This window comes from Streptomyces sp. NPDC043427 (assembly GCF_056436655.1).
Genome location: NZ_JBWKCC010000015.1, coordinates 55,583 through 110,789 on the forward strand (window position 1 = coordinate 55,583; position 55,207 = coordinate 110,789).

The following is a 55,207-nucleotide window of genomic DNA, read 5'->3' on the forward strand; positions in this document are numbered from 1 at the left end:
CGCGGCGGCGCGACCGACAACGTCAACCGGTCCGCCCCGACCCCGCTGGACGCGAAGCGGCAGCAGGAGCGGGCCCGCGCCCTCGACCCGGGCGGCAACCGTGTGCGCACCCCGGGCGGCATCGACTTCACCAGCCTCGAACTCCGCTACGTCGGAAAGCCCGTCAAGGGCAAGGGCGTCGACTACGCGTTCAGCGCGAACAAGGCCCCCGAGTCCAACCCCGGATGGGGCGGCCAGGCGAAGGCCGACATGTCCTCCGACGCCTTCTTCACCTGGCTCGCGCTCACCCCGGACAAGTTCTGGGTGAACCTCAACCCGGACCAGCCCGACACGATCATGGACGAGAAGTTCGCGTCCACCGACGCCGGGCGTGTTCTCCTGGAGGCCGACCTCCAGCTCAAGCACGACTTCTTCAAGGCGATGGACCCCAAGACCGACGTGGGCAAGCGGGCATGGGACGGCCTGGCCAAGCGCAACGGGTGGCCCTGCCTGCACTCCGGCCGGAACTGGATCGAGCCCAAGCCGGCGCAGGTCCGCGAGCAGGACGGCGGCATCTACATCCTGGACGCCCCGCTGAAGCTCCTGACCGCGCCCATGGACATCAACACTCCGGGTCCGGGTGGCGGTGAGGGCTGCGACCTGACGAAGGCCGAGATCGAGCACAACGAGGGCGTCCTGAAGGCCACGGTCGTCCCGCTCGTCGAGAAGTGGATCAACACCGCCCCCGAGTACGCCGACCTGCGCCGCGTCTACACCGCCCGCGTCGCCGCCGAGTGGGTGCGCCTCCAGGACGCCCAGGCCCCCACCGACTACCGCAAGATCATCAACAGCAACGACGTGAAGTCGTGGCCGCTGCGAGCTCCCCACCAGGGCTGGAAGAAGACCGACGTCTACAACAAGTACGTCAAGATCTTCAAGGAGGGTGAGTTCAAGTACGAACTCACCAAGGGCCAGGAGGTGTGGGTCATCACCGTCGGCGGTGTCGACTTCTCCAAGGCGCCCAAGAGCAACGTCACCAGCACGCGTTTCCGTACCGAGCACCCCAACCTGCCTCGCACCACGCAGATCAGCGTCCAGGCCATGACCGACGACGCCGAGAACGACAACCTGCTGTTCCTCGGCGGGAACACCGCGGGCCGTGCCGGTGACGGCAAGCCGGACCCGACGCCGACACCGACCGAGCCGGACCCGACGCCGACCGGGCCGGGCGACGACCCGTCGACGCCGACACCGACGCCGGCACCTTCGACGCCCGCCCCGGGCCCGTCCCAGACCGGCGGAAACACCCAGCCGCCGGCGAACCAGCCGGACCCGGACGGTGGCCTCGCCGACACCGGCTCCGACACCCCCGTCGGCCTGATCGTCTCCGCCGCCGCCGCCCTCGCCGCCGCGGGCGCGGCTCTGGTGTGGTGGATGCGCCGCCGCAAGGCCGCGGCCGAGTGACCTGACCGCGATCCACACGCACAACGAGAAGGACCCCACCCCCGGCGACCCCGGGGGTGGGGCCCTCCCGCATGTCCGCTACGACGCCCCGCGGGAGGCGCCTACCCGGGGGCCTCGGCCAACTCCGCCAGCACCCCCGCATGGCACAGCTCCGTCGGGGTGTCGTAGGCGAACGGGTTGTACAGCGGATGCCGGGGGAGGTCCCAGCCTCCCATGGTCCAGCGGCGGCCGACGTAGACGACGTCCGCGGGGGCGTCTTCCAGTCGGGGGCCGTACTCGTGGAGGCGGCCCCCGACGTGGATCACCCGCGTGGCCATGGCGGATTACGCCGCCGGGCCCTCGTAGGGCAGCAGCTCGGGCCGCTTCGGCGGCAGCCCGTCGCCGGAGGAGCGGCCCGTGAGGCGGCGGACGATCCACGGCAGCAGGTACTGCCGGGCGAACCGGGCGTCCGCCACGCGCCGCATGACCCAGCCCGGCGGCAGGGTGGCCGGCATGGGCGCGTGCCAATCGGCGTCCTCGGGGTCGTATCCGAGCCCCTGCCACACCGCCTCGGCGACCCGCCGGTGGCCCTCGGCCGTCAGGTGCAGCCGGTCCACGTCCCACATGCGCGGGTCGCCGAGCGAGGGAGCCGCGTACAGGTCGACGACGAGCGCGCCGTGCCGGGCGGCGAGGTCGTCGACGCAGGCGAACAGTTCCTCCATGCGCGGCCGGAACCGCTCCAGGACCGGGCCCTGCCGGCCCGGGCTGCGCATCAGCACCAACTGCTTGCAGGAGGGGGCGAGCCGCTCCACGGCCTCCGTCAGCAGGTCCCGCACCCGGACCATGTCGCACTTGGGGCGCAGCGTGTCGTTCAGGCCGCCGACGAGGGTGATCACGTCGGCGCCCATCGCGGCCGCCACCGGCACCTGCTCGTCGACGATCTGCCCGATCAGCTTCCCGCGCACCGCGAGGTTGGCGTACCGGAAGCCGGGCGTGCGGGCGGCCATCCGGGCCGCGAGGAGATCCGCCCAGCCCCGGTAGGTACCGTCGGGGAGCAGGTCCGACATTCCCTCGGTGAAGGAGTCGCCGATGGCGACCAGGCTGGTGTGTGAGGGGTGCGTGGAGTTCGTGGCGTTCGTCTGCATGGCGTCAGAGATGGTATCCCGAGGCCCATACCCATCGGTCGGTCGGCCCGCTTCTCCGAACCGCCCCAGCACCGACGGCCTCAGCACCGCCCCGCCTCAGCCCCTCACGCCCGCTGCCCGAACAGCTCCCGCAGCACGTCCTCCATGGTCACCAGGCCGGCCAGGCGGCCGTCGGAGCCCAGGACGGCCGCAAGGTGCGTTCGGCTGCCGCGCATCGCCGTGAGGACGTCGTCCAGGGGAGTGGTCTCCCGCACGCGCGCGATGGGCCGCATGTCCCGCAGCCGGAACGCCATGTCCCGGGGCGAGGCGTCCAGGGCGTCCTTCACGTGCAGGTAGCCCACGATCCGGCGCCCCTCGTCCACGACGGGGAAGCGGGAGAACCCGAACTCGGCCGACAGCCCCTCCAGCCCCTCCGGTGTGACACCCACGCGCGCGTAGACCACGCGTGCCAGCGGAACCACCACATCGCGCACGGGGCGCCGGCCCAGCTCCAGGGCGTCGCGCAGCCGCTCCTGCGCCCGGTCGTCGATGAGGCCGGCCTCGCCCGCGTCCTTCACGATCTGGGCCAGCTCGGCGTCCGAGAACGTCGCTGTGACCTCGTCCTTCGTCTCGATCCGCATCAGCTTGAGCAGGCCGTTGGCGAAGGCGTTGATCGTGAAGATCACCGGGCGCAGGCCACGGGACAGCGTGACCAGCGGCGGGCCGAGCATCAGGGCGCTGCGCACGGGTTCGGCCAGCGCGATGTTCTTCGGCACCATCTCGCCGAGGAGCATGTGCAGATACGTCGCCAGTGCCAGGGCGATCACGAACGACACCGCGTGACCGGCGCTCGCGGGCACGCCCACCGCGTGGAACACCGGCTCCAGCAGATGCGCGATCGCGGGCTCCGCGACCACACCGAGCACCAGGGTGCACAGCGTGATCCCGAGCTGCGCGGCCGCCATCAACGCGGACACGTGCTCCAGGCCCCACAGCACGCTCTTGGCACGCCGGTCGCCCTGTTCGGCGTACGGCTCGATCTGGGAGCGCCGTACGGAGATCAGCGCGAACTCGGCGCCGACGAAGAAGGCGTTGACGACCAGGGTCGCCAGGCCGATCAGCAGTTGTACGGCGGTCACCGGCCGACCTCCTTGTCGTCGCCCGGCGTGGGGGCGTCGTCCGTCTCGAGGGCGTCGTCGAGCGGTGCGTGCAACAGGACGCGCGCGGCGCGGTGGCCGGAGGCGTCCACGACCTCCATGCGCCAGCCCGTGACCTCCCGGACGTCACCGACGGCCGGTATGCGGCCGAGTTCCGTGGCGACGAGACCGGCCAGCGTCTCGTACGGCCCCTCGGGCGGCCGTAGACCCACGCGCGCGAGTTGGTCCATGCGCGCGGCGCCGTCGGCCGAGTACACGGCGCGGCCGTGCTCGTCCGTGCCGGCCGGGGCCAGGTCGGAGATCTCGTGCGGGTCGTGCTCGTCGCGCACCTCGCCGACGACCTCCTCGACGATGTCCTCCAGCGTCGCCACCCCGGCCGTGCCGCCGTACTCGTCGATGACCACGGCCATCGTGCGCTTGCCGGACAGCCGGTCCAGGAGCCGGTCCACGGTCAGCGACTGCGGCACGAGCAGCGGCTCGCGCATCATCTCGGCGACCGACACGCGCGGCCGGTGCTCCGCGGGCACCGTCAGCACGTCCTTGACGTGGGCCGTGCCGACCACCGAGTCGAGGTTGCCGCGGAAGACGGGGAAGCGGGACAGGCCCGTCGCCCGCGTCGCGTTCGCCACGTCCTCGCAGGTCGCCTGGGCGTCGAGGGCGATGACCTGCACGCGCGGAGTCATCACGTTCCCGGCGGTCAGGTCGGCGAGGTTCAGGGTCCGTACGAACAGTTCGGCGGTGTCCGCCTCCAGGGCGCCCTGCTTGGCGGAGTGCCGGGCCAGGGCCGCCAGTTCCTGCGGTCCGCGCGCGGAGGCCAACTCCTCGGCGGGCTCTACGCCCATGCGGCGCACCACGCGGTTCGCCGTGTTGTTGAGGTGGGTGATGAAGGGGCGGAAGGCCGCGCTGAACCAGCGCTGTGCGTTGCCCACCCGCTTGGCCATGGCCAGCGGCGCGGAGATCGCCCAGTTCTTGGGCACGAGCTCGCCGACGACCATCAGGAAGACGGTCGACAGGGCCGTACCGAGCACCAGGGCGATCGACGACGAGGCCCCCTCCGGGATGCCCATGGCCTCCAGTGGGCCCGCGATCAGCTTGGCGATCGACGGCTCGGCGAGCATACCGACGACCAGGTTGGTGACGGTGATGCCGAGCTGGGCCCCGGAGAGCTGGAAGGTCAGGTTCCGTACGGCCTTGAGGGCGCCCGAGGCACCGCGCTCGCCGCGCTCCACCGCCCGTTCGAGTTCGCCGCGCTCGACGGTGGTCAGCGAGAACTCGGCCGCGACGAAGGCACCGCAGGCGACCGACAGCAGGATCGCCACCAGGAGCAGCAGCACTTCGGTCATCGGGTCACCTCCGTCCCAGGATCGGACAGGGCAGGAAGGAACGCGCGATGTCGCGTACTGGGAGGCTCGCCCATGGGCGGACGCTCACACCTTTCTTCGGGTTTCTTCGGGTTTCATCAGGTTCAGCGGGTTCATCGGGAGGAACGGACGCGGTGACTGGATGACTGGACTCCCCCCTCGATAGTAAAGGATCGGCAAAGCGATCAGTCGGTCAGGTGCTTCACCCAGCGGCGCCACCGCTCCTCTGGCGCGTACCCCGCTGCGCGCCACGCATGATGCGCGGTCTCGTTCCGCGTGAGCACCATCGCGTCCCCACGGCGTCCGCCCAGTCCCACGAAGCGCTCCTCCGCCGCGGCGAGCAGGGCCGACCCGATCCCCTGGCGGCGGCGCCCCGGATGCACCGCCAGCCGGTACAGATGGCAGCGCCACCCGTCGAAGCCCGCGATCACCGTGCCCACCAGTTCGCCACCGCTCTCGGCGAGGATCAGCGCATCGGGGTCACGGGCGACCAGCCGCTCCACGCCCTCCCGGTCGTCGCTGATGCTCGTGCCTTCCGCGGCCGTCTTCCAGAAGGCCAGCACGGTGTCGAGGTCGTCGGGCGTCGCAGCCCGTATCCGCAGATCAGACATGCGGATGATCACATCACGGGCGGCCGGCCCGGGTGCGGAATTCCAGCATCCGGACGACCACCCACCCCACCCCTCACAGGCCTCGCAACTTCGCCAGCACCGGCGCGAACGCCTCCATGTACGGCTCCAGCACGGTGAGGTAGGTGAACCCGTACCGCTCCCGCTGCGCGAGAACCTGCGAGACGATCTCGTCCAGAGTGCCGACGAGCAGGAGGGGCAGCTCCAGCGCCTGCTCCAGCGTCAGGTCCGGCACCCGCTCCAGGAGCGGCCGGACCGCGCCCTCACGGTCCTCGGTGACGGCGACCATCTGCAGGAGCAGGTTCAGTTCCGCCGCCTCCTCGCGGCCCTCGGCCAGCCGCCGGTAGAGCGCCACCCGCTCGTCGAGTTCGTCCGCCGTGATCGGCGCCAGCCCCGTGGCGCTCTCCGGCGCCGGGCGCGCGCCCGTGAACGCCGCGATGTCGGCGTGCTCGGCGGTCAGCCGCAGCATGCGGTCGCCGTTGGCGCCGATCAGCAGGGGCACCCGGGGCCGCAGCCGCTCCAGCTCCTCGACCGTGCGCCGCAGATGGTCCACCCGCTCGCCCGGCGACCCCCATGGCAGCCCTGCCGCCTCGTGCTCCGCCCGTACGTACCCGGTGCCCAGCCCGAGTTCGAGACGCCCACCCGTCAGCGCGTTCGTCGTCGCCACCTCGCGGGCCAGCAGCGCCGGGTTCCAGAAACCCGCGTTGAGCACGAACGTGCCCAGGCGCGGTCGCTCGGTGGCCTCGGCGGCGGCGACCAGGGCGGGGAACGGCGCCGGCATCCCCAGATGGTCGGGGACCAGAAGCACGTCGTAGCCGAGTTCCTCGACCCGCCGGCACTTGGCGCGCCACTCCTCGGCGGGCGCGAGCTCGATCAGACTGGCTCCGAAGCGGAACGGACGCGGCATGAACTCTCCTCGGCGACAAGCGACTTGAGCCTCCGCCGCGATTCCATCACTCGTGCGCGATCGCCGCCAGCACATTCATGCGGGATGCACGCAACGCCGGGAGCAGTGCCGCCACCACGCCCACGACCGCCGAGCCGATGACGACCGCGACGATCGTGCCCCAGGGGACCGCCAGCGCTTTCATGCCCTGCAACGCCAGCACCTGCTGGGTGCACACGCCCCACACCAGTCCCAGCGCCAGTCCCAGGACCGCGCCGAACACCGCGATCACCACCGACTCCAGCCGGATCATCCGGCGCAGTTGCCGGCGGGCGAGCCCGATGGCCCGTAGCAGCCCGATTTCCCGGGTGCGCTCCACGACCGACAGGGCGAGGGTGTTGACCACGCCGAGCACGGCGATGACGATCGCCAGCCCGAGCAGCGCGTACACGAGGTAGAGCAGCACGGCGATCTGGTCGTGGACGAGCTCCTTGTAGTCGGCCTGGTCGCGCACCTGGACCTGCGGATACGGGTCGAGCGTCTTCTCCAGGCGGGGGCGCAGCTGGTCGGCGTTCGTGCCGGGGGCCGCGTTCACGTACAGCGCGGAGTCCTGGCCGCCCGGCACGTACTTCTCGACGGTCGCGAGCCCGAGGAACAGCCCGCCCTGCATGCCGAAGCCGTCGGCGGCGTCCTGGTCGGTGAGCGCGCCCACCTTCAGCGAGGTCCGGCGGTCGCCGGGGAACTCGACCGGGAGCACACTGCCCAGCCGCACGCGGTGGTCCCTGGCGAAGTCGACGTCCATGCCGATCGCGCCGCCCGCCAGCGCCGCCGCCGAGTCGCCCTCGGCGTAGGTGACATGGGCGACGTCGTCGACCTGGTCGTCGTAGCCGGAGGCCGTCGTCTCGACGCGCTTGCCGTCCGGCAGGCGTACGGCGAGCGGCGCGAACCGCTGCCGTACGACGAGGCCGACGCCGTCCGTGTCACGCACCGCGTCCGTGACCTCCTGGGAGAAGGGGGTGAAGTTGGCGTTCTGGATGACGAAGTCGGCGCCCAGCGTCTTGTCGATCTGCTGGTCGAAGGACCTGGACATCGAGGCGCTCGCCACCGACATGCCGCCCACCAGCGCGAGGCCCACCATGAGCGCGGCGGCGGTGGCGCCGGTACGGCGGGGGTTGCGCAGGGCGTTGCGCTGGCTCATCCGCCCGACGGAGCCGAACAGCGCGGGGAAGCCCGCGCCGAGCACCCGGATCACCGGACGTACCAGCAGCGGGCCCGCGACGACGGTCGCGATCAGCGTGAGGACGACGCCGAGCCCCAGCAGGGACGCGGCCGACGCCGTCTTCGAGGCGGCGGCGCAGCCCGCGAGCGCGGCCACACCGGCCGCCCCCACGACCGAGCCGACCACCGCGCGCACCTTGAGCGGACGGCCCACGCCGGCGACCTCGGCGTCCGAGAGGGCCGCCATCGGTGACACGCCCGCCGCGCGCCGGGCCGGCAGGTAGGCGGCCACGAAGGTGACGCCCAAGCCGACCACGTACGCCGACACCGGGGTCACCCAGCCGATGACCATCTCGGCGGCGTTCAGGTTCATGCCGAAGACACCCATGAGCTCGATCAGCCCGGCCGCGAGCCCTATGCCGGCCGCCAGGCCCAGTGTCGAGCCGACCAGCCCGAGCAGGACCGCCTCGGTGAGCACGGAGCGCCGCACCTGACGCCGGTCGGCGCCGAGCGCCCTGAGCAGCCCGAGCTCGCGGGTGCGCTGCGCGATCAGCATCGAGAAGGTGTTGACGATCAGGAAGACGCCCACCAGGACGGCGATCCCGGCGAAGCCCAACATCACATACTTGATGACGTCGAGGAACCCGCCGAGGTCCTCGGCGGCCGACTTGGCCTGCTCGTCGGCGGTCTTCACGTCGTAGGTCCCGCCGCCGTCGAGCGCGGCGTCGACGCGGCCTTTCAGCTCGGTGTCGGTCACGCCCCGCGCCGCGTCCACGGAGATGCCGGTGGCCTGCTCCGCCGAGCCCAGCAGCTGCTTCCCCGCGGTCTTCGGGTCGAGGAACACGAGGGCGGCGCCCGGGTTGGTCGTCCGGAAGGTGGCGATGCCGACGATCTCGACCTTGAAGGAGCCGGGCTGTGCCATCACCGTGAGCGTGTCGCCGATCCCGAGGTGCTTCTTGTCGGCGGTGTCCGCGTCGAGAAGGGCCTCACCGGCGCCGCGCGGGGCGTGGCCGGACGTCAGGCTCACCGGGCTGCGGTCGGTGGGGTTCCAGTCGGTGGCGATGGTGGGCGCGCCCGTGGTCGGCCCGACCGACTTGTTCTCGCTGTCGACCACGGTGATGTTCTCGACGCCCACGTCCGGGTGGGCCGCCGCGACCCCGTCGACCCGCGCCAGGCGCCCGGCGAGAGAGGCGGGCAGGGTCTGCACCGCGCCGGTCGGCACGGACGACTTCAGGTCCTGCCTCGGCTCGACCGTCACATCGGCCGAGGTGGAGGCGAAGAGCCGGTCGAAGGTACGGGTCACCGTGTCGGAGAAGATCAGGCTGCCCGCGACGAACGCCACGGACAGCACGACGGCCAGCGCCGACAGCATCAGGCGCCCCTTGTGGGCGAGGAAGCTCCGCAGCGTCGCCTTCAGCACGGGGTCAGGCCTCCTCGGCGGCGGGCCGCACGCCGTTTCCGCCGGACGCGTCGAACGGGCCGCGGGTCACGTCGAACAGCTTCATGCGTTCCAACACGGCCTCCGCCGTCGGCCGTTCCATCTCGTCCACGATCCGCCCGTCCGCCAGGAAGAGCACCAGGTCGGAGTGGGCGGCCGCGCCCGGGTCGTGGGTGACCATGACGACGGTCTGCCCGAGCCGGTCGACGGCCTCCCGCAGGAAGGACAGCACCTCAAGACCGGCACGCGAGTCCAGGTTGCCGGTCGGCTCGTCCGCGAAGATCAGCTCCGGGCGCGAGGCGAGGGCCCGGGCGCAGGCGACCCGCTGCTGCTGGCCGCCGGAGAGCTGGGACGGCCGGTGCTTGAGCCGGTCGCGCAGCCCCAGCGTGTCGATGACCTGGTCCAGCCACTTCTGGTCGGCTTTCTGGCCCGCGATGTCCATCGGCAGGGTGATGTTCTCCACCGCGTTCAGCGTCGGGATCAGGTTGAACGACTGGAACATGAACCCGATCCGGTCCCGCCGCAGCCGGGTCAGCTCCCGGTCCTTCAGCCCGGTGATCTCGGTGTCGCCGAGCCACACCTGTCCCGCCGAGACCGTGTCGAGCCCCGCCAGACAGTGCATGAGCGTGGACTTCCCGGAGCCCGACGGGCCCATGACCGCGGTGAAGCGGCCGCGCGCGACGTCCACGTCGACCGAGTCCAGGGCGAGCACCGTCGTCTCGCCCGAGCCGTACGCCTTGGTCAGACCGCGGGCGCGGGCCGCGATCCCGTCGGCCGCGGCCAGACCGGGGGCGTGCTCCGCAGCAGGTGTGGACAAGGCTGCCTCCTCGCTCGCGTGGACGTGCCGAATCCCTGTCCCAGCCGAGAGTAGTGTGACCGGGCCCACACTCGCCCCCCGAATACCGAACACGGTCGGCCCTTGCCGTGCTAGCACTCCGGCGCTAGCGTCGAGGTATGGCGAAGACTCAGCTGAATGTGCGCGTCGACGAGGGCACTGCCCGCGCGGCCCGTGAACGCGCCCTCGCGCGCGGCATGAGCGTCAACCGCTACATCGAAGAGCTGGTCAGACAGGACACCGGAGAGGTCGGCCACACCTTCGTGGAGGCCGCCGCCGACTTCATGAAGCAGTACGAGACGGTGTTCGCCGAGGAGTTCGGCACGACCACCGATCTGAAGACCGACCTGAAGACCGACCGTGAGGGTCGCGGCTGATCCCTTGAGCAACCTCGAGATCGATCTCGCCTGGCTGTTGATGCTCGCCGAACAGAAGATGCCGGGGGATCCCCAGGTCACCGACTGGGGTGCCCTCGTCGCCGCCGTCGCACGCCACCGCGCCGAGATCTTCGACGTCCCCGTCTATGACTCCCCGCACGCCCGCGCCGCAGCGCTGCTCCAACTCCTCGTCAACGTCCCGGCGTTGGAGCGATCCAACGCCCTCTTCGCCTCCGCCGTCGCTTACGCCTTCCTCGTGGCCAGCGGCCTGAAGGTGGCCACCTCGCCGGAACAGGTGCGTGACCTGGCCCGACTGGTGAAGAGCGGCGAGGCGTCCGTCCACGACATCGCGCACGAGCTGCGCCAGTGGACCGTGTGAATCACGCCTCCTCGTCGGGGCACCACGCGGTGCCCAGCACACAGTACGAGGAGGGCAGCTTCGGCCCCTTCTCCGGCATCAGCATCCGCCGGTAGGGGCCGAGCTCGAAACCGGCGTCCCGCAGCGCGGCGACCGGGTCCCGGCTCAGGTGGCAGCCGCCGCTCAGTGGTGGCCAGAGGGTGCGGTCCAGGGCCCTCTGGGTGAACGTCATCGCCCGCCCGCCGCCCCTGCCGTGCTCGAAGAACCGGACCGTGCCGCCGGGCCGCAGCACCCGCCGCATCTCGCCGAGGGCCCGCGGCACGTCCCGCACACTGCACAGCACCAGCGACACGACCACCGCGTCGAACGCCTCGCTCTTCACCGGCAGCGCCTCCGCCGCACCCGGCACCACGTCGACCGGCACCTCGGCGCGCCGGGCCGCGTCCAGGGCCAACTTCCGCAGCAGTGGTTCCGGTTCGATCGCGACGACCTCCGAGACGGCCCGCGGATAGTGCCGGAAGTTCAGCCCGTTGCCCGCGCCGATCTCCAGCACCCGGCCGGAGAGCCCGGCCAGTAGCCGCTCCCGCACGGCACCCAGACCGCCCCGGGTCTCGGCGGCCACGCTGACCCGGGCGTAGCAGCGCGCGAACAGCGGGTGGTGGACGGGCCCCCGGGACGCCTTACGGGCACCGACGGACAACGGCATCGCGACCTCCCGGACCGGACGGGTCTGGCCTTCTACCGCGATTGTCCCCCGTACGGGCCCGCCCCACCCCCGCTGCCCTCTCATGCGACGAAGTCGCGGACCTGCTCGTAGATGCCGTGGTCGTTGTTCATGTCCTGGTGCTCGACACATCCGACACCGACGTTGGTCGCGCCGCTCAGCAGGGCCGACGAGTCCGGGTCGATCGCCGCGTCGCAGTTCGACCAGTAGCTGGCGTACGTCACGCTGCCCGGCGTCTCGTCGCCGGAGTTGAGCGCGGTGAGGAACGCACTGCCCGTGTTCATCTCTCTGCACGACGTGTACAGCCACCCGCACAGCGAGGCGACGGAGGTGCCGTGGTTCGTCCCGGCGACGGAGACGAAGTCGTCCACGTACGCCGTCCCGCCCAGGTTCTTGAGGTAGTAGCGGCCGCTCAGTGCGCCCATGGAATGGATCACGATGTCGACCTTCGCCGCACCGGTCTGCGCCAGCACGCTCTGCACCTTGGTCGCCAGCTGACGGGCCGTGGTCGTGTTCGACTGACCCCAGTCGTACGACCAGGCGAACAGCTCGGAGGAGGAGTAGCCGTCGGCCTTGAAGTCGGCGATCCAGTCGTTCCAGCTGCTCGACGAACTGCTGATGCCGTGGACGAACACGACGGGGTGGTGGCTCGCCGCGTGAGCGGAGGGCGCGGACAGGGAGAGGGACAGAAGGAGCGATGCGGCCACGGCCGAGAGTGCCGTGGCGATGCGACGCTTGTGGCGCTGCATGGTGCCTCCTGACATGTGGGGTGTTCAGGAGTGTCGGAGTGGGTCTACGCGCGCCGCATCGGTGTAATCGCCGGTCTTTACGTGTCAATTAACCCGCGAGTAACGTCGATGCCGTGGTGACTCCGGTGAACCCCCCACCTCTGGACCGCACTTCGCCACCGCCGCCTGAGGACGCCTGGCAGCACCTCGCCGCCACGCTGGCCGAGGGCGTCCGGGTCCGACTGCTGCGCAGCGTCTACGACGATCCGCGCGCCGCCGCCGAACTCGCCGCGCTCCTCACCGCACGGCAGTCGGCCGGGCTCGACCCGCTCCCGACGCAGCCCGCCGAACTCGCCCCGAGGCTGCTGCGCGCGCACCGCGCCGAGGTGCGGGCGCTGCCGGACGACACCCGGCTGCTGCTTCTGCTCGCCGCGGCCGACCAGTACCCGGTCGCCACGCACGCCTTCCTGCGCGCCGTCGCGGCCGCCGGCCTCGACACCCGGCCGCTGGATCCCGCCGAGGCGGCGGGCCTCGCCCACGCGACCACGGGCGGGGTCCGTTTCCGGGACGCCTGGACCCGAATCGCCGCGTACGAGACGGCGCCCCCGGAGGACCGACGCGAGGCTCACCGGCTGCTGGCCCGCGTGCTCAGCGGCGCCACCGAGACTCCGCAACGCACCTGGCACCGGGCCGCCACCGCCCTCGGCCCCAGCGCCCGCCTCGCGGCCCAACTGGACACGTCCGCCGAACGGGCCCGCCTCACCGGCCACCCCACCCTGGCCTGCGCCCTCGCCGAACGCGCCGCCGCACTCTCCCCCGACCCCCGCGACCGGTCCCGCCTCCTCACCCACGCCGCCACCGACGCCTGGACCTCCGGCGACGCGGACCGGGCCCGCCACCTCGCCCCTCACACCACCGACGACACCCTGACCGGTCTCCTCGCCCTCCGCACGGGCAACGCGTCTGAGGCGTTCGACGCGTTGCTGACGGCGGCGACCCGGGTGGGGCGAGAAGCCGGGGCGGTGGCCGGGGACCATGGCGGGCGCACCCGGACGACCGTCTCGGCCGACATCCCCGACCCCGCAGCCCACCTCCTCGCCCGCGCCACCGAAGCCGCCGTATACACCGGTGAGCTGCGGCGCTGTCGGGAGGCGGTGGTCGTGGCACGGCGGGCGGGTGTCGTGGTGCCGGGCACGCTGAGGGGGCTGATGGCGGCGGTGGAGGGGCGGTACGAGGATGCGCGGGACGTGTTGGAGGCGACGGCCGGGCGGTGTGGGCCGGGCGGGGACCCCACTCTCCTCATCCATGCCGGGATCGCCGCGCTGATGCTCGGTGACCACACCCGCGCCGTCACCGCCACCCTGCGCGCCGCCACATCCGCCCGTACCCGCGGCGCGCCGGGAACCGTCGCCCAGGCCATGGAGTTCCGCGCCTACGCCGACTTCTGGAGCGGACGCCCACGCGTGGGCGAGGCCGCCGCCGCTGACGCCCTGCGCCAGGCGTACGCCACCGGGCAGGACAACGGCGCCTGCCATCTCCAGGCCGCCCTCGCCATGTTCGCGGCGATCACCGGCGACGCCGACCTGTGCCGTGAACGTGCCGCCGCCGCCCGCTCGTACGCCCTCGCCCGCGGCCTGGGCCTGCCCGCCGCGCTCGCCCAGTGGGCGCTCGCCGTCCTCGACCTCGGCGGCGGCCGGTTCGCCGCGGCCGCCGCACGCCTGCGCGCCCTCGCCGCGTTCGGGCCCGGCCACGGCCACCGGGCCATCCGTCACCTGGCCACCCCGCACTACGTCGAGGCCGCCGCCCGCACCGGCGACACCCGCGTCGCCCGGGCCGCGCACGCCGACTACGACCGCTGGGCCCGCGCCGTCCGCAGCCCCGACGACCTCGCCCTCAGCGCCCGCTGCCGGGCCCTGCTGTCACCCGGCGCCGAGGCCGTCGACCACTACCGCACGGCCCTCGACCTGCACGCCCACGGCACCCGCGACCACGAACGCGCCCGCACGGAGCTGCTGTTCGGCGCGGCCCTGCGCCGACTGCGTCACCGCAGCGAGGCCCGCGACCGACTGCACAGCGCCCTGGAGGCCTTCGAGTCCTTCGGCGCCCCGCACTGCGCCGACCAGGCCCGCGCCGAACTCCGTGCCCTCGGAGCGCCCGCCGCACCCCCGCGCGGCCCCGACGACCCCGCCGCCCTTCTCACCGCCCAGCAACTGCTCATCGCCCGCATGGCGGCAGACGGCGCGACCAACCGCGAGATCGCCGACCACCTCGCCCTCAGCCCCCGCACGATCGACCACCACCTGCGAGGCGTCTTCAGCCGCCTGGGCATCCGTTCCCGTATCGAACTGGTCCGACTCGTCGCCGCGTCCGACAGCTAGGGCCTCTCGTTCGGATCATGCCGGGCTCGCGGGGTCCGGCACCGCGCCTCGCCGCGTTGTCGTCGGTTGGCAGGGCTCCGCCCTGCCGCCCTCCTCCGCCTTGCGATGCACGGCACCGGACCCCGCTCCCTGATCCGGCCTGATCCGAACGAAAGACCCTAGGGCCTCTCGCTCGGATCATGCCGGGCTCGCGGGGTCCAGCACCGCCCAAACGAGAGGCCCTCGGCCGGTGGGGCGCATCAGGCCGCCGGTGGGGCGCATCAGGCCGGGTGCGACACCTCAGGGCCCCTCCCGCCCCCCGAACACCTCCGCGTCCCACGTTCCGTCGAGCCGTGGTGCCAGCCACGCCGGGGCCGCTGCCCGGAACGCGGGTGGCGGGAGTGCGCCGGCGCCGGCGGGCAGCGCGCCGAGCAGGGGGGCTCCGGAGACCTCCGGCAGGTCCGCGACGTTGCAGCGGGACGCCAGGTCGGGGGAGTCGGGCCAGCTGCCGATCACCACGCCCAGGAAGTCCAGCCGACGGGAGCGCAGTTCGCGTGCCGTCAGTTCCGTGGTGTTGAGGGTGCCGAGGCCCGCGGAGGCCACGACGAGCACCGGCGCGCTCAACAGTTCGGCCACGTCCGCCAGCGTCCCGCCCGCATCGTCGAACCGTACGAGCAGGCCACCTGCCCCCTCGACCAGAACGAGGTCGTGCTCGGTGGCCAGCTTGGCCGCCGCGTCGGCGACCTCACGCGGAGCGACCGGGAGCAGACCGGCCCGCCGCGCTGCCGTCCCCGGCGCCAGCGGCTCGGGATAGCGGGCGACCTCCGCCGCCGTCACGTCGCCCGCCAGCCTCGCGACCTCGTCGGCGTCCCCGCGCTCGTCGGGGCGTACGCCCGTCTGCGCGGCCTTCAGTACGGCCACCGACCGGCCCGCCGCGAGCGCCGCGGCGGCGACCGCGGCGGTCGTTACCGTCTTGCCGACCTCCGTGCCCGTGCCCGTGATCACCAGTACCGCCATGTCATCCCTCCCGCGCCGCCGCGCACACGGCCCGCGCGATCCGGGCCACGTCCTCGTCACCCGTGACGTACGGCGGCATCGTGTAGATCAGGTCCCGGAACGGCCGCAGCCACACGCCCTCGCGCACGGCGGCGTCCGTGGCGGCCTTCATGTCCACGGAGTGGTCGAGCTGCACGACGCCGATGGCACCGAGCACCCGTACGTCCGTCACACCCGGCACCTCGAGAGCGGGCGCCAGACCCTCCCGCAGGCCGGCCTCGATCCGCTTGACCTCGGACAGCCAGTCCTGCCCGAGCAGCAGGTCGATCGACGCGCACGCCACGGCCGCCGCCAGCGGGTTGCCCATGAACGTCGGACCGTGCGCCAGCACCGGCACCTCGCCGCGCGAGATCCCGTCGGCCACCCGAGGCGTGCACAGCGTCGCCGCCATCGTCAGATAGCCGCCGGTCAGCGCCTTGCCGACACACATCACGTCCGGCGTCACCGCCGCGTGCTCCGCCGCGAACAGCGCTCCCGTACGCCCGAAACCGGTCGCGATCTCGTCGAACACCAGCAGCACGTCGTGCGCGTCGCACGCCTCCCGCAGCACCCGCAGATACGCGGGGGAGTGGAACCGCATCCCGCCGGCGCCCTGTACCACCGGCTCGACGATCACCGCGGCCAGCTCGTCGGCGTGCCGTGCGATCGTGGCGCGCAACTCCTGCGCGTACGACTCCTCGTACGCGACCGGCGGCGGGCCCACGAACACCTGCCGGGGCAGCACGCCGGTCCACAGCTCGTGCATCCCGCCCTCGGGGTCGCACACCGACATCGGCTGCCAGGTGTCCCCGTGGTAACCGCCACGCCAGGTCAGCAGCCGCTGCTTCGACGGGCGGCCGAGCGAACGCCAGTACTGCAGGCACATCTTGACCGCGACCTCGACCGACACCGACCCGGAGTCCGCGAGGAAGACGTGCTCCAGACCGTCGGGTGAGATGTCGACAAGTCGCTTCGCCAACCGTACGGCGGGCTCGTGGGTGAGCCCGCCGAACATCACGTGGCTCATCCGCCCGACCTGCCCGCGCGCGGCCTCGTTCAGCACCGGGTGGTTGTAGCCGTGGATCGCCGACCACCAGGACGACATGCCGTCGACCAGCTCGCCCGCGCCGTCCGCGAGCCGCAGCCGCACCCCGCTCGCCGACTCCACGACGAGCGGGTCAACGCGACCGGGCATCGGACCGTACGGATGCCACACATGCCGCCGGTCGAGCTCGAGCAGCTCGGAGACGTCCAGCTCAGGCATTGGGCGCGAGGTCCGTACCGGCACCACGGCGGCGCACGGCGACCAGATCCGTACGGGCCTCGTTGGCCGAGAGCGTGGAAGTGGCCGAGGACGCGGCAGCGGGTGCGCTGCCGCACACACCACCGCCCGCGTGAGAGCCACAGCCCGCGCCCTCGTGCGACCCGCAGCCCGCGCCCTCGTGCGACCCGCAGCCGCCACCGCTCGCGTGCGACCCGCAACTCCCGCCGCCCGCGACGCGATGCTCCGGCAGTGTCACCTCGCCCGCACCCTCCACCTCGAACCCGGCGTCCGCGATCATGTCCAGGTCGGCCTTGCCGGCCTGGCCCTCGCTGGTGAGGTAGTCGCCGAGGAAGATCGAGTTGGCCAGGTGCAGCGCGAGGGGCTGCATCGTGCGCAGATGGACCTCACGGCCACCCGCGATGCGCACCTCGACGTCCGGGCAGACGAAGCGGACCATCGCCAGGATGCGCAGACAGCGCTGCGGGGTGAGGTTCCACTCCTTGGCCAGCGGGGTGCCCTCGAACGGGATCAGGAAGTTCACCGGAACGGAGTCGGGGTCCAGCTCGCGCAGCGAGTAGACCACGTCCACCAGGTCCTCGTCCGACTCGCCCATTCCGGCGATCAGCCCGGAGCACGCCGACAGACCCGCCGCGTGCGCCTTCTGCACGGTGTCCACCCGGTCGGCGTACGTGTGGGTGGTCGTGATGTCCCCGTACGTGCCCTCGGAGGTGTTGAGGTTGTGGTTGTACGCGTCCGCGCCCGCATCGCGCAGCCGCTCCGCCTGGCCGTCGGTGAGCAGACCGAGACAGGCGCACACCTCGACGCCCTCGTTCTGCTCCTTGATCGTCTTGATGGTCTCGGAGACCCGGTCCACGTCACGGTCGGTCGGCCCGCGCCCGCTCGCCACCAGGCAGACCCGCTTGGCGCCACCCGCCAGCCCGGCCGCCGCGGCCTCGGAGGCCTGGTCGGGTTTGAGCCAGGTGTACTTCAGGATCTCGGCCTTGGAGCCGAGCCGCTGGGAGCAGTAGGAGCAGTCCTCCGGGCACAGCCCGGACTTCAGGTTGACGAGATAGTTGAGTTTCACCCGTCGCCCGAACCAGTGCCGGCGTACCTTTCCGGCCGCGGCCACCACATCGAGCAGGTCGTCGTCGGACGTGGCCAGGACGGCCAGCGCCTCCTCGCGGGTCGGCAGCTCGCGCCGAAGCCCCTTGTCCACCAGCGTGTTCAGCAGGTCCATGAGAGCCGATCCTGTCCTACCGACCCGTTCCGGGCCAAGGAGAGTTCGTACAAGAGAGGCCATTCGTCGTGTGTGCATTGCCACACCATGGGTGGCGAGTCGTTTGGCTAGTGTCTGTCCACTGCCTACAAAACCCCCGGAGGACCCATGGTGTTCGGCTGGATCGACGAGCAGGCGGAACTGCGCCGCCGGGCCGGACTCGTGCGGACCCTGCGCCCGCGCCCCGCCGACTCGCCGCTGCTGGATCTCGCCAGCAACGACTACCTGGGACTGGCGCACCATCCGGAGGTCACCGAGGGCGCGGCGCGGGCGGCACGGACCTGGGGCGCCGGCTCGACCGGCTCCCGGCTCGTCACCGGCACCACCGAGCTGCACACCGAGCTGGAACGCGAGCTGGCCGATTTCTGCGGCTTCGAGGCGGCCCTCGTCTTCTCCTCCGGCTACGCGGCCAACCTCGCCGCGGTCACCGCGCTCGCCCCGCACGGCTCCCTGATCGTCTCCGACGCGGGCAACCACGCCTCGCTGATCGACGGCTGCCGACTGGCCCGGGGGACGACGCACGTCGTCGCGCACGCCGAGCCGGACGCCGTGCGCAAGGCGCTCCAGACGCACGAGGGTCCGGCCGTCGCCGTCTCCGACGCGGTCTTCTCCGTCGACGGCGACGCCGCCCCGCTCACCGCGCTCGCCGAGGCGTGCCGGGAGCACGGCGCGGGGCTCATCCTCGACGACGCCCACGGCCTGGGCGTTCTGGGCGACGGCGGCCGCGGCACCCCGCAGGCGGCGGGACTCGTGGGCGCCGACGACGTCGTCGTGACGGTCACGCTGTCCAAGTCGCTCGGCAGTCAGGGCGGAGCCGTGCTCGGCCCGGCCCGGGTGATCGACCACCTGGTCAACGCGGCCCGCACGTTCATCTTCGACACCGGCCTGGCCCCCGCGGCCGTGGGCTCGGCCCTCGCGGCCCTGCGGCTGCTGCGCCGCGAACCGGAGCGGGCGGCACGGGCCCGCGCGGTGGCGGCGGAGCTGCACGCACGCCTGACCGCCGCGGGTCTGGAAGCGGTACGTCCGGACGCCGCGGTGGTCTCCGTGCGCGCGCCGTCCCCGGAGGGGGCCGTTCAGTGGGCAGCCGACTGTCGGGCGGCCGGCCTCGCCGTGGGTTGCTTCCGTCCTCCTTCCGTTCCCGACGGCATCTCACGGCTCAGGCTGACCGCCCGCGCGGACCTCTCCGGGGCGCAGATCGAACGCGCTGTACGAGTGATCGGCGAGACGCGACCATGAGTCGGCGTGACACGGCCGTGGGTCGCCCCTGTTGACGGACGAGGGTGATCAGCGGAACGCGGCCGTGAATCCCGACCAGCTCTCGGGGGAGAAGAGCAGGGCGGGCCCGGCCGGGTCCTTCGAGTCGCGTACGGCGAGCAGCCCGGCGCACGGCCCTGAGGCCGGCCGGGCCGTCTCGACGCAGTTGTTGGCTCCCGTGCTGTAGCTGCTGCGCAGCCAGCGCACGTCGTGCAGATCGATGCTGGAAGGAACGTTCCGAGGCAGTGCGGACATAGTGCCTCCTTACGCGCCGTCACCTATCCCGGCGATGTAATCCAACGAGTCCTCGGGCGAAAGGGCATGGATCTGAAGGGTGTTGAAGGCCTCGCTGTAGGCCCGGAGGTCTTCTTTCCGTTCGAGGTAGAGGCTACTCGTCAAGTGGTCGAGAACAACCACATCCAGGTCAGAAGTGCTCGGAAAAGAGAAGATAACGAAAGGGCCGGTGACGCCGATGTGCGCCCCGGCCGTGAACGGCAGTACCTGGAGCCGTACTTGCGGCAGCCGCGCCGCCACCACCAGGCGTTCGAGCTGCCGGGCCATCACTCCGGGCCCGCCGACCTCCCGCCGCAGCACCGCCTCGTCCAGCACCGCGCTCAGCTCCAGCGGCGGATCCGCCCGCAGGACGACCTGCCGGGCCAGTCTGACCTCCACCAGCGTGTCGAGCCGGTCGTCGGTCACGCCCTCCAGGGCGGCCCGGGTCACCGCGCGGGCGTACTCGGGCGTCTGCAACAGGCCCGGAACCACCGACGTCTCCAGGGTGCGCATCGCGCCGGCCTGCGACTCCAGGCTGATGAAGTCCCGGTAGGTGGGCGGCAGCACCCCACGGTAGGCGTGCCACCAGTGGTGCCCGCCGACACCGTCGGAGCCCGCCAACGCGAGCATCAGCTCACGCAGTTGAGGATCGGCCACGCCGTAGACGTCGAGAAGTAACCGCACATCGGCTGGTTTCACCCCGCTGGTGCCCGTCTCGATCCGGCTCACCTTGGACTGGTGCCAGCCCACAAGTCGGGCCGCCTGCCCACTGGTGAGCCCCGATTGGGCGCGCAGCGCGCGCAGTTCCGCACCCAGTTTGCGGCGGCGCACCGCGGGACCGTGCTGCATGGGTACTCCTTACTCCCGACGAGCCACCCAAATCCGCTCCGTGGTCGTAGGGTTCACCGCTTCGAGCGACAGATATATGCACATCTTGGTGGATCGCCACCCGCGAGGGGCGAGGTAATGGCACTCTGACGACGAAGCACCAGTCCGGGACCGTACTCGAATCATCCGCTCCATGTCGGACTTGCGGTCCCGGGGGAAAGGGACGACGTCGCCATGGCAGACCATCTGGAAGCATCCGTCACTCTGCCGAGCGATCCCGCCTCGGTCTCCGCGGCCCGCGCCTTCGTGGTCGGCACCCTCGCGGAGTGGGGCCTGCCGGAGGAAGCGGAGGTGTCCGACACCATCCGGCTCATCGTCTCCGAGCTCGCCACCAACGCCGTGCAGCACACCTTCGGGCAGTCCCCGACCTTCACAGTCGCCCTCCGGCTCGACCGGGACGAACGGGTGTTCGTGGGTGTCACCGACAGCCATCCCCGGTTCCCCAAGCGGCTGCCCGCCGCCGTGCAGCAGGACAACGGCCGCGGCATGGTGATCATCCGCTGGCTGACCGCGGAGTGCGGCGGCAAGCTGAGAGTCCGGCCGACCCGGGAGGGCGGCAAGACGGTCTCCATCGAGCTGCCGTGGACCGTGCCGGCCGAGCCGGTGACAACGGTGGGGCAGCAGGAACAGTAACCCCGGGTCCAGATCTGGATCTACGTCCACAACTACTTCAGCACCTGCGTGCGGGGCCCCGCACACCGCGCGCCGACGGCCCAGGGCGTCCGTGTGGAGCCCTGGGAGCCGTCGGACCGAGCCGAGGACCGCTGCCGGCGCTTCAGGACGCCGGCACCGCCCTCGGGAGGGTCACTTGACCCGGCCGTACCAGACGTTCTTCGTCCAGAGCTTCTGCAGCTTCACCACGTCCCCGGTCTTCGGGGCGTGCCAGATCTTCCCCTTCCCGGCGTAGATGCCCACGTGGTAGACGCTGGAGCTGGAGGAGCCCGAGTGGAAGAACACAAGATCCCCGGCCTTGCGGCTCTTCACGGAGATGTGCCGGGTCTTGTTGTACTGCTGGGCCGCCGTCCGGGGGAGCTTCTTGCCCGCCTTCTTGAACGCGTACAGCGTGAGTCCTGAGCAGTCGAACCTCTTGGGGCCCGTGGCTCCGTACTTGTACGGTGAGCCCTTTTTGGACGCCGCGATCTGGAGCGCCTTCGTCGCAGGTGTCGCGGCCGCGGCGTCGGAGGCGATGCCGGGAACCACGATCGAGCCGCCAACGGCGGCGATGGTCAGGGCCGAGGCCGTGCCGGCCCGGGCCATCAGCGACGGGACACGATTGAGCGCAGTCATGCGCAACCCTTCGTCAGCCGCCTGTGAAGGATGACCTGTCGGATTCGGGCTGGCGAAGTGGCCCGGCCGCGTTGCCGCGGCTTCACCCCAAGGGCTGCTCGACCCGGTCATGGCGTGACCGTTCCGGCGACCCGTCTTGCTTGGGTCCTCCACTCCTGCCGATCCACTCCTGTCGACCAGTCATCCGGGCGGCGGCAGGACTCGGCGTCCGTCCGGATCGCCCCGCCGTTGTGGCGGGGGCTTGTCGTCAGTCACGGATCTTCACTCACAAGTGTCCGAAATACCCAATGGAATCGGGGGTTTGTGGCGTTACTCACCACTCACCCGTTCGGGTGGACAGTGTGGTGTTCGAGTGAGTGTCCAGGTCATGACGGGGCCTCGGACCAGCATGAAAGGGTCTCAGCCCCGGCTGACGCTACGCGCGTTGCGCAAGTCGGGAGGTCCCGGAAAAGGACCTTCTTCTACTCCGAACAGGGGTACTTCATTCGGTCCGTTTAGCTTCCGATCCGGACGTCCCGCCGAGGAGGCCGCGCGTCCGGACCGGACGCGGGTGAGTCAACTGTCGGAGAGCGGCGGCATCGTGACTCGCGCCGTACGACGCTCCCCGTCAAGGACGCGCAGCGCACGCGCCAGCGTTGGAGCGTGCAGCTCGGTCTCACCCCGCTGGTGCATGAGCGCCAGTGCGTCCCTGAGCGCCGTCGCCTTGGCGACGAGCGCCTGTGCGGCGCGTAGACCACGGTACGTGTCCCCGTGATGCGCCGGGTTGATTCGGCCGAGAAGGTCCACAACGTCCAGGTAACGGTCGATCAACTCGCCCTCGGCGCGCGTGAGGGCGGGCAGCGGTGGCAGCTCCGGAGGCAGCATCGGTGCCTCACCTCGCGCCGGGCGCGGTGCGGGAGGTCTTGCGGCTGGAGATGAGCCCGTCCACCAGGCCGTACTCCACGGCCTCCTGGGCGCTGAGGATCTTGTCGCGCTCGATGTCCGCGGTCACCTGCTCCGGTGTGCGCCCCGTGTGCCGTACGAGCATCTCCTCCAGGCGGTCGCGGGTGCGGATCAACTCGGCGGCCTGGATCGCGAGGTCGCTGGCCTGCCCCTGGACCGGCTCGGCCAGCGCCGGCTGGTGGATCACGATGCGAGCGCCCGGCAGCGCGAACCGCTTGCCCGGCGAGCCCGCGGCCAGCAGCACCGCGGCCGACGCGCCGGCCTGGCCGAGGCAGATCGTCTCCACCTCGCAGGTGACGTACCGCAGCGTGTCGTAGAGGGCCGACATCGCGCTGAACGAGCCGCCGGGGGAGTTGATGTACAGCGAGATGTCCCGGTCCGGGTCCTGGTACTCGAGGTACATGAACTGGGCCATCACGTCGTTCGCCGAGATGTCGTCGATCGGCGTCCCCAGGAAGACGATCCGCTCCTCCAGCAGCTTCGAGTACGGATCCATCGTCCGGTGCCCCGAGCTCGTGCGTTCGGTGAACTCGGGCAGGACGTAGCGGGCGGACGGTCGGGTGATGGCCATGGCGGTACCCCTCCTCGCAGAGCGCTGTCTGTAAGAAATGTACAGGACGTACGTGACGTTAGAATGGGGGCATGGCCTACGAGATTCCGGTGACGCAAGCCAGGGCTGAACTCGCCGACCTGATCAACCGTGTGGTGTACGGCGGTGAACGTGTCGTCGTGACCCGGCACGGCAAGCCCCTCGTCGCCCTCGTCTCCGCCGCTGACCTGGAACGACTCGACGAACTCGACGCGCCGGCGGACGAGCAGGTGATCAGCTCCGTCTCGGCCGTCCGCGAGGCCGGTTCCGCTCCCCGCGAACGGCAGCAGCGGTTCGGCATCGCGGCGGAGCACCGGGGGCCGAATCCGTCGTAGCGGAGGGCGCCCTCGTGGCGGCAGCTGCTCAGTACGGCGGCCCGACCGGCCATCCGCGGCACGTCGAAGGCGCGACCCGTCCTCGATGTCCACGGCGGGGGCGCGCGGCCGGCGCACGGCACCTCGGCCGCACCCGCCCCGGCCGAGGTGCTGCGGGGTGGTCTGCGTGGCCTGGTGAGCGTGTCGGCGGCGGAGTCGGGCGTCCGAAGGATCACAGGTCGGTTAACTTGCTTGAAACTCGTTCCAACTAGCCTGCCGATCCATGTGCCACCAGGGACTTTTCCTCGTGGCCGCGGCAACCGGACCCCGCACGGTCCGGAGCGAGGATGTGAGGTGGGACGTGCAACTGACCCCGCACGAGCAAGAGAGGCTGCTGATCCATGTCGCGGCCGACGTCGCCGAGAAGCGCCGGGCCCGCGGCCTCAAGCTGAACCACCCCGAGGCGATCGCCCTGATCACCTCGCACATCCTCGAAGGCGCACGGGACGGCCGTACCGTCGCCGAACTCATGGCCTCCGGTCGCAAACTGCTCACCCGTGACGACGTCATGGAGGGCATCCCCGAGATGATCCACGACGTCCAGGTCGAGGCGACCTTCCCGGACGGGACCAAGCTCGTCACCGTCCACGACCCGATCGTGTGACGGGGAGGCCGCCATGATTCCCGGAGAGATCGTCTTCGACGAGGGCCCGATCGTCTACAACGAGGGCCGCGAGGTCACCCGGCTCACCGTCCTCAATGCCGCCGACCGGCCCGTCCAGGTCGGCTCCCACTACCACTTCGCCGAGGCCAACCCCGGCCTGGAGTTCGACCGCGCCGCGGCGCGCGGCAAGCGGCTGAACGTCGCCGCCGGCACCGCCGTGCGCTTCGAGCCCGGGATCCCCGTCGACGTCGAACTCGTACCGCTCGCCGGCGCCCGTGTCGTGCCCGGACTGCGCGGGGAGACCAGAGGTGCCCTCGATGCCTGAGATCTCACGTCCCGCGTACGCCGACCTGTTCGGCCCGACGACCGGCGACCGCATCCGGCTCGCCGACACCGATCTGCTGATCGAGATCGAGGAGGACCGCAGCGGCGGCCCCGGGCTGGCGGGTGACGAGGCGGTCTTCGGCGGCGGCAAGGTCATCCGCGAGTCCATGGGGCAGGCGCGCGCCACGCGCGCGGACGGCACCCCGGACACCGTCATCACGGGCGTGGTGATCGTCGACCACTGGGGCATCGTCAAGGCCGACGTCGGTATCCGCGACGGCCGCGTCACCGGGATCGGCAAGGCGGGCAACCCGGACACCATGGACGGCGTCCACCCGGATCTGGTCATCGGGCCGGAGACCGAGGTCATCGCGGGCAACGGCCGGATCCTGACGGCGGGCGCCATCGACGCGCACGTCCACTTCATCTGTCCGCAGATCGCCGACGAGGCGCTGTCGGCGGGCATCACGACCCTGGTCGGCGGCGGCACCGGTCCTGCCGAGGGTTCGAAGGCGACGACCGTGACGCCCGGTCCGTGGCATCTGGCGCGGATGCTGGAGGCGATGGAGCAGTACCCGCTCAACATCGGCTTCCTCGGCAAGGGCAACACCGTCTCGCACGAGGCGATGCTGTCGCAGATCCGGGGCGGCGCGCTGGGCCTGAAGCTGCACGAGGACTGGGGGTCCACCCCCGCCGTCATCGACGCCTCGCTGACCGTCGCCGACCGGACCGGCATCCAGGTCGCCATCCACACGGACACGCTGAACGAGGCCGGGTTCGTGGGCGACACGCTCGCCGCGATCGCCGGGCGCGGCATCCACGCGTACCACACCGAGGGCGCGGGCGGCGGGCACGCGCCTGACATCATGACCGTGGTGTCCGAGCCGCACGTCCTGCCCAGCTCGACCAACCCGACCCGGCCGTTCACCGTCAACACCGCCGAGGAACACCTCGACATGCTGATGGTGTGCCACCACCTGAACCCGGCGGTGCCGGAGGACCTGGCGTTCGCCGAGTCCCGGATCCGGCCCTCGACGATCGGTGCGGAGGACATACTCCACGATCTGGGCGCCATCTCGATCATCTCCTCCGACTCCCAGGCCATGGGACGCGTCGGCGAGGTCGTCCTGCGGACCTGGCAGACCGCGCACGTGATGAAGCGGCGGCGCGGCGCTCTGCCCGGCGACGGGCGCGCGGACAACCGGCGGGTGCGGCGGTACGTGGCCAAGTACACGATCAACCCGGCGCTCGCGCAGGGACTGGCCCGGGAGATCGGGTCCGTGGAGACGGGGAAGCTCGCCGACCTCGTGCTGTGGGAGCCGGCGTTCTTCGGCGTCAAGCCGCACCTCGTCATCAAGGGCGGGCAGATCGCGTACGCGCAGATGGGCGACGCGAACGCGTCCATTCCCACTCCGCAGCCGATCCTGCCGCGTCCGATGTACGGGGCGATCGGGCGGGCGCCGGCCTCCAACTCGTTCAACTTCGTGGCACCGCTGGCGATCGAGGACGGTCTGCCGGAGCGGCTCCAGCTCGGCAAGCGGTTCGTGGCGATCGACTCGACGCGTGGGGTCACCAAGGCGGACATGCGGGAGAACGACGCGCGGCCGCGGGTGCAGGTGGATCCGGACAGCTTCGCCGTGCGGATCGACGGGGAGTTGGTCGAGGCGACTCCGGCGGCCGAACTGCCCATGGCTCAGCGGTACTTCTTGTTCTGATGGGTGGGTTCTGATGGGCAGGGCTGCGCTTCTCGTGCTGGCCGACGGCCGCTTTCCCGCCGGGGGGCACGCGCACTCCGGCGGGGCGGAGGAGGCCGTCAAGGCGGGGCGGATCACCGGTGCGGCGAGCCTGGAGGCGTTCTGCCGGGGGCGGTTGCATACGGCGGGGCTGGTGGCCGCGGGGCTCGCTGCGGCGGCCGCGGTCGGGGTGGAACCGGCGGAGCTGGACGCGGCGGCGGACGCGCGGACGCCGTCGCCCGCGCTGCGGGGCGCTGCGCGGAGGCTGGGGCGGCAGTTGATGCGGGCCGCTCGTGCGACCTGGCCCAGTGCGGAACTGGACGCCGTGGCGGGGGAGTTCCCCAAGGGAGTCCATCAGCCGGTGGTGTTGGGGCTGGCGGCACGGGCGGCAGGGCTGGGTCCGGAGGATGCGGCGTACTGCGCGGTGTACGAGAGCGTGAGCGGGGCGGCGACTGCCGTGGTGCGGCTGTTGAGTCTGGATCCGTTCGAGGCTACGGGGGTGTTGGCGCGGTTGGCGCCGGAGATGGACCTGCTGGTCGATCGGGCGGTGGCGGCGGGGAGGGCCGTGCCGGAGGAGGGGGTCGACGCCTTGCCTGCGGCTTCAGCGCCCTTGTTGGAGATCGGGGCGGAGGCGCATGCGGCGTGGCCGGTTCGGCTGTTCGCCTCGTAGGGTTCTCGCCCCCGCCGCCCCTGCCCGTTCCCATCACCAGGGGCCCTGCCCCTTCGACCCCGCCACGGGGGCTTCGCCCCCTGGACCCCCATCGGCCTGAACGGCCTCGTCCTCAAGCGCCGGACGGGCTGGATGTGCCGGACGGGACGGAAATGCCTCGCCTGCGTTGTTAGGAGCCGTACATGCATCTCGACCACTCCCACCACACCCCCTCCGCCCTCAGCGCCGACGCCCGACGCCCCGACGGCACCCGACGCGCCCTGCGGATCGGGCTCGGAGGGCCCGTCGGGTCCGGGAAGACCGCTACCGTTGCCGCGCTCTGCCGAGTGCTGCGCGACGAGTTGTCCCTCGCCGTCGTGACCAATGACATCTACACGCGCGAGGACGCCGAGTTCCTGCTGCGGGAGGCGGTGTTGCCGCCGGAGCGGATCACGGCCGTGGAGACGGGGGCGTGCCCGCACACCGCGATCCGGGACGACATCTCGGCGAACCTCGAAGCGGTGGAGGACCTGGAGGACGAGGTGGGGCCGCTGGATCTCGTGCTCGTCGAGTCGGGTGGGGACAATCTGACGGCGACCTTCTCCAAGGGGCTTGTGGACGCGCAGATCTTCGTGATCGACGTGGCGGGAGGGGACGACATCCCGCGCAAGGGCGGGCCGGGGGTCACCACCGCGGACCTGCTCGTCGTCAACAAGACCGACCTCGCCCCGTACGTCGGCTCGGACCTGGCCCGGATGGCGGCCGACGCCAAGGCGCAGCGGGCCGAACTGCCGGTCGTCTTCCAGTCGCTGAGGAGCGAGGCCGGGGTGACGGACGTCGCCGCGTGGGTGCGGGGGCAGCTCGCCGCGTGGACGGCGTGACGGTGAGCGGGGTCCGGGCCACCGCGCGGATCCGCGCACGCGACGACGGGCGTGGCGGTACGTCGCTGCCCGTGCTGGAGGGGGAGGGGCCGCTGGCGCCGCGGCGCACGCGGGGGAGCGGGGCCGAGGCGCGGGTCGTGCTGGTCGGGGCGATGAGCGGGCCGCTCGGCGGTGACCACTTCGTGGTGCATGCCGATGTCGAGGAGGGGGCGAGGCTGCGAGTCCAGTCGGCGGCCGCCACCATCGCGCTGCCGGGACAGGCGAAGAGCGAGGCTCGCTACGACGTGCGGCTCACCGTCGCTGACGGGGGGGAACTGCTTTGGCTGCCCGAGCCGTTGATCTCGGCGGGCGGCAGCGAGCTGTACGTCACCACACGTGTGGAACTCGCCACCACGGCGCGGCTCGTACTGCGTGAGGAGCAGGTGCTCGGGCGGGTCGGCGAGGAGCCGGGGAGGCTTGGCAGTCGGCTTTCGGTGCGGGTCGGGGGACGTACCGTTCTGGACCAGGAGCTGGCCTGTGGGCCCGGTGCTCCCGGTGGCTGGGACGGGCCCGCCGTGCTGGCGGGGCAGCGGGCCGTGGGACAACTTGTCGTCGTCCGGCCGGAGTTCGCCACGCGGCCGGTGGCCGCGCGGGTTGTCGGTGAGCACGCCGCCGTGATGCCGCTCGCGGGGCCGGCCGTGCTGGTGAGCGCCGTCGCGTCGGACGGGCTGCGGCTGCGGAGGGTGCTGGACGAGGCGTTGGCGTTGTTCGACTGAGACGGCGTCAGGTATCCGGTGTGCGGGACACCCGCTCCGGTTATCGGATTGGCAAAGAAGGTCAACAAACCCTGTTCCCAGGGTCCTCACAATCGAGAGGATCCCCGTACCTGTCAACACGAGGTACGGGGAGGGGCCCCACTTGAGGGACATCAGAGCGAACAGGCGTACGACCGCGCTCGGTTCGGCCGGAGCGGTCGTCGCGGCGACGCTCATAGCCGGAGCGTTCGCCGCGCCCACGGCGAACGCGCAGAGCAAGCCCGGGCAGGACCGCGAGGCCCGGGGTACGGCCATCGCCGCGGCACGGGCGGCCAAGGCGGGGATCCACTGGCAGGACTGTCCCGCCGACTGGGGCCTGGAGAAGCCGATCCAGTGCGGCTGGGTGACCGTGCCGCTCGACTACGCCAAGCCCCACGGCAAGCAGATCAAGATCGCCGTGGACCGCATCGGCAACACGGGCACGAAGCGGGAGCGCCAGGGCGCGCTCGTCTACAACCCCGGTGGCCCGGGCGCCTCCGGGATGCGCTTCCCGCGCCGGGTCACCACCAAGGCCCCCGTGTGGGCCAACGTGGCCAAGGCCTACGACTTCGTGGGCTTCGACCCGCGCGGTGTCGGCCACTCCGCGCCCATCTCCTGCGTCGACCCGCAGGAGTTCGTCAAGGCGCCGAAGGCCGACCCGGTCCCCGGCAGCGAGGCCGACAAGCGCGCCCAGCGCAAGCTGGCCCGCGAGTACGCCGAGGGCTGCTACGAGCGCAGCGGCGCGATGCTGCCGCACATGACCACCCCGAACAGCGCGCGCGACCTGGACGTCATCCGCGCCGCCCTCGGTGAGAAGAAGCTGAACTTCCTCGGCGTCTCCTACGGCACCTACTTCGGCGCCGTCTACGGGACCCTCTTCCCCGGTCACGTCCGTCGGATGATCGTGGACAGCGTCGTCAACCCGTCCCGGGAGAAGATCTGGTACGAGGCCAACCTCGACCAGGACATCGCCTTCGAGGGCCGCTGGAAGGACTGGCAGGACTGGGTCGCCGCGAACGACGCCACCTACCACCTCGGCACGACTCGCGCCGCCGTCCAGGCACAGTGGCTCAAGCTGCGCGCCACCGCGAAGAAGAACCCGATCGGCGGGCTCGTCGGCCCGGCCGAGCTGATCTCCTTCTTCCAGAGCGCGCCCTACTACGACTCCTCGTGGGGCCCCGTCGCGTCGGTCTTCAGCAAGTACGTCGCCGGCGACACCCAGGCGCTCGTCGACGCGGCCGCGCCGGACCTGTCGGACACCGCGGGCAACGCGGCCTCGGAGAATGGCAACGCCGTCTACACCGCCGTCGAGTGCACGGACGCCAAGTGGCCCACCAGCTGGCGCAAGTGGGACCGCGACAACACGCGGCTGCACAAGAACTACCCGTTCATGACCTGGGCCAACGCCTGGCTGAACCTGCCGTGCGCCACCTGGCCGGTCAAGCAGCAGACGCCGCTGAACGTCAAGACGGGCAACGGTCTGCCGGGCGTGCTGATCGTGCAGTCCGAGCGTGACGCGGCCACCCCGTACGCGGGTGCCGTCGAACTGCACAAGCGTTTCAAGGGCTCCCGCCTGATCACCGAGGAGAACGCTGGCTCCCACGGTGTGACCGGCCTGGTCAACCCCTGCATCAACGAGCGGGTGGACGCCTACCTGCTCACCGGCAAGCTGGACAGGGCCGACGTGACCTGCGCACCGCACGCCACGCCGAAGCCGTAACCGCCGTCGGGCATGACAGTGAGGGGCGGCCGGATCACACCGGCCGCCCCTCACCCATGTGCTGCAGGGCACCTCAACTCAGCGGCATACGGGGGAACTTGCGCGCCTTCTCCTTGGCGGCGGCCTCCTCCGCCTTGACGACGGCCGCGTACTGGTCGACGTATTCCTGCTCGGAGAGCGACAGGATGGCGTACATGATCTCGTCGACGACGGCGCGCAGAATGGCCTTCTCGTTCTCCATGCCGGCGTAGCGGGAGAAGTCGAGGGGCTTGCCGAAGCGGATCGCCACCGGGTGGACGTTGGGGATGACCTTGCCCGGGGGCTGGGCCTCGAAGGTGCCGATCATCGCGCAGGGGATCACCGGGACGCCCGCCTTGAGGGCCATCACCGCCACGCCGACCTTGCCCTTGTAGAGGCGGCCGTCGTGCGAGCGGGTGCCCTCCGGGTAGATGCCGAGCAGCTCGTCCTTGCTGAGCACGCCCAGGCCCTCACGGATCGCCGCCTGGCCCGCGTCCTTGCCGGACCGGTCGACCGGGATCTGCCCGGCGCTGCGGAAGAACGTCGCGGTGAGCCGCCCCTTGAGGCCCGGGCCGGTGAAGTACTCGGCCTTCGCCAGGAAGGTGATGCGCCGTTTGAGGATCGCGGGCATCAGGAAGTGGTCGGAGAACGACAGGTGGTTGCCCGCGATGATGGCCGCACCCGACTCCGGAACGTGCTCCAGGCCTTCTATTCGGGGCCGGAAGACCAGTCGCAACAGCGGGCCCAGAAGGACGTACTTGAGCAGGTAGTAGAACAAGGGAGCGCTCCGGCAAGTCGTGGGATGTCAGTTTAGGTGCAGCCGCGGCCATGCGGAACGCCTCGCTCACAGCCGCACGATGACCAGCGCCGTGTCGTCCGTGGCGCCGCCGGGCGGCAGCAGCTCCAGCAGTACGGCGTCGGCGAGTGCCTCGGGGTGCGCGCCGCGGTGCCGGGCGAGGGAGTCGGCCAGGCGGGCCAGACCGGTGTCGATGTCCTCGCGACGCCGCTCGACCAGTCCGTCCGTGTAGAGGACGAGGGTGGCGCCGTCGGTGTAGGTGGTGGCGGCCTGGGGTCTGGGGACCGGGTCGGGGCGCGCGTCGAGCGGGGTGTCGGTGGCCTGGTCGAGGAACTCCACCCGGCCGTCGGAGTGGACCAGCGCGGGCGGCGGATGGCCGGCGCTGCTGTAGGTGATCGTGTGGTGGTCGCAGTCGATGAACGTCGTCACGGCGGTGGCCGACTCTGCGCCGTCGACGACGTGCGCGTACCGGCCCAGCACGTCCAGGGCCTGGGCGGGCCCCTCGGCGACGCGGGAGGTGGCGCTGAGCGCACTGCGCAGCTGGCCCATCACCCCGGCGGCCTCGAGCCCGTGCCCGACGACGTCGCCCACGGAGACGCCGATGCGGTCGCCGCCCACCAGGTCGACCAGGTCGTACCAGTCCCCGCACACGTTCAGCGTGCCGACCGCGGGCCGGTAGCGCACCGCGGCCTGCTGGTGGCCCACCTGCCGGGCGGCGGGCAGCATCGCCTCCTGCAGGGCCATCGCCACCTCGCGTTCACGGGCGTGCGCCTGGCGCAGGCGGTCGTTGAGCTCCTGCAGCTCACGGGCGCGCGTGTACAGCTCGGCCTCCAGCACCCGGGCCCGGCCGCCGGTCGGGCCGCCGCGGGCCCGGATCAGCTCGGTGACCTCCTCGACCCGGTGCACCAGCAGCTCCACCTTGCCGTCCGTGCCGAGCACCGGCACGTTGACCGGACTCCAGTAGCGTTCCTCCCATACGCCGGGGAGGGACTCGACGTCGTAGCGTTGCAGGGCCATGGCGTCGCGCTCGCCCGTGGCCAGCACCCGCTGCAGCGAGGCCTCCAGGTTGCGCATTCCGGTCGAGGCGGGGTCGTTGGGGTTGTCCGGGAACACGTCGAAGAGGTGGCGGCCCATCACCTGCTCGCGTCTGCGGCCGGCCACCCGCAGGAACTCCTCGTTGACGTCCGCGTAGACCAGGTCGGGGGTGAGCAGCGCGACCATGCCCGGCAGTGCCTGGAACACCACCGCGTAGTCGATCGTCGTCTCGTCGTCCATGGCCGCCGCCTCATCGCCGGTTTTGAACCAGTTTCGCATCATGTGGCGACAGAGGTGTCGCTCGTCTCACACCGCGGGCTCCGTCAGCGACTGCTCGGCCCAGATGATCTTCCCGTCGGGGACGAAGCGGGTGCCCCAGCGCTGGGTGAACTGGGACACCAGCAGCAGCCCCCGCCCGCCCTCGTCCGTGGTGCGGGGATGACGCAGGTGCGGGGTCGTCGCGCCGCCGTCGAAGACCTCGCAGACCAGCGCCTGCTCCCGGATCAGCCGGAGCCGGATCGGGCCGCGGGCGTGCCGGATGGCGTTGGTGACCAGCTCGCTGACGACCAGCTCGGTGGTGAAGGCCAGCTCGCCCAGCCCCCACTGCGCCAGCCGTCGGCTCGCCACCCTGCGGGCCTCGGCGACGACCGCCGGGTCCCTGGGCAGGTCCCAGTCCGCGACCTGGTCGGCGCCCAGCCGCCGCGTACGGGCCATCAGCAGCGCCACGTCGTCGAACGGCCGGGCCGGGACCAGCGCGTCGACGACGGCCCGACAGCGCAGGCCGAGCGTGCCCGACGCCCCCTCCAGGGCGCGCCGCAGCCGCTCCCGGCCCGCGTCCAGGGCCCACTCCTCGCCGTGCGCCAGCAACCCGTCGGTGTGCAGCGCGAGCGTGCTGCCGTCGGCCAGGGACAGCTCGACCGACTCGAACGGCGGCCCGGCCGCTCCCAGCGGCGCCCCCTGGGGCAGCTCCACGAACATCACCGTGCCGTCGGGCCCGACCACGGCGGGCGCGGGATGCCCGGCGGCGGCCATCGCACACCGCCCGTCGACCGGGTCGTAGACCAGATACACACATCCGGAGCCGACCGCGCCCGTCCTGTCCCTGGACTCCCCAGGCTCCCCGTGCTCCTCGCGCGCCGCCCGCGCGACCAGATCGTCGAGGTGGGCCAGCACCTCGTCGGGCGGCAGATCCAGGGCGGCCAGGGTCCGTACGGCGGTCCGCAGCCGCCCCATCGCCGCGGCCGCGTCGATACCGTGCCCGGGCACCTCGCCCACCACCAGGGCGACCCGCGCGCCGGACAGCGGGATCAGGTCGTACCAGTCGCCGCCGAGCCCGATCAGCTCGTCGGCCGGGCGATAGCAGGCGGCCACCTCCACCGCGTCCAGCTCCGCCAGCCGGTGCGGGAGCAGGTTGCGCTGGAGCACCAGGGCCGCGTCGCGCTCGCGGGTGTAGCGGCGGGCGTTGTCCACCCATACGGCCGCTCGCGAGACCAGGTCCTCGGCCAGACTCAGGTCGTCCTCGTCGAACGGCTCCTGGCGGTGGCGACGGAAGAACGTCGTGACGCCGAGGGTGACGCCCCGGGCCCGGATCGGCACGACCAGCACGCTGAGCAGCCCCAGATCCAGGAAGGTGGCCTCCCGGCCGCCGGGGACGTCCGCCCACTCCCGGGCGAGCGGATCGAGACGCTCCTCGCGCCAGGAGTCGCCGGTGATCAGGGCGCGGACCGGCGGGGAACCGGGCACGTAGGCGGCGGCCCCGCCGATGCCGACGACGGCCTCCGGGACGCCGGTGTTCACCGACTGCTGGCCCGCCCGGCGCAGCGGCAGCGCGTCGGTGGGCCCCAGCGGCGCGGGCTCGGCTCCCCGCAGCACCGACTCCAGCAGGTCCACTGTCACGAAGTCGGCGAAGCCCGGCACCGCCACGTCGGCCAGCTCCTGCGCCGTCCGCATGATGTCCAGGCTGCGGCCGATGTGTTCGCCGGCCCGGTCGAGCAGGGCGAGGCGCTGCCGGGCGCGGTGGCGTTCGGTGATGTCGACGACCGTGTAACACACGCCCGTCGGGCGGCCCCGCTCGTCCTCGAGCCGGGTGACCGACACCATGTGCATCGTCTCGCGGTGCGGCGCAGACCGGAGGTGCCCCATGTGCTCGTACCCGACGACCGACTCCCCGCTCTCCAGCACCCGCCGCATCACCGCCTCGAACGCCTCCGAGTCCAGCCCCGGTTGTACGTCCGCCAGCCGCAGCCCGAGCCGCCGCTCCGGCGGGCCGCCGCCGAAGCGGGCCAGGGCCTCGTTGGACCACACGTAGCGCAGGTCGGTGTCGACGACCGCCATGCCGATGGGCGCCCGGTCGACGATCTGTTGCAGCACGCCCCGGTTCATGTCCCGGCCGGGGGCGTCGGTCGTCTCCGTCATCATCAGCAGCCACCGCGCGGGGCCTCCGCGTTCCCGCACCGAGGTGATCCGGGCGACGACCGCGACCGGCCGCCCGTCCTTGCGGCGGACCGTCAGCGGCCCCGCCCAGCCGCCCTCCCGACGGCACCGCTCGACCAGCTCCGGCACCCGCGCGGCGTCCTCCGCGGTCAGCAGGCCCTCCAGCCGTGCGCCCACCGCCTCGGCGGCCGCATAGCCCAGCAGACGCTGCGCGTCCCCGGTCCAGCTGGTCACCGCGCCCTGCGCGTCGAGCAGCAGAGGCACGGGATCCGCCACGTCGGACCGCCGACGGGCAACGGCGCGCTCCTCGAATGTGCCCACGGCCGACCTCTCTGTCGCTGAGAGTGGTCTACCACCTCTTGTTCCCATCTTCACCCGGGAGGGATGCGGCGAACGTTCCTCCACTGTCGGGCGTCGAAGGAGCGACCACCAGCGAAGGCCACCGCCGAGGGCCACAGCGAAAGGCCGCCCATGACCGCCGTACGTTCCACCGCCCGCGCCCTCCTGCCGTGCGCCGTCCTGACCGCCTGCGGCACCACAGCGACACCGGCGGCCGAACCGAGCCGTCCCGTCTGGAGCGCGCCCGCCGCCTACACCTACACCCTCACCTCGAGCGAGGGGGAGCGGGCGCTCATCGGAACCTTCCGGGTGACCGTCCGCGACGGCGAGGTGGTACACGCGACCGGCCTCGACGAGGACAGCCGCAGAGTCGTACGCCAGTCACCCGACACGATCCCCACCCTCACGGACCTCCTGGCGGAACTGGACCAGGCCCGCCACGACCACGCGGACGTCGCCAAGGCGCACCACGCGAAGGACGGGCACCCCCTGCGCATCGAGCTGGACGGGGACGAGGGGGCGACCGACGACGAGGCGCGGTACGTGATCAGCGCGTACGAGGCGCATGGCTGACGTGTTCTTCACGAGGGGGGCAGCAGGGGTGGGCGCCGGACGCACACGGTGCCCACCCCTCGGTCGTCAGACGCCTCCCGTGAGCACCTTCTCCAGTGACGCCAGCGCCGAACCCAGCTCCTCCGCCGTGATCGTCAGCGGCGGGGCCAGCCGGATCGTGGAGCCGTGGGTGTCCTTGACCAGGACGCCCTCCCGCATCAGGCGTTCGCTCACCTCGCGGCCGGTGCCGAGGGACGGGTCGATGTCGACGCCCGCCCACAGGCCGCGGGAGCGGAAGCCGACGACGCCCTTGCCGACCAGCTCGGTCAGCCCGTCCCGCAGCACGGTGCCCAGCTCGGCCGCGCGGTTCTGGAACTCGCCCGCCTCCAGCAGCTCGACCACCGCCGTGCCGACCGCCGCGGCGAGGGGGTTGCCGCCGAACGTCGAACCGTGCTCGCCCGGCCGCAGCACGCCCAGCACCTCCCGGCGCCCGACGACCGCCGACACCGGCACGATGCCGCCGCCCAGCGCCTTGCCGAGCAGCAGCACGTCCGGGACGACCCCCTCGTGCTCGACCGCCAGCGTGCGCCCCGTGCGGCCCAGACCCGACTGGATCTCGTCCGCGACGAACAGGCAGTTCGCCCGCCGGGTCAGCTCACGCACCCCCGCCAGATAGCCGTCGTCGGGGATGACGACGCCCGCCTCGCCCTGGATCGGCTCGATGAGCACCGCCGCCGTGGTCTCGTCGACCGCCGCCTCCAGCGCGGCCAGGTCGTTGTACGGCACGACCCGGAAACCCGGGGTGAACGGCCCGAACCCCGTACGCGCCGTCTCGTCCGTCGAGAAGCTCACGATCGTCGTCGTACGGCCGTGGAAGTTGTCCGCCGCGACCACGATCGTCGCCCGGTCGGCGGGCACGCCCTTCACCTCGTACGCCCACTTGCGGGCCACCTTGATGCCGCTCTCCACCGCCTCGGCGCCCGTGTTCATGGGCAGCACCATGTCCTGGCCGGTCAACCCCGCGAGCCGCTCGGCGAACTCGGCCAGCCGGTCGTTGTGGAAGGCGCGCGAGGTGAGGGTGAGCCGGTCGAGCTGGCGGTGCGCCGCCTCGATCAGGGCGGGGTGGCGGTGACCGAAGTTCAGGGCCGAGTAGCCGGCCAGCATGTCGAGGTAGCGGCGCCCCTCGACGTCCTCCACCCAGGTGCCCTCCGCACTCGCGACGACCACGGGCAGCGGGTGGTAGTTGTGCGCGAGGACGGGCTCCTCGGCGCGGATCAGGTCGGCGGAGGTGCGCGTACGAGCGGGTGCGGTCATGAGCGGATCTCCTGGGTGCAGCACTTGATGCCGCCGCCGGCCTTGTGGAACTCGGACAGGTCGACGGGGACGGGGACGTAGCCGTGGTCCGCGAGCCGCTCGGCGAGGGCCTCGGCGGCCGGGGCGATGAAGACATGGCGTCCGTCGGAGACGGAGTTGAGGCCGAAGGCCATCGCGTCGTCGCGGGTGGCGAGCACCGCGTCCGGGTACAGCCGCGCGAGCACGTCACGGCTGCCCGGCGAGAAGGCCTCCGGGTAGTACACGATGTTGTTGTCGTGGCCGTCGTCGAGGACGAACAGCGCGGTGTCGAGATGGTAGAAGTACGGGTCCACCAGCGTCAGGCTGATCACCGGATGGCCGAAGAACTCCTGCGCCTCGCGGTGCGCGTCACGGGCCGTCCGGAACCCGGTGCCGGCCAGCAGGTAGCGGCCCGTCCAGACCAGGTCGCCCTCGCCCTCGCAGACGGCCTCGGGCCGGTGGACGCCGTAGCCGGCCGCCTTGAACCAGGTGTCGTAGTGGACGGCCTCCAGGCGCCGCTCCGGCGCGTGGAACACGGAGCCGAGCACGCGGCCGCCGACGACGACGGCCGAGTTCGCGGCGAAGACCATGTCCGGGAGGCCGGGGACCGGCTCCACGGAGTCGACGGTGTGCCCATGGGCGCGGTAGGCGCTGATCAGCGACTGCCACTGCTCCTGCGCGAGGTCCACGTCGACGGGGGCGTCGGGATGCATCCAGGGATTGATCGCGTACTGCACGGCGAAATGTCTGGGTTCGCAGACAAGGAAGCGCCGGGGGCGCTGGACACGGCTGTCGGGCACAGAGGGGTTCCTCCGCTTTTCCTGCGGTGTCGACTGGGATGACACCACGGTAGGGACCGCCCGAGAAGTGCGACAAGGAACAAAGGCTGCGTGTCCGCGCAGCAACGCTGCGTTGTCTCCGCAGCCCACGCACGTCTCATGCGCCCTCCGGCGCGGGCTGACTGGCGCCCGCCTCCGGCGCCTCCGGCAGCAGATGGGACAGCACCATCACGCTGATCGTCTTCCGGATGAACGGCTCGGTGCGGATCCGCTCCAGCACCTCCTCGAAGTGCTCCACGTCCCGCGCCCGCACATGCAGCAGCGCGTCCGCGCCGCCCGTCACCGTCATCGCCGCGGTGATCTCCGGATGGTTGCGCACCACCTCCGCCAGCCGCCGGGGCGGCGCCGCGCCCTCGCAGTACACCTCCACGTACGCCTCGGTGCGCCACCCGAGCGCCGCCGGCTTCACCGTGGCCGTGAACCCGGTGATCACGCCGGTCTCACGCAGCCGGTCCACCCGCCGCTTCACCGCCGTGGACGACAGACCGACCGCGGCGCCGATCTCGGCGAAACTGGTCCTGGCGTTCGCCATCAGGGCGGTGACGATCTTCCGGTCGAGCTCGTCGAACGGCGCGGGCCTGCTGTTCATGGCGGCACTGTAACCAGTGGGCGCGCACCACCGTATCCAGCGCGAACGTCTGCCCCGACGGCATGTGCAGGCGTACGAATTGCTCCTAGACTCCACGTTCATGCTGCGCGCCCTGGCTGTCGACGACGAACGCCCCTCGCTCGAGGAGCTGCTCTACCTGCTGACCGCGGATCCCCGGATCGGCAGTGTCGAGGGCGCCGGTGACGCGACCGAGGCGCTGCGCCGCATCAACCGCGCTCTGGAGTCGGGCCCCGGCGGCCCCGAGGCGATCGACGTCGTCTTCCTCGACATCAACATGCCCGGCCTCGACGGCCTCGACCTGGCCCGGCTGCTGACCGGCTTCGCCCGGCCGCCGCTGGTCGTGTTCGTCACCGCCCACGAGGACTTCGCCGTCCAGGCCTTCGACCTGAAGGCCGTCGACTACGTGCTCAAACCCGTCCGCAAGGAACGCCTCGCCGAGGCCGTCCGCCGTGTCGTCGAACGCGGCACCCCCGAACAGCGCGGCACCGCCCCGCGGATACCCGTGCACGAACCCGACCCCGACCACATACCCGTCGAACTCGGCGGCGTGACCCGCTTCGTCGCCGTCGACGACATCACCCATGTCGAGGCCCAGGGCGACTACGCCCGGCTGCACACCGGCCGCGGCAGCCATCTCGTCCGCATCCCCCTGTCCACCCTTGAGGAGCGCTGGCGTTCGCGCGGGTTCGTCCGCATCCACCGCCGCCACCTCGTCGCCCTGCACCACATCGGCGAACTCCGCCTCGACGCCGGCACGGTGAGCGTCCGGGTGGGCAGCGAGGAACTCCAGGTCAGCAGACGCCACGCGCGCGAGCTGCGGGACCTGCTGATGAGGAGGCCGTGACATGCCCCAGGACCCCACCGAACGCCGCGTCGTCGTCACCGGACCGCCCCGCCGCACCCGGCGCACCTCCGGCTACTACCGCCCCCGCACCGAGATCGACGAGCAGACCACCCTCGGCCACACGTATGTCCGCTCCCTGATGCGCACCCAACTGCGCGCCGCCCTCACCGTGTTCGCCGTCCTCGGCCTGCTCGTCGGCCCCCTGCCGCTGGTGTTCGCGGCCGCCCCGGAGGCCCGCCGCCTCCAGTGGGCGGTCCTCGGCTTCGGCCTGTACGCCCCCCTGGTCCTGCTCGCCCGCTGGTACGTACGGCGCGCCGAACGCAACGAACGGGACTTCGTACGGCTCGTCGAGGACCGCTGAGGCAAGGACGCGCGCGCACGTGAACTCCGGTTACGCAGTCCCCGCCGTCGCCCTCGTCGTCGTCGCCACCGTCCTCGTCGGCGCCTTCGGCCTGCGCATCTCCCGCACCACCTCCGACTTCTACGTCGCCTCCCGCACCGTCGGCCCCCGCCTCAACGCGGCCGCCATCAGCGGCGAGTACCTCTCCGCCGCGTCCTTCCTCGGCATCGCGGGACTGGTGCTGGTCCAGGGCCCCGACATGCTCTGGTACCCGGTCGGCTACACCGCCGGATACCTGGTCCTCCTCCTGTTCGTCGCCGCCCCGTTGCGCCGCTCCGGCGCCTACACGCTGCCCGACTTCGCCGAGGCCCGCCTCGCCTCCCAGGCGGTACGCCGACTCGCCGGGGCCTTCGTCGTGGGCGTCGGCTGGCTCTACCTGCTGCCCCAACTCCAGGGCGCCGGGCTGACGTTGACGGTCCTCACGGGCGCGCCGGAGTCCCTCGGAGGCCTGATCGTCGCCGTCGTCGTCACCGCGACCGTCGCCGCGGGCGGCATGCGCAGCATCACCTTCGTGCAGGCCTTCCAGTACTGGCTGAAACTCACCGCCCTCCTCGTCCCCGCCCTCTTCCTGGTGCTCGCCTGGCAGGGCGACGGAGCACCCCGCCACGCCTTCGAGGAACCGCCCGCCTTCCGCGAACAGCGACTCGTCCGCGTCGACGACACCGTCGACCTGAAACTGGAACGGCCGCTGACCGTCACCGTCAGCGGCACCGTCGACGGCCGCCCGCACGACGACACCCGCCTCGAACTCCCCGCCGGCACCCACCGCATCGCCGCCGGCACCCGCCTCACCTTCGACCGCGGCGCCCCCGTCCCCGTCGCCGACCGCGGCACCAACGGCGGCATGTCCACCTCGCTCGCCGCGAGCCGCGAGGAACGCCCGCTGTACGCCACGTACGGCCTGATCCTCGCCACCTTCCTCGGCACCATGGGCCTGCCGCACGTCGTCGTGCGTTTCTACACCAGCCCGCACGGTGTCGCCGCCCGCCGCACCACCGTCGCCGTGCTCGCCCTGATCGGCGGCTTCTACCTGCTGCCCCCCGTCTACGGCGCCCTAGGCCGCCTCTACGCCCCCGAACTCTCCCTCGCGGGCGACGCGGACGCCGCCGTCCTGCTGCTGCCCGACCGTATGATCGGCGGCCTCGGCGGCGACCTGCTCGGCGCGCTGGTGGCCGGGGGCGCCTTCGCCGCGTTCCTCTCCACCGCCTCGGGGCTCACCATGGCCGTGGCGGGCGTGCTCACCCAGGACGTCCTCCCGTCCCGCGGCGTACGGCACTTCCGGCTCGGCACCGGCCTGGCCATGGTCGTTCCGCTGGCGGCGAGCTTCCTCGTGGGCGGGCTGCCCGTGGCCGACGCGGTGGGACTCGCGTTCGCCGTGTCCGCCTCCTCCTTCTGCCCGCTGCTCGTCCTCGGCATCTGGTGGCGCCGCCTCACCCCGCCCGGCGCGGCCGCCGGCATGCTGGTGGGCGGCGGGTCCGCGTTCCTGGCTGTCGCCGCGACCATGGCCGGTGTCCCCGGTTCGGGGCCGCTGCACAGCCTCCTGGCCTGGCCCGCCCTGTGGTCGGTCCCGCTCGGCTTCCTCACCATGATCCTGGTGTCCCTGGCGACCCCGGGGCGGGTACCGGCGGGCACGGCGGCCATCCTGGCCCGCTTCCACCTGCCGGAGGAACTGCGGGCGGCGGAGGTGAAGGCGTGATCGGATTCCTCGCCGGCCTCTGCGTGGCCGTCCTCCCGCTGCTGGCAGCAGGCTTCTGGCTCGGCCGCCGCACCGCGCGCCCCCAGACACTCGGCGGTCTCGGCACCCCCGTCGAGCACGCCACCTTCGAGACCCTGCACACCGCGTCCCTCGCCGCACCCCCGCTGCGGGCGGGCCTGACGGAGGAGACCGCGCGCAGGTCGGCCCGCAGACTGCGCACCCTGCTCGGCACGGACGCGCTGTGCCTGACGGACGAGAAGCAGGTCCTGGTCTGGGACGGCGTGGGCGACCACCACCGCACCGAGATCATGGCCCGCCTGGCCGGCCCCCTGGAGACCGGCCGCGGCGAGGCGTTCCGGCTCACCTGCGAGACCCCCGACTGCCCGGTGCGCTGGGCCGTGGTCGCCCCGCTCACCGTCGACGACCGGGTGCACGGCGCCCTCGTCGCCTGCGCCCCGCGTGAGTCCGCCGTCCTCGTCCGCGCGGCCGGAGAGGTGGCCCGCTGGGTGAGTGTCCAACTGGAACTGGCGGACCTCGACCAGTCCCGGACCAAGCTCATCGAGGCGGAGATCCGGGCCCTGCGTGCCCAGATCTCCCCGCACTTCATCTTCAACTCCCTCGCGGTGATCGCCTCGTTCGTCCGCACCGACCCCGAGCGCGCCCGCGAACTGCTCCTGGAGTTCGCCGACTTCACCCGCTACTCGTTCCGCAGGCGCGGCGACTTCACCACCCTCGCCGACGAACTCCACGCCATCGACCACTACTTGGCACTCGTACGGGCACGCTTCGGCGACCGCCTCTCCGTGACCCTGCAGATCGCCCCCGAGGTGCTCCCGGTAGCCCTGCCGTTCCTGTGCCTCCAGCCGCTGGTGGAGAACGCCGTCAAGCACGGCCTGGAAGGCAAGACCGACACGTGCCGCATCCAGATCACCGCGCAGGACACCGGCGCCGAGGCCCTCGTCGTCATCGAGGACGACGGCGCCGGCATGGACCCCGACCTGCTGCGCCGCATTCTCGCGGGCGAGGTCAGCCCCTCCGGCGGCATCGGCCTGTCCAACGTCGACGACCGGCTCCGCCAGGTCTACGGCGACGACCACGGCCTCGTCATAGAGACCGCCGTGGGCGCGGGCATGAAGGTCACCGCCCGGCTGCCGAAGTACCAGCCGGGCGTGCACTCGGCGGCCCGGCTCGCACCGGAGTGAGCGCCGGAGTGGGAGTCAGGTGCTGCGCGTGGCGACCATCCCGAGAGTGATCAGGCCCAGCACCACCCAGCCGAACCACAGCCAGCCGTTACTGCCGAGCGCCACCGTGTAGGCCGTCACCGCGACGAGTCCGCCGACGGTGATCACCCCCATGGTCTTCGTGGAGCCGTTCGTGGAACCGTTCGTGGATCCGGGCATCGCAACACGCTCCTCATGGTCCGTCCCCCTCCATGGTGCCCCCGTTCTGCCTCCTGACGGTGCACACGACGTAACGCGTTCCGGACTTCCACGGTCCCTGGCTCGACCAGGACCCCGACTCGTACGCCGACGGATCGAATCCGTAGTCGCCCGGCGGCGCCTCCCGGCGGCACGCCGCGTCCGACTCGGTCCGCGCCTCCCGGAACGTGACATCGGCGCCCAACCGGGTGAACCCGACCACCAGCTCGTCGTACGACCCCTCACAGGACGCCAGCCGGGCGTCCCGGTTCCCCCCGGTGCGCAGGCAGTCCCGCTTCTGCATGTTCGACGTGTCGGTGAACGCGGCGCCGATCCGCCGGTGCGTGCCGAGCGGCCCGTACACCGGCCCGTGCGCCCCCAGCAGCAGACAGGCGACGCGCCGCCCGGCCGCCTCGAACCCCGCCGCGTCCGGTACGACGGCGTAGCTCCGTACGTCCGCGAGCCGCTCCCGCAGCTCCCGTGTCCGCTCCTCGCACCTTCCGGGCCCGAGCTGACGTGCCTCCGCCGCCGAGGCGGCCCCGACGAACGCCATCACCTCCCCGTCGGGCGCCTTGTCCCGGCAGGTCGGGTCCAGGGCCAGCCGGGGCGTGCCGTCGAAGCGCTCTGCGCCGGGCCACTCGGCAATCACACAGTCACCGTCCTCGAGCGGCCCGGCCAGCCCCACCCTCTCCCCGTACGGCCACCCCGTTCCGCCCGTCTCGTCTCCCGCCGCCCGATGGGCCGTCGCGTACCAGACGCCGCCCAGCGCGAGGAGCAGCCCGAGCGCGCAGGACAGTACGGCCCGCCCGATCCGCCGCCCCCGCCCGGCCCGGGCCGCCGGGACCGGCGCCGAGAGAACCGACGGGTCCGGCGCCACGGGCACCGGCCCCGAGTACCCCCCGGGGCCCTGCGGCCTGCTCCAAGGGGGCTGCGAGCCCAGATCGGTCTGCGTCCGAGCCTGGGGATCGGCCTGGGGCAACACGATCTGCGACAGGGCGGCCTCGGCCGTCGCCGTGTCGATCCGCCGCGCCGGATCCTTGACGAGGAACGCCCGCAGTACGGGCTCCAGCGCGCCCGCGCGCACCGGTGGCCGCGGCTCCTCCGTGACCACCGCGGTGATCTCCGCGAGGTGCGTGTCGCGCTCGAAGGGGCCGTGACCCTCGACGCCGTAGTAGAGGGTGCAGCCCAGGGAGAACAGGTCGGCGCCCGGGGTGGGCGGCCCGCCCGTGGCGCGTTCCGGGGCGAGATAGCCGGACGTGCCCACCAGCACCGAGGCCCGTGTGTAGCGCGGCTCCCCGGCGTCCGGCTGCACCGAAATCCCGTAGTCGGTGAGCAGGACCCGCCCGTACGGCGCCCCCGTGCGGTCCGGCGCGAGCAGGATGTTCGCCGGTTTCACGTCCCGGTGCAGGACGCCCCGGTCATGTCCGGCGGTCAGCGCGTCCAGCACCGCCAGGCCGATGCGGGCGCACTCCGCGGGGGCGAGCGGGCCGCGCCGGGTGATCAGCTCACGCAGGTCGACGGCGTCCGCCACGTACTCCATGACGATCCACGGCAGCCCGTCGTGCTCCAGCACATCGTGCACGGTCACCACGTGCGGATGGTCGCGCAGCCCCGCCGCGTTCCGGGCCTCCGCGCGGGCCCGGGCGACCCTGGCCTCCCGCTCGCCCTCGGCCTCGGCCGGGTCGCGGAACACGATCTCCTTGAGCGCGACGTCACAGGCCAGTCTCTGGTCGTGGGCCAGCCACACATGACCCATGCCGCCGCTGCCCAGCGGGTGCAGCAGCAGATAACGGCCGGCGATGACCCGGCCCACTCCCGACGTCGGCGATCCTGACGGCATCCAGTGACTCCCGGGGTCTACGGGGGTGCTACGGCGGTACGACTGTGGGTTCGGGGTCTCGGGGGCGTGGGGGCGCTACGCCCAGGTGCTCGCCCTCACCCCCGGCGCCTCGCGCGCCGGGTCAGCCGCGACCGGGGCGCTGGTGTCCGGCTCGTCGGCCGCGGCGTCGGTGGAGTCGGTGGTGGGCGGCTCGGGAGGCTCGGGGGGCTCGGGGGGAGCCTCGGGCGCGGTGGTGGGCGGCTCGGGAGGCGCGGGCGGAGCCTCGGGCGCGCTGGGGGGCGGTTCCGGCGGTACTTCGGGCGCGGTGGTGGGCGGTGCTGCGCTGGTGGCGGGCGCGCTCGTCGCCGGGGCGCTGGCGGTGTCCGGCGGGGCGCTGGTCGTGGTCGGCGGTGCGTCGGTGGGCGGGTCGGGGGCCGGTGGCGGGCTCGACGAGGCCGGTGGGCTGGTGGGCGGGTCGGGCGAAGGCGGCGGGCTCGACGAGGGCGGAGCGCTGGACGACGACGGTGGCGCGCTGGACGACGGGGGGTCGGAGGAAGCGGGCGGATCGGACGACGTCGACGGACCGGACGCCGTCGGTGGGGTGTGCGCAGGCTTGGACGCCTCCGACTCCGGGGGAGTGCCCGCCCCGCTGCCCGTCCCCTCGGCCACGCTCAGCGTCACGTACTCCCCGAACCGCAGCTTGGCCCCTGCCGGTGGATCGGACGCCGTGACCCGGGCGTCGTCCGGCGGCAACCCCTCCCCGTCGTACGCGGCGCCCAGCCCGTTGTCGGCCAGCCTCCGGCTCGCCGCCCCGAACGTGGCCCCCGCCACGCTGGGCACCGTACGCGTCTTCCGCGTGTTGAACGTGGTGTCCTTCTCACCCGTCGTGCCGACCGGCCGGTCGATGCCGCGCTCCGGCTCGTCCACGTCGACGAGGGCGAGCCGCTCCAGCTGCCGCGAGGCGGGGCGCACGGCCACCACGGAGGACTGGTCGTACCCCTTCCACTCCTTGTTCCCGTGCTGGAACCTCACGTCGATCCGGTCGGTGTCACCCATGAAGGGCCGCAGCGGATTTCCGCACGAGCACTTCACGGCCGGAGCTCCCCGTTCGTCGACGAGAACCGCGATTCCCGCCTGGAGCAGGGAGTCGTAGGGAACGGCCTTTTCCTTCTTGTAGTCGTGGTTCTTCACGAGAGTGTCGTGACGCAGGAGCACGGGTGTGAGCCGGTCCAGGAAATCCGGAATCTCCTTGGTGGTGATGCCGAAAACACCGGCCCACACCCGCGCCTTCCGGTCGTTCCGCGGATCGGCGAGAAATTCCTTCAATTGTTCGACGTCGCAGATCTGAGGCTGCTTCGTGCCGCCGTACAACCCCGGTGTGTCACCCTGCTGCAGGCTGCCCGGCGCCGCCAGCGACCGGACCTCGGCGTCGTGGCCCAGCCCCTGACTCTCGTCGAAGAAGGGCGCGAGCGACGGAACCCCCACCGCCACGGCCCGCACCAGCAGCAGCGGAGCGTCCCGGTCGCACCCGCTCGTCACCAGAACGAGAACCAGCAACACGGTGATCCTGCGGACCACTCGAATTCCGGCCCCTCGCATGAATGCGCGAATATTCATCACCGCTCCCCCCGGCGGTTCCCCCAACGCGCTTCATGCTACTGAATGGGAAAGCGCTCAGCGCCCCTGTGCGTTCAATGAGGCCAAATAGGCGTTGTACGCCTCGAGTTCCTTGTCACCGTCCCGGTCCGCGGCCCGGTCCTTGCGCCTGGCCTGCCGCTGCTCCGAGCCGTACCACTGGAACAACAGCGCGATCAGCACCAGTACGGACGGAATCTCACTGAACGCCCAGGCGATGCCGCCGGCCGCGTTCTGGTCGGAGAGCGCGTCGATACCGAGCGAGGCGGGCGGGTTCTTGAACGTCTCCACCATCGGGGTCGACGCCATCATCAGCGCGATGCCGAAGAACGCGTGGAACGGCATGCCCGCGAACAGCTCCAGCATCCGCAGCAGATACCCCGGCCGGTGCGGGCCCGGGTCCACGCCGATGATCGGCCAGAAGAACACCACCCCCACGGCGAGGAAGTGCACCATCATCGCGACGTGCCCGGTCTTGGAGCCCATCAGGAAGTCGAAGAGGGGGGTGAAATACAGCGCGTACAGGCTGGCGATGAACAGCGGGATCGTGAACGCCGGATGCGTGATGATCCGCATGTACCGGCTGTGCAGCAGCATCAGCAGCACCTCACGCGGCCCCTTGCGCCCGCGCCCCGCCGTCGGCAGCGCCCGCAGCGCCAGCGTGGCCGGGGCGCCGAGCAGGATCAGGATCGGCGACAGCATGCTGATCACCATGTGCTGCACCATGTGCACGCTGAACATGACCATCCCGTAGTCGTTCAGCTTCGTGCACATCATCAGGCCGACCGACAGCACCCCGACGACGTACGACACCGTCCGCCACGCGGACCACGCGTCCCCCCGCCGCCGCAGCCGCACGACCCCCCACCCGTACAGCCCGAGGCCCATCAGACAGGCCACGAGGAAGAACGGATCCGCCGACCACTGAAGCCCCCGCCCCAGCGTGAACGGCGGCAGATCCATCATCATGCCGTGCCCGCTGTGATCCATGCGCCGGCTCCTGTTTCGTGGGGGGATGTGCGGTCTGTCCGCCCCAAGACTAGGACGACCCCCGGCGACGATTGTCACCGGGGGCCACCGCAGCGCGCCTTCACGGGGCGCGGGGCGGTATCACTATGCGGCTCCGCCGCGTGGGCGCGAGCAACCACCACGAACCCGCACCCGCCGGACGGCTACAGCACGCACTCCGCTTCCGCGTACCGCTCACCCGGAACGGTCTTGAGCGTCTCCACGGCCTCAGCGAGAGGCACCATCACGATGTCCGTCCCCCGAAGCGCCGTCATGTTGCCGAACTCGCCCCGGTGCACGGCCTCCACCGCATGCCACCCGAACCGCGTCGCGAGAACACGGTCGTACGCGGTCGGCGTACCACCCCGCTGCACATGGCCCAGAATGACCGGCCGCGCTTCCTTCCCGAGCCGCGCCTCCAGCTCGATGGACAGTTGCCGCGCGATCCCGGCAAACCGCTCATGCCCGTAGACGTCCTTGCCGCCTTCGTCGAACTCCATCGTGCCGGCCCGCGGCTTCGCCCCCTCCGCCGCGACCACGATCGCAAACCGCTTGCCCGCCTCGAACCGCTCGCCGACCTTGCGGGTCAACTCCTCGATGTCGAAGGGCCGTTCCGGTACGACGATGGCGTGCGCGCCGGCCGCCATGCCGGAGTGCAGGGCGATCCAGCCGGTGTGGCGGCCCATGACCTCCACGATCAGCACCCGCTGGTGGGACTCGGCGGTGGTCTTCAGCCGGTCCAGCGCCTCCGTCGCCACGCCCACGGCCGTGTCGAAGCCGAAGGTGACGTCGGTGACCGCGATGTCGTTGTCGATGGTCTTCGGCACGCCGACGATCGGCAGGCCGTTGTCCGACAGCAGCCGGGCCGCCTTGAGCGTGCCCTCACCGCCGATCGGGATGATCGCGTCGAGCCCGAGCTCCTCGACATGGCCCCTGGCCCGCTCCACGCCGTCCCGCAGGTGCTCGGGACGGACCCGGGAGGAGCCGAGGATCGTGCCGCCGCGGGCCAGGATGCCGCCCACGGCGTCGAGGTCGAGCTTGAGGTAGTCGCACTCCAGGAGGCCCTTCCAGCCGTCCCGGAAGCCGATGACCTCGTCGCCGTGGTCGGCGACGGCGCGGTGCACGACGGACCGGATGACGGCGTTCAGGCCGGGGCAGTCGCCGCCGGACGTGAGGACACCAATGCGCATAGCCCGAAACAACCTTCTCGATGTGGGCCGGGAGCCGGACCGCGTTGTCCGGCTGGAATCCCGGCCACCCTACCGGCGTGAGGGGGTCGTTCCCCACGGGGCGTCCGCCTGCTGGACGCGGCCGCACAAGTGAGCGGACGGACCGTCAGGCGGGCCCGGCGACGACCCTGGGCCAGGGCGCTAGAAGGTTCCTTCAGGCTGTGTGGAACGCGAGGTCAGGGCTCCTCTCTGCCGCCCCGCCTCCCTCGCCGCCTACGCCGGCTGTTGCGCGGACGCGATGCGCTCGTTGCGCAGTGCCTCGTACCAGCGGTCGTCCGTGGGCGGCAGCGCGTTCACGTCGAGCGCCAGCTTCAGCAGCAGATCCGCGATCAGCGGGTTGCGGGCCAGCACCGGGCCGTGCATGTACGTACCGAAGACGGTGTCGTTGTACGCGCCCTCCGTGCCGTCTCCCGTGCCGTTGCCCTTGCCGAGCTTCACCCGGGCGAGGGGGCGGGCCGTGGGACCGAGGTGGGTGATGCCCTGGTGGTTCTCGAAGCCGGTCAGCGGGGGCAGGCCCAGGCGCGGGTCGATGTCCGCGAGGACGTCGCCGACGCAGCGCTCGCCCTCGCCGCGCGTGGCGGTCACGTCGAGCAGACCGAGGCCGGGCTCGCGCTGGCCGAGGTCGTTGACGAACTCGTGGCCGAGGATCTGGTAGCCGGCGCACACCGCGAACACGATCGCGCCGTTGTTCACCGCCTGGTACAGGTGCCCGTCGCGGCGCAGCCGCTCGGCCGCGAGCCGCTGCGGACGGTCCTCACCGCCCCCGATCAGGTAGATGTCGCCGGACGTCGGGATCGGCTGGTCGCTGCGCACGTCGAGGCGGGCCACGTCGAGGCCGCGCTGCCGCGCCCGGCGCTCCACGACGAGGACGTTGCCCTGGTCGCCGTAGGTGCTGAGCAGGTCCGGGTAGACCCAGACCACCCGAAGCTGGTTGTCGCTCATGAAGTGTTCGTCCTTCGTGGTCAGTTGCCGACGCGGCGGCGCAGGTCCTGGAACGCGGTGTAGTTCGCGATGACCTCGATCCGGCCGGGCGGGCACATCTGCACGGCCTGGTCGACGTTCTCGCAGACCTGGAAGTGCTGGTTGGCGACCTCCAGACGCACCGCGAGGTCCAGCTTCCGGTCGCCGATGACGAAGATCGGGTGGCCGGTCAGGCGGGTGTAGTCGACGTCCCACAGCCAGGAGGTGTCGGTGCCGTCGGCGCCGCGCGCGTTCACGGAGAGGATCACCGGGGTCGGCGGCGGGTCGATCAGCGAGAACGTCTCCAGCCAGCCGGCCGGGTTCTTGGCGAGCAGGAGTCTCAGGTCGCGGCCCTGGAACTGGACGACGTCGTAACGTCCGGCGACCGCCTGCACCTGGTACATGCGCTCCAGGGCGACCTGCGGCGGTACCCCGAAGACGGCGGCGACGGCCGCGGAGGAGGCGGCGTTGGCCTTGTTGGCGCGGCCGGGCAGCTGGAGGTGGATCGGCCAGGCGGAGCCGTGCGGGTCGAGGACGTGGTCCCCGGACAGCGCCCAGCTCGGCGTGGGCCGCCGGAACCCGCACTCACCGCAGAACCAGTCGTCGCCGGGCCGCTGCATCACGCCACCGCAGGACGGGCAGGACCAGGCGTCGTCCTTCCACATCTGACCGGCTGCGACCCAGATCACGTTGGGGGAGGAGGACGCGGCCCACACCACCAGCGGGTCGTCGCAGTTGGCCACGATCACGGCCTTGGACCCCGCAAGGCCCTCACGCCAGTTCTCCGCGAGCATGCGGGTCTCGGCGGCGCGGTCGAGCTGGTCGCGGGAGAGGTTGAGCAGCGCGATGCACTTCGGGGCGGTGTCCCGGGCCACACCCGCGAGGTACTTCTCGTCGACCTCGATGACGCCGTACCGGGCCTCCGAGCCGCCCGCGAGCGCCGAGGTGATGCCCGCGGGCATGTTGGCGCCGAGCGCGTTGGAGACGACCGGTCCCGCGGCGCGCAGGGCCTCGGCGATGAGGCGGGTGGTGGTGGTCTTGCCGTTGGTCGCCGACACGAGGATGACGTCCAGGTTCTGGGCGAGCCGGGCCAGCAGGTCGGGGTCGAGCTTGAGCGCCACCCGGCCGCCGATCACCGAACCGCTGCCGCGCCCCGCGGCACGGGATGCCGCAGCGACCGCCTTGCCCGCGGTCACGGCCAGCTTGGCCCGCGGCGTGAGCGGGTCCGAGTTGCCTGCCATCAGTTCTCGATCCTCCTTGCGTACGCGCCGCGCCTCTGCCTGACGGCAACGTGGTAGGTGGTCAGCCTATCGAGATCCATTCGCACTCCCGAACCGCGGCACCATCACACGCCCGTACGGCATGCGCGTGTCAGGGAGGACCGTACCCTTGCCGCCATGCGAAACGGCCAGATCCCCGGCGCCCGAGGGCGCGTCCGCCCCCTCATCCTCCTCGGCGGAGCGACCCTGCACGAGCCCTGCCGGGAGGTCACCGACTTCGGCCCCGAACTGGCGGAGCTCGTGGAGGACTTGTTCGCCACCATGTACGCCGCCCACGGCGTGGGCCTGGCCGCCAACCAGATCGGCGAGCCCCTACGGGTCTTCGTCTACGACTGCCCCGACGACGAGGACGTCCGCCACCTGGGGCACGTCGTCAACCCCCGCCTGGTCGAGGCCGACGGAGTCGTCGTACGCGGCCCGGAGGGCTGCCTGTCCCTACCGGGCCTGGAGGCGGGCACGGAGCGTTACGACCACGCGGTGATCGAGGGGTTCACGATGTCGGGGGAGCCGGTGCGGCTCCACGGTACGGGTTGGTTCGCCAGGTGCTTGCAACACGAGTACGACCACGTGGAGGGCAGGATCTACGCCGACCACTTGACGGGCTGGCGCCACCGCAGACTGATGCGCCAGGCCAGGCGAGCTTCCTGGCACGGGGGCACTGTGCCTGCCTAGGGCGTGTGGCTGACGTCAGAACCCGGGGCCGCCCATCTTGTCCCCGGCGGCGGCAAGCCGACCCCACAAGAGGTCCGCAAGACTCCGCACCAACTCCGCCCGAGAACAAGGGCGTTCGCCCAGCCACCAGTCCCCGGCCGCATGCATCATCCCGACGATCCCATGCCCCCACACCCGAGCCAGCTGCTGCCCCCCGGGCCCAAGATCCAGCCGCTCCTCGATGACCTGCGCCAACTCCTCACCCATCCGGCGAAGCAACGGCGCCGAGTGCTTCCCGACGTCGAACCCCTGCTCCCCGGCCTGCCCGCTCTCGGAGGGATGCATCAGAAAGCGGTACACCTGCGGCCGCAGCTCGATCGCCGTGAGGTATGTGTCGAGCGTGGCCTCCACCCGCTCCCGCCGGTCCGCGGGAGCGTCCAGCGCGGCCCGCAGCGAGTCCAGCAACGCGTCCGTGTGCCGTTTGGCCAACGCCGCGTAAAGTCCACCCTTGTCGCCGAAGTGGCGGTAGAGAATGGGCTTGGTGATCCCCGCCTCCGCGGCGATCGCGTTCATCGACGCCTGCGGGCCGTCACGCAGCACCACCCGGTCCGCGGCTTCCAGCAGCTCCCGCCGTCGGCGGTCGGCGGATCGCTGCTGCTCGGTCCGCTGCGTGGTGTCCATGATCTCTCCCCACCCGTGCTGTTTCGATGACGCAAGCGCAAACTAACACCTGTCAGCAGCCTGACATCGAACGGGCTGCCGAGCTGCCCTCGGGAATTGACTTTTCCTACCGACCAGTAACACACTTCTGTTACCGCAAGTAACATGCACGTAGACGCGTGCGCCGCCGCTGGAGGGGACATGGCCGAGTTCACCATGGAGCTCAACGACGAACAGAAGGAGGTCCGGGACTGGCTCCACGGCTTCGCCGCCGATGTGATCCGCCCCGCGGCCGCCGAATGGGACGAGCGTGAGGAGACTCCCTGGCCGGTCATCCAGGAGGCCGCCAAGGTCGGCATCTACTCCCTCGACTTCTACGCCCAGCAGTACTTCGACGCCACCGGTCTCGGCATACCCATGGCCATGGAGGAGCTGTTCTGGGGCGACGCGGGCATCGCCCTCTCCATCGTCGGCACCGGCCTCGCCGCCGTGGGCGTCCTCGCCAACGGCACCGAGGAGCAGATCGGCACCTGGATCCCCCAGATGTACGGCGACGCCAACGATGTCAAGGTCGCCGCGTTCTGCTCCTCCGAACCCGACGCCGGTTCCGACGTCGCCTCCATGCGGACGCGCGCCGTGTACGACGAGGCCAAGGACGAGTGGGTGATCAACGGCACGAAGACGTGGGCGACCAACGGCGGCATCGCCAACGTCCACGTGGTCGTCGCGGTCGTCGACCCCGAGCTCGGCTCCAAGGGCCACGCGTCCTTCATCATCCCGCCGAACACGCCCGGCCTCGCGCAGGGCCAGAAGTTCAAGAAGCACGGCATCCGCGCCTCCCACACCGCCGAGGTCATCCTCGACAACGTGCGCGTCCCCGGCTCCTGCCTGCTCGGCGGCAAGGAGAAGCTGGACGAGCGGCTGGCGCGGGCCCGCGAGCGGGCCAAGGCGGGCGGTGAGCGGGTGAAGAACGCGGCGATGGCGACATTCGAGGCAAGCCGCCCCGCGGTGGGTGCCATGGCGGTGGGTACGGCTCGGGCGGCTTACGAGGTGGCCCTCGACTACGCCAAGACCCGTGAGCAGTTCGGTCGCCCCATCATCGACAACCAGGGCGTCGCCTTCCAGCTCGCCGACATGCGTACGTCGATCGACGCGGCGAGGCTGTTGGTCTGGCGCGCCTCCTGGATGGCCGTCAGCGGCAAGCCGTTCACCGCGGCGGAGGGCTCGATGTCGAAGCTGTTCGCGAGTGAGACGGCGAAGAAGGTGACGGCGCAGGCGATCCAGATTCTCGGCGGCAACGGGTACACGCGGGAGTACCCGGTGGAGCGGATGCACCGGGATGCGGCGATCTACACGATCTTCGAGGGCACGAGTGAGATCCAGCGGTTGGTGATCGCTCGCACGCTGTCGGGGATGCCGATCCGGTAGCGCGTCCGCGGTTTGTCCGTGGCTGATCGCGCAGTTCCCGCGCCCCTTCCGGCGCTTCCACCGCACCTGCCTTCAGGGGTGCGGGGAACTGCGCGACAAGCCACCACGCACCCGTACCCGGCGACGAAACAGCACCCCCTACGGCGCACCCCCGCTGCTGTGCGCGATGCACGCCACATCAATACGATCCGCCAGCTTCGCCAGCTCGATCGTCAACGCGGCGACCGTATCCTCGTCCAGCCCCTCCGCCCCGGCCTCGACAAGATGCAGCCACCGCCCGCCCACCGTGCGGAGCAGCTTGCTCACGTCGGCGGCGGCCACCTGCAAGGTACCGCGGTCGTCGACGATCAGAGGCAGAGTCACTTCGCGGTTCACAGACGGGATCGTAGCCGCGCAAGCCTCACGCTCCGTGCCAAACCGTGGTGATGTTGCAGAACTCCCGGATTCCGTGCCCGGACAGCTCACGGCCGTATCCGGACCTCTTCACACCCCCGAACGGCAGCGCCGGGTGGGAGGCGGTCATGCCGTTGACGAACACGCCGCCCGCCTCCAGGTCCTGGACGAAACGGTCGACCTCGGCCTCGTCGCGGGTCCAGACGTTGGAACTGAGGCCGAACGGGGAGTCGTTGGCGATCAGGATCGCCTCGTCGAGGTCGCCGGCGCGGTAGAGCGTGGCGACGGGGCCGAAGGCCTCCTCGCGGTGGATGCGCATGTCGCGGTTGATGTCGGCGAGGACGGTCGGCGGGTAGTACCAGCCGGGCCCGTCCGGGCGTTCGCCACCGCACAGGACGGTCGCGCCCACGCGCTTGGCGTCGTCGACCAGGTCCTCCAGGTCGGCACGGCCCTGCTCGCTGGAGAGCGGGCCGACCTCCGTGTCCTCCCCCAGGGGGTCGCCGACCTTCAGCGCGTTCATGCGCTCGGTGAAGCGCTCGGCGAAGGCGTCGTAGACGTCCGTGTGCACGATGAACCGCTTCGCGGCGATGCAGGACTGCCCGTTGTTCTGTACGCGCGCGGTCACCGCGACCTCCGCGGCGCGGTCGACGTCGGCGGAGGGCATGACGACGAAGGGGTCACTGCCGCCCAGTTCCAGAACCGTCTTCTTGATCATTTGGCTGGCGGTGGAGGCGACCGCCCGGCCCGCGGGCTCGCTGCCGGTGAGGGTGGCGGCCTTCACTCGCTCGTCGCGCAGGATCTCGTCGACGGCCGAGGAGCCGATGAGCAGGGTCTGGAAACAGCCCTCGGTGAAGCCCGCGCGATGGAAGAGGTCCTCCAGGTAGAGGGCGGTCTGCGGGACGTTGGAGGCGTGCTTGAGCAGGCCCACGTTGCCCGCCATCAGCGCGGGCGCGGCGAAGCGGACCACCTGCCACAGGGGGAAGTTCCACGGCATCACCGCGAGGACCGGGCCCAGCGGGCGGTAGCGGACCAGGGCGCGGGAGGCGCCGGAGTCCTTCACGTCCGCGTCGGCGGGCCGCTCGTCGGCGAGCAGTTCCTCGGCGTGCTCGGCGTACCAGCGCATCGACTTGGCGCACTTGGCGGCCTCGGCGCGGGCCTGCTTGATCGGCTTGCCCATCTCGGTCGTCATGATCCGGGCGATCTCGGACTGGTCCTCGTCCAGCAGCTCGGCCGCCCGGGTGAGCAGACGGGCGCGTTCGGCGAAGCCGGTCGTGCGGTATGTGCGGAACGTGGCCTCCGCGAGCTGGAGCCGGCGTTCCAGCTCCTCCGCGCCCATGGCCTCGTACGTCTTG

The 55,207-nt window shown here is 71.6% G+C and carries 55 protein-coding genes and 1 riboswitch (2 of these 56 cut by a window edge); of the genes, 21 read left to right on the forward strand and 34 right to left on the reverse strand.

The window, feature by feature from the left end:
• Positions 1–1,443: the 3' portion of a hypothetical protein gene (locus tag AC067M_RS23595; protein WP_478698990.1), read on the forward strand. 936 nt of this gene lie to the left of the window's left edge; only the last 1,443 of its 2,379 coding nucleotides appear in the window; its start codon lies off the left edge, out of view; it ends in the stop codon at positions 1,441–1,443.
• A 101-nt stretch (positions 1,444–1,544) separates the two neighbouring features.
• On the opposite strand, the gene AC067M_RS23600 is transcribed toward AC067M_RS23595, so the two are convergent.
• From AC067M_RS23600 to AC067M_RS23635, 8 genes are all read right to left on the reverse strand, one after another.
• On the reverse strand, positions 1,545–1,760 hold the full coding sequence (locus tag AC067M_RS23600; protein WP_478698991.1) for a hypothetical protein: 216 nt from the start codon (positions 1,758–1,760) through the stop codon (positions 1,545–1,547).
• A 6-nt stretch (positions 1,761–1,766) separates the two neighbouring features.
• The gene (locus tag AC067M_RS23605) at positions 1,767–2,567 is read right to left on the reverse strand and encodes an SGNH/GDSL hydrolase family protein (protein ID WP_478698992.1); all 801 of its coding nucleotides are present in this window, start codon (positions 2,565–2,567) and stop codon (positions 1,767–1,769) included.
• Between the two features lie 104 nt (positions 2,568–2,671).
• Positions 2,672–3,685 (reverse strand): hemolysin family protein, encoded by a 1,014-nt coding sequence (locus AC067M_RS23610; protein WP_478698993.1) that lies wholly within the window; start codon positions 3,683–3,685, stop codon positions 2,672–2,674.
• The gene (locus tag AC067M_RS23615) at positions 3,682–5,046 is read right to left on the reverse strand and encodes a hemolysin family protein (RefSeq protein ID WP_478698994.1); all 1,365 of its coding nucleotides are present in this window, start codon (positions 5,044–5,046) and stop codon (positions 3,682–3,684) included. Before AC067M_RS23615 ends, AC067M_RS23610 begins: the two co-directional genes overlap by 4 nt.
• A 203-nt stretch (positions 5,047–5,249) precedes the next feature.
• Entirely contained in the window at positions 5,250–5,675 is a 426-nt protein-coding gene (locus tag AC067M_RS23620) for a GNAT family N-acetyltransferase (RefSeq protein ID WP_478698995.1), read from the reverse strand.
• Between the two features lie 73 nt (positions 5,676–5,748).
• On the reverse strand, positions 5,749–6,600 hold the full coding sequence (locus AC067M_RS23625) for an LLM class F420-dependent oxidoreductase (protein WP_478698996.1): 852 nt from the start codon (positions 6,598–6,600) through the stop codon (positions 5,749–5,751).
• Positions 6,601–6,646: 46 nt separating this feature from the next.
• On the reverse strand, positions 6,647–9,217 hold the full coding sequence (locus tag AC067M_RS23630; RefSeq protein ID WP_478698997.1) for an ABC transporter permease: 2,571 nt from the start codon (positions 9,215–9,217) through the stop codon (positions 6,647–6,649).
• 4 nt (positions 9,218–9,221) lie between these two features.
• Positions 9,222–10,052 carry an ABC transporter ATP-binding protein gene (locus AC067M_RS23635; RefSeq protein ID WP_478698998.1) on the reverse strand — a complete coding sequence of 277 codons (831 nt, stop codon included), beginning with the start codon at positions 10,050–10,052 and terminating at the stop codon, positions 9,222–9,224.
• A 137-nt stretch (positions 10,053–10,189) separates the two neighbouring features.
• On the opposite strand from AC067M_RS23635, the gene AC067M_RS23640 reads away from it, so the two are divergent.
• Both AC067M_RS23640 and AC067M_RS23645 read left to right on the forward strand, forming a co-directional pair.
• On the forward strand, positions 10,190–10,447 hold the full coding sequence (locus AC067M_RS23640) for a toxin-antitoxin system HicB family antitoxin (protein WP_478698999.1): 258 nt from the start codon (positions 10,190–10,192) through the stop codon (positions 10,445–10,447).
• Between the two features lie 4 nt (positions 10,448–10,451).
• Complete coding sequence (locus AC067M_RS23645) at positions 10,452–10,826, forward strand: fic family toxin-antitoxin system, toxin component (RefSeq protein WP_133931860.1); 375 nt, start codon at positions 10,452–10,454, stop codon at positions 10,824–10,826.
• A 1-nt stretch (position 10,827) separates the two neighbouring features.
• On the opposite strand, the gene AC067M_RS23650 is transcribed toward AC067M_RS23645, so the two are convergent.
• On the reverse strand, positions 10,828–11,511 hold the full coding sequence (locus AC067M_RS23650; protein ID WP_478699000.1) for a class I SAM-dependent methyltransferase: 684 nt from the start codon (positions 11,509–11,511) through the stop codon (positions 10,828–10,830).
• 80 nt (positions 11,512–11,591) lie between these two features.
• A complete protein-coding gene (locus AC067M_RS23655; RefSeq protein WP_478699001.1) occupies positions 11,592–12,278 on the reverse strand; it encodes an esterase/lipase family protein in 687 nt (228 codons plus the stop codon).
• Positions 12,279–12,391: 113 nt separating this feature from the next.
• Between AC067M_RS23655 and AC067M_RS23660 the strand changes: the two genes are divergently transcribed.
• A complete protein-coding gene (locus AC067M_RS23660; RefSeq protein WP_478699002.1) occupies positions 12,392–14,635 on the forward strand; it encodes a helix-turn-helix transcriptional regulator in 2,244 nt (747 codons plus the stop codon).
• Positions 14,636–14,914: 279 nt separating this feature from the next.
• Here AC067M_RS23660 and bioD read toward each other — a convergent pair whose 3' ends face one another.
• From bioD to bioB, 3 genes are read right to left on the reverse strand one after another with little or no spacing between them, the layout of a single operon-like run.
• The gene (gene bioD, locus AC067M_RS23665; protein ID WP_478699003.1) at positions 14,915–15,631 is read right to left on the reverse strand and encodes a dethiobiotin synthase; all 717 of its coding nucleotides are present in this window, start codon (positions 15,629–15,631) and stop codon (positions 14,915–14,917) included.
• A 1-nt stretch (position 15,632) separates the two neighbouring features.
• Positions 15,633–16,913, reverse strand: coding sequence for an adenosylmethionine--8-amino-7-oxononanoate transaminase (locus AC067M_RS23670; protein ID WP_478699004.1), 1,281 nt, complete (start codon positions 16,911–16,913; stop codon positions 15,633–15,635).
• A complete protein-coding gene (bioB, locus tag AC067M_RS23675) occupies positions 16,906–18,150 on the reverse strand; it encodes a biotin synthase BioB (protein ID WP_478699005.1) in 1,245 nt (414 codons plus the stop codon). The genes AC067M_RS23670 and bioB overlap by 8 nt, the downstream gene beginning before the upstream one ends.
• A gap of 147 nt (positions 18,151–18,297) precedes the next feature.
• Here bioB and AC067M_RS23680 point away from each other — a divergent pair, with 147 nt between their 5' ends.
• Complete coding sequence (locus tag AC067M_RS23680) at positions 18,298–19,425, forward strand: 8-amino-7-oxononanoate synthase (RefSeq protein ID WP_478699006.1); 1,128 nt, start codon at positions 18,298–18,300, stop codon at positions 19,423–19,425.
• 48 nt (positions 19,426–19,473) lie between these two features.
• Here AC067M_RS23680 and AC067M_RS23685 read toward each other — a convergent pair whose 3' ends face one another.
• Both AC067M_RS23685 and AC067M_RS23690 read right to left on the reverse strand, forming a co-directional pair.
• On the reverse strand, positions 19,474–19,698 hold the full coding sequence (locus AC067M_RS23685; RefSeq protein ID WP_478699007.1) for a DUF397 domain-containing protein: 225 nt from the start codon (positions 19,696–19,698) through the stop codon (positions 19,474–19,476).
• Positions 19,699–19,707: 9 nt separating this feature from the next.
• Positions 19,708–20,565 (reverse strand): helix-turn-helix domain-containing protein, encoded by an 858-nt coding sequence (locus tag AC067M_RS23690; protein WP_478699008.1) that lies wholly within the window; start codon positions 20,563–20,565, stop codon positions 19,708–19,710.
• 213 nt (positions 20,566–20,778) lie between these two features.
• Between AC067M_RS23690 and AC067M_RS23695 the strand changes: the two genes are divergently transcribed.
• Positions 20,779–21,237: an ATP-binding protein gene (locus AC067M_RS23695; protein ID WP_478699009.1), complete on the forward strand. Its 459-nt coding sequence runs from the start codon at positions 20,779–20,781 to the stop codon at positions 21,235–21,237.
• A gap of 171 nt (positions 21,238–21,408) precedes the next feature.
• Here the strand turns inward: AC067M_RS23695 and AC067M_RS23700 are convergent, their stop codons facing one another.
• From AC067M_RS23700 to AC067M_RS23710, 3 genes are all read right to left on the reverse strand, one after another.
• The gene (locus tag AC067M_RS23700; protein ID WP_478699010.1) at positions 21,409–21,891 is read right to left on the reverse strand and encodes a C40 family peptidase; all 483 of its coding nucleotides are present in this window, start codon (positions 21,889–21,891) and stop codon (positions 21,409–21,411) included.
• A 3-nt stretch (positions 21,892–21,894) separates the two neighbouring features.
• A riboswitch (cyclic di-AMP (ydaO/yuaA leader) is annotated at positions 21,895–22,030 on the reverse strand.
• 416 nt (positions 22,031–22,446) lie between these two features.
• A complete protein-coding gene (locus AC067M_RS23705; RefSeq protein ID WP_389426125.1) occupies positions 22,447–22,755 on the reverse strand; it encodes a hypothetical protein in 309 nt (102 codons plus the stop codon).
• A 7-nt stretch (positions 22,756–22,762) separates the two neighbouring features.
• Positions 22,763–23,398 carry an ATP-dependent Clp protease proteolytic subunit gene (locus tag AC067M_RS23710; RefSeq protein ID WP_478699115.1) on the reverse strand — a complete coding sequence of 212 codons (636 nt, stop codon included), beginning with the start codon at positions 23,396–23,398 and terminating at the stop codon, positions 22,763–22,765.
• Positions 23,399–23,475: 77 nt separating this feature from the next.
• Between AC067M_RS23710 and AC067M_RS23715 the strand changes: the two genes are divergently transcribed.
• The 8 genes from AC067M_RS23715 (at position 23,476) to AC067M_RS23750 (ending at position 30,480) form a co-directional block, all read left to right on the forward strand.
• Positions 23,476–23,757 carry a type II toxin-antitoxin system Phd/YefM family antitoxin gene (locus tag AC067M_RS23715; protein WP_478699011.1) on the forward strand — a complete coding sequence of 94 codons (282 nt, stop codon included), beginning with the start codon at positions 23,476–23,478 and terminating at the stop codon, positions 23,755–23,757.
• Between the two features lie 340 nt (positions 23,758–24,097).
• On the forward strand, positions 24,098–24,400 hold the full coding sequence (locus AC067M_RS23720; protein ID WP_053751073.1) for an urease subunit gamma: 303 nt from the start codon (positions 24,098–24,100) through the stop codon (positions 24,398–24,400).
• 13 nt (positions 24,401–24,413) lie between these two features.
• Positions 24,414–24,725 (forward strand): urease subunit beta, encoded by a 312-nt coding sequence (locus AC067M_RS23725; protein WP_478699012.1) that lies wholly within the window; start codon positions 24,414–24,416, stop codon positions 24,723–24,725.
• Positions 24,718–26,439, forward strand: a complete 1,722-nt coding sequence (locus tag AC067M_RS23730; protein ID WP_478699013.1) for an urease subunit alpha — start codon at positions 24,718–24,720, stop codon at positions 26,437–26,439. The genes AC067M_RS23725 and AC067M_RS23730 overlap by 8 nt, the downstream gene beginning before the upstream one ends.
• 13 nt (positions 26,440–26,452) lie before the next feature.
• Positions 26,453–27,127 (forward strand): urease accessory protein UreF, encoded by a 675-nt coding sequence (locus tag AC067M_RS23735; RefSeq protein ID WP_478699014.1) that lies wholly within the window; start codon positions 26,453–26,455, stop codon positions 27,125–27,127.
• A gap of 182 nt (positions 27,128–27,309) precedes the next feature.
• Positions 27,310–27,987, forward strand: a complete 678-nt coding sequence (gene ureG / locus AC067M_RS23740; RefSeq protein ID WP_478699015.1) for an urease accessory protein UreG — start codon at positions 27,310–27,312, stop codon at positions 27,985–27,987.
• Positions 27,975–28,742, forward strand: coding sequence for an urease accessory protein UreD (locus AC067M_RS23745; RefSeq protein WP_478699016.1), 768 nt, complete (start codon positions 27,975–27,977; stop codon positions 28,740–28,742). Before ureG ends, AC067M_RS23745 begins: the two co-directional genes overlap by 13 nt.
• Positions 28,743–28,884: 142 nt before the next feature.
• Positions 28,885–30,480: an alpha/beta hydrolase gene (locus AC067M_RS23750; RefSeq protein WP_478699017.1), complete on the forward strand. Its 1,596-nt coding sequence runs from the start codon at positions 28,885–28,887 to the stop codon at positions 30,478–30,480.
• Between the two features lie 73 nt (positions 30,481–30,553).
• Here the strand turns inward: AC067M_RS23750 and AC067M_RS23755 are convergent, their stop codons facing one another.
• The 3 genes from AC067M_RS23755 to AC067M_RS23765 all read right to left on the reverse strand — a co-directional run bounded on the left by AC067M_RS23755 (position 30,554) and on the right by AC067M_RS23765 (position 35,083).
• Complete coding sequence (locus AC067M_RS23755; RefSeq protein WP_478699018.1) at positions 30,554–31,276, reverse strand: lysophospholipid acyltransferase family protein; 723 nt, start codon at positions 31,274–31,276, stop codon at positions 30,554–30,556.
• Between the two features lie 66 nt (positions 31,277–31,342).
• Positions 31,343–32,569 carry a PP2C family protein-serine/threonine phosphatase gene (locus AC067M_RS23760; RefSeq protein WP_478699019.1) on the reverse strand — a complete coding sequence of 409 codons (1,227 nt, stop codon included), beginning with the start codon at positions 32,567–32,569 and terminating at the stop codon, positions 31,343–31,345.
• A 66-nt stretch (positions 32,570–32,635) separates the two neighbouring features.
• The gene (locus AC067M_RS23765) at positions 32,636–35,083 is read right to left on the reverse strand and encodes a SpoIIE family protein phosphatase (RefSeq protein ID WP_478699020.1); all 2,448 of its coding nucleotides are present in this window, start codon (positions 35,081–35,083) and stop codon (positions 32,636–32,638) included.
• Positions 35,084–35,233: 150 nt separating this feature from the next.
• Between AC067M_RS23765 and AC067M_RS23770 the strand changes: the two genes are divergently transcribed.
• Positions 35,234–35,674 carry a DUF6174 domain-containing protein gene (locus tag AC067M_RS23770; RefSeq protein ID WP_478699021.1) on the forward strand — a complete coding sequence of 147 codons (441 nt, stop codon included), beginning with the start codon at positions 35,234–35,236 and terminating at the stop codon, positions 35,672–35,674.
• A 66-nt stretch (positions 35,675–35,740) separates the two neighbouring features.
• Here the strand turns inward: AC067M_RS23770 and rocD are convergent, their stop codons facing one another.
• From rocD to AC067M_RS23785, 3 genes are all read right to left on the reverse strand, one after another.
• Positions 35,741–36,967 (reverse strand): ornithine--oxo-acid transaminase, encoded by a 1,227-nt coding sequence (gene rocD, locus AC067M_RS23775; protein WP_478699022.1) that lies wholly within the window; start codon positions 36,965–36,967, stop codon positions 35,741–35,743.
• Positions 36,964–37,785, reverse strand: a complete 822-nt coding sequence (ddaH, locus tag AC067M_RS23780; RefSeq protein ID WP_478699023.1) for a dimethylargininase — start codon at positions 37,783–37,785, stop codon at positions 36,964–36,966. Before ddaH ends, rocD begins: the two co-directional genes overlap by 4 nt.
• Positions 37,786–37,921: 136 nt before the next feature.
• On the reverse strand, positions 37,922–38,413 hold the full coding sequence (locus AC067M_RS23785) for an Lrp/AsnC family transcriptional regulator (protein ID WP_478699024.1): 492 nt from the start codon (positions 38,411–38,413) through the stop codon (positions 37,922–37,924).
• Positions 38,414–38,513: 100 nt separating this feature from the next.
• On the opposite strand from AC067M_RS23785, the gene AC067M_RS23790 reads away from it, so the two are divergent.
• From AC067M_RS23790 to AC067M_RS23805, 4 genes are read left to right on the forward strand one after another with little or no spacing between them, the layout of a single operon-like run.
• Complete coding sequence (locus tag AC067M_RS23790; RefSeq protein ID WP_478699025.1) at positions 38,514–39,278, forward strand: LytR/AlgR family response regulator transcription factor; 765 nt, start codon at positions 38,514–38,516, stop codon at positions 39,276–39,278.
• A gap of 1 nt (position 39,279) precedes the next feature.
• Entirely contained in the window at positions 39,280–39,639 is a 360-nt protein-coding gene (locus AC067M_RS23795) for a hypothetical protein (protein ID WP_478699026.1), read from the forward strand.
• A gap of 19 nt (positions 39,640–39,658) precedes the next feature.
• A complete protein-coding gene (locus AC067M_RS23800) occupies positions 39,659–41,374 on the forward strand; it encodes a sodium/solute symporter (protein ID WP_478699027.1) in 1,716 nt (571 codons plus the stop codon).
• Positions 41,371–42,576: a sensor histidine kinase gene (locus tag AC067M_RS23805; RefSeq protein ID WP_478699028.1), complete on the forward strand. Its 1,206-nt coding sequence runs from the start codon at positions 41,371–41,373 to the stop codon at positions 42,574–42,576. Before AC067M_RS23800 ends, AC067M_RS23805 begins: the two co-directional genes overlap by 4 nt.
• 15 nt (positions 42,577–42,591) lie before the next feature.
• On the opposite strand, the gene AC067M_RS23810 is transcribed toward AC067M_RS23805, so the two are convergent.
• From AC067M_RS23810 to AC067M_RS23840, 7 genes are all read right to left on the reverse strand, one after another.
• Positions 42,592–42,774, reverse strand: a complete 183-nt coding sequence (locus AC067M_RS23810) for a hypothetical protein (RefSeq protein ID WP_478699029.1) — start codon at positions 42,772–42,774, stop codon at positions 42,592–42,594.
• 13 nt (positions 42,775–42,787) lie between these two features.
• Positions 42,788–44,632, reverse strand: a complete 1,845-nt coding sequence (locus AC067M_RS23815) for a serine/threonine-protein kinase (RefSeq protein WP_478699030.1) — start codon at positions 44,630–44,632, stop codon at positions 42,788–42,790.
• Positions 44,633–44,707: 75 nt separating this feature from the next.
• On the reverse strand, positions 44,708–46,171 hold the full coding sequence (locus AC067M_RS23820) for a DUF6777 domain-containing protein (RefSeq protein ID WP_478699116.1): 1,464 nt from the start codon (positions 46,169–46,171) through the stop codon (positions 44,708–44,710).
• A 114-nt stretch (positions 46,172–46,285) separates the two neighbouring features.
• Positions 46,286–47,236: a cytochrome c oxidase assembly protein gene (locus tag AC067M_RS23825; RefSeq protein WP_478699031.1), complete on the reverse strand. Its 951-nt coding sequence runs from the start codon at positions 47,234–47,236 to the stop codon at positions 46,286–46,288.
• 182 nt (positions 47,237–47,418) lie between these two features.
• Positions 47,419–48,444 (reverse strand): 6-phosphofructokinase, encoded by a 1,026-nt coding sequence (locus tag AC067M_RS23830; RefSeq protein ID WP_478699032.1) that lies wholly within the window; start codon positions 48,442–48,444, stop codon positions 47,419–47,421.
• Between the two features lie 252 nt (positions 48,445–48,696).
• Complete coding sequence (locus AC067M_RS23835) at positions 48,697–49,425, reverse strand: type 1 glutamine amidotransferase (RefSeq protein ID WP_478699033.1); 729 nt, start codon at positions 49,423–49,425, stop codon at positions 48,697–48,699.
• Positions 49,426–49,445: 20 nt separating this feature from the next.
• Positions 49,446–50,684, reverse strand: coding sequence for a DUF1727 domain-containing protein (locus AC067M_RS23840; RefSeq protein WP_478699034.1), 1,239 nt, complete (start codon positions 50,682–50,684; stop codon positions 49,446–49,448).
• A 156-nt stretch (positions 50,685–50,840) separates the two neighbouring features.
• On the opposite strand from AC067M_RS23840, the gene def reads away from it, so the two are divergent.
• A complete protein-coding gene (def, locus tag AC067M_RS23845; protein ID WP_478699035.1) occupies positions 50,841–51,395 on the forward strand; it encodes a peptide deformylase in 555 nt (184 codons plus the stop codon).
• A 15-nt stretch (positions 51,396–51,410) separates the two neighbouring features.
• Here the strand turns inward: def and AC067M_RS23850 are convergent, their stop codons facing one another.
• A complete protein-coding gene (locus AC067M_RS23850; RefSeq protein ID WP_478699036.1) occupies positions 51,411–52,055 on the reverse strand; it encodes a TetR/AcrR family transcriptional regulator in 645 nt (214 codons plus the stop codon).
• A 180-nt stretch (positions 52,056–52,235) separates the two neighbouring features.
• On the opposite strand from AC067M_RS23850, the gene AC067M_RS23855 reads away from it, so the two are divergent.
• Positions 52,236–53,462, forward strand: coding sequence for an acyl-CoA dehydrogenase family protein (locus AC067M_RS23855; RefSeq protein ID WP_478699037.1), 1,227 nt, complete (start codon positions 52,236–52,238; stop codon positions 53,460–53,462).
• 138 nt (positions 53,463–53,600) lie between these two features.
• Here AC067M_RS23855 and AC067M_RS23860 read toward each other — a convergent pair whose 3' ends face one another.
• Both AC067M_RS23860 and AC067M_RS23865 read right to left on the reverse strand, forming a co-directional pair.
• Positions 53,601–53,837, reverse strand: coding sequence for a DUF6213 family protein (locus tag AC067M_RS23860; RefSeq protein ID WP_133931902.1), 237 nt, complete (start codon positions 53,835–53,837; stop codon positions 53,601–53,603).
• Between the two features lie 25 nt (positions 53,838–53,862).
• On the reverse strand, positions 53,863–55,207 hold the 3' portion of the coding sequence (locus AC067M_RS23865; RefSeq protein WP_478699038.1) for an NADP-dependent succinic semialdehyde dehydrogenase. Its footprint extends 41 nt past the window's final position; 1,345 of the gene's 1,386 nt are visible here — the last part of the coding sequence; its start codon lies beyond the right edge, outside the window; the stop codon is at positions 53,863–53,865.

Excerpts from the sequence above, each read along its gene's own strand:
- AC067M_RS23600 (WP_478698991.1), bottom strand. The coding sequence starts at position 1,760 with ATGGCCACGCGGGTGATCCACGTCGGGGGCCGCCTCCACGAGTACGGC.
- AC067M_RS23605 (WP_478698992.1), bottom strand. The coding sequence starts at position 2,567 with ATGCAGACGAACGCCACGAACTCCACGCACCCCTCACACACCAGCCTG.
- AC067M_RS23615 (WP_478698994.1), bottom strand. The coding sequence starts at position 5,046 with ATGACCGAAGTGCTGCTGCTCCTGGTGGCGATCCTGCTGTCGGTCGCC.
- AC067M_RS23620 (WP_478698995.1), bottom strand. The coding sequence starts at position 5,675 with ATGTCTGATCTGCGGATACGGGCTGCGACGCCCGACGACCTCGACACC.
- AC067M_RS23625 (WP_478698996.1), bottom strand. The coding sequence starts at position 6,600 with ATGCCGCGTCCGTTCCGCTTCGGAGCCAGTCTGATCGAGCTCGCGCCC.
- AC067M_RS23640 (WP_478698999.1), top strand. The coding sequence starts at position 10,190 with ATGGCGAAGACTCAGCTGAATGTGCGCGTCGACGAGGGCACTGCCCGC.
- AC067M_RS23650 (WP_478699000.1), bottom strand. The coding sequence starts at position 11,511 with ATGCCGTTGTCCGTCGGTGCCCGTAAGGCGTCCCGGGGGCCCGTCCAC.
- AC067M_RS23655 (WP_478699001.1), bottom strand. The coding sequence starts at position 12,278 with ATGCAGCGCCACAAGCGTCGCATCGCCACGGCACTCTCGGCCGTGGCC.
- bioD (WP_478699003.1), bottom strand. The coding sequence starts at position 15,631 with ATGGCGGTACTGGTGATCACGGGCACGGGCACGGAGGTCGGCAAGACG.
- AC067M_RS23670 (WP_478699004.1), bottom strand. The coding sequence starts at position 16,913 with ATGCCTGAGCTGGACGTCTCCGAGCTGCTCGAGCTCGACCGGCGGCAT.
- bioB (WP_478699005.1), bottom strand. The coding sequence starts at position 18,150 with ATGGACCTGCTGAACACGCTGGTGGACAAGGGGCTTCGGCGCGAGCTG.
- AC067M_RS23680 (WP_478699006.1), top strand. The coding sequence starts at position 18,298 with ATGGTGTTCGGCTGGATCGACGAGCAGGCGGAACTGCGCCGCCGGGCC.
- AC067M_RS23685 (WP_478699007.1), bottom strand. The coding sequence starts at position 19,698 with ATGTCCGCACTGCCTCGGAACGTTCCTTCCAGCATCGATCTGCACGAC.
- AC067M_RS23690 (WP_478699008.1), bottom strand. The coding sequence starts at position 20,565 with ATGCAGCACGGTCCCGCGGTGCGCCGCCGCAAACTGGGTGCGGAACTG.
- AC067M_RS23695 (WP_478699009.1), top strand. The coding sequence starts at position 20,779 with ATGGCAGACCATCTGGAAGCATCCGTCACTCTGCCGAGCGATCCCGCC.
- AC067M_RS23700 (WP_478699010.1), bottom strand. The coding sequence starts at position 21,891 with ATGACTGCGCTCAATCGTGTCCCGTCGCTGATGGCCCGGGCCGGCACG.
- AC067M_RS23705 (WP_389426125.1), bottom strand. The coding sequence starts at position 22,755 with ATGCTGCCTCCGGAGCTGCCACCGCTGCCCGCCCTCACGCGCGCCGAG.
- AC067M_RS23715 (WP_478699011.1), top strand. The coding sequence starts at position 23,476 with ATGGCCTACGAGATTCCGGTGACGCAAGCCAGGGCTGAACTCGCCGAC.
- AC067M_RS23725 (WP_478699012.1), top strand. The coding sequence starts at position 24,414 with ATGATTCCCGGAGAGATCGTCTTCGACGAGGGCCCGATCGTCTACAAC.
- AC067M_RS23730 (WP_478699013.1), top strand. The coding sequence starts at position 24,718 with ATGCCTGAGATCTCACGTCCCGCGTACGCCGACCTGTTCGGCCCGACG.
- AC067M_RS23735 (WP_478699014.1), top strand. The coding sequence starts at position 26,453 with ATGGGCAGGGCTGCGCTTCTCGTGCTGGCCGACGGCCGCTTTCCCGCC.
- ureG (WP_478699015.1), top strand. The coding sequence starts at position 27,310 with ATGCATCTCGACCACTCCCACCACACCCCCTCCGCCCTCAGCGCCGAC.
- AC067M_RS23760 (WP_478699019.1), bottom strand. The coding sequence starts at position 32,569 with ATGGACGACGAGACGACGATCGACTACGCGGTGGTGTTCCAGGCACTG.
- AC067M_RS23770 (WP_478699021.1), top strand. The coding sequence starts at position 35,234 with ATGACCGCCGTACGTTCCACCGCCCGCGCCCTCCTGCCGTGCGCCGTC.
- rocD (WP_478699022.1), bottom strand. The coding sequence starts at position 36,967 with ATGACCGCACCCGCTCGTACGCGCACCTCCGCCGACCTGATCCGCGCC.
- AC067M_RS23785 (WP_478699024.1), bottom strand. The coding sequence starts at position 38,413 with ATGAACAGCAGGCCCGCGCCGTTCGACGAGCTCGACCGGAAGATCGTC.
- AC067M_RS23790 (WP_478699025.1), top strand. The coding sequence starts at position 38,514 with ATGCTGCGCGCCCTGGCTGTCGACGACGAACGCCCCTCGCTCGAGGAG.
- AC067M_RS23795 (WP_478699026.1), top strand. The coding sequence starts at position 39,280 with ATGCCCCAGGACCCCACCGAACGCCGCGTCGTCGTCACCGGACCGCCC.
- AC067M_RS23810 (WP_478699029.1), bottom strand. The coding sequence starts at position 42,774 with ATGCCCGGATCCACGAACGGTTCCACGAACGGCTCCACGAAGACCATG.
- AC067M_RS23815 (WP_478699030.1), bottom strand. The coding sequence starts at position 44,632 with ATGCCGTCAGGATCGCCGACGTCGGGAGTGGGCCGGGTCATCGCCGGC.
- AC067M_RS23825 (WP_478699031.1), bottom strand. The coding sequence starts at position 47,236 with ATGGATCACAGCGGGCACGGCATGATGATGGATCTGCCGCCGTTCACG.
- AC067M_RS23830 (WP_478699032.1), bottom strand. The coding sequence starts at position 48,444 with ATGCGCATTGGTGTCCTCACGTCCGGCGGCGACTGCCCCGGCCTGAAC.
- AC067M_RS23835 (WP_478699033.1), bottom strand. The coding sequence starts at position 49,425 with ATGAGCGACAACCAGCTTCGGGTGGTCTGGGTCTACCCGGACCTGCTC.
- AC067M_RS23840 (WP_478699034.1), bottom strand. The coding sequence starts at position 50,684 with ATGGCAGGCAACTCGGACCCGCTCACGCCGCGGGCCAAGCTGGCCGTG.
- def (WP_478699035.1), top strand. The coding sequence starts at position 50,841 with ATGCGAAACGGCCAGATCCCCGGCGCCCGAGGGCGCGTCCGCCCCCTC.
- AC067M_RS23850 (WP_478699036.1), bottom strand. The coding sequence starts at position 52,055 with ATGGACACCACGCAGCGGACCGAGCAGCAGCGATCCGCCGACCGCCGA.
- AC067M_RS23855 (WP_478699037.1), top strand. The coding sequence starts at position 52,236 with ATGGCCGAGTTCACCATGGAGCTCAACGACGAACAGAAGGAGGTCCGG.